The sequence below is a fragment of the Pseudoclavibacter caeni genome (assembly GCF_008831125.1).
Taxonomy (GTDB): domain Bacteria; phylum Actinomycetota; class Actinomycetes; order Actinomycetales; family Microbacteriaceae; genus Pseudoclavibacter_A; species Pseudoclavibacter_A caeni.
The window spans coordinates 111,659-166,152 of the sequence record NZ_WBKA01000001.1 but is presented as its reverse complement, the minus strand read 5'-3'; the positions used below and the strand labels follow the sequence as shown (position 1 = coordinate 166,152).

Annotated in this window: 55 protein-coding genes and 4 tRNA genes (1 of these 59 cut by a window edge); 35 read left to right on the top strand and 24 right to left on the bottom strand. The window is 72.2% G+C overall.

The features are described 5' to 3' along the window. Positions 1-461, bottom strand: the 5' portion of a protein-coding gene (locus F8O02_RS00830; RefSeq protein ID WP_179416249.1) for an HAD family hydrolase. Its footprint begins 229 nt before the window's first position; only the first 461 of its 690 coding nucleotides appear in the window; its start codon is at positions 459-461; the stop codon falls past the left edge of the window. A gap of 110 nt (positions 462-571) precedes the next feature. Here F8O02_RS00830 and F8O02_RS00825 point away from each other — a divergent pair, with 110 nt between their 5' ends. Continuing rightward, positions 572-835 carry a glutaredoxin family protein gene (locus tag F8O02_RS00825; RefSeq protein WP_158035291.1) on the top strand — a complete coding sequence of 88 codons (264 nt, stop codon included), beginning with the start codon at positions 572-574 and terminating at the stop codon, positions 833-835. A 1-nt stretch (position 836) separates the two neighbouring features. Here F8O02_RS00825 and F8O02_RS00820 read toward each other — a convergent pair whose 3' ends face one another. Continuing rightward, complete coding sequence (locus tag F8O02_RS00820) at positions 837-2,405, bottom strand: MFS transporter (protein ID WP_225734043.1); 1,569 nt, start codon at positions 2,403-2,405, stop codon at positions 837-839. A 323-nt stretch (positions 2,406-2,728) separates the two neighbouring features. Between F8O02_RS00820 and F8O02_RS00815 the strand changes: the two genes are divergently transcribed. Together F8O02_RS00815 and F8O02_RS08940 are read left to right on the top strand one after the other, a co-directional pair. After that, positions 2,729-4,189, top strand: coding sequence for an NAD(P)/FAD-dependent oxidoreductase (locus F8O02_RS00815; RefSeq protein WP_158035290.1), 1,461 nt, complete (start codon positions 2,729-2,731; stop codon positions 4,187-4,189). Positions 4,190-4,232: 43 nt separating this feature from the next. Beyond that, positions 4,233-4,379, top strand: a complete 147-nt coding sequence (locus F8O02_RS08940; RefSeq protein WP_179416250.1) for a hypothetical protein — start codon at positions 4,233-4,235, stop codon at positions 4,377-4,379. 276 nt (positions 4,380-4,655) lie between these two features. Here F8O02_RS08940 and aspS read toward each other — a convergent pair whose 3' ends face one another. Continuing rightward, positions 4,656-6,473, bottom strand: a complete 1,818-nt coding sequence (gene aspS, locus F8O02_RS00810; protein WP_158035289.1) for an aspartate--tRNA ligase — start codon at positions 6,471-6,473, stop codon at positions 4,656-4,658. 242 nt (positions 6,474-6,715) lie between these two features. On the opposite strand from aspS, the gene F8O02_RS00805 reads away from it, so the two are divergent. Genes F8O02_RS00805 through ccsB form a run of 5 tightly spaced genes read left to right on the top strand, consistent with a single transcriptional unit; the run spans position 6,716 to position 11,694 of the window. After that, positions 6,716-7,390 (top strand): histidine phosphatase family protein, encoded by a 675-nt coding sequence (locus tag F8O02_RS00805; RefSeq protein WP_158035288.1) that lies wholly within the window; start codon positions 6,716-6,718, stop codon positions 7,388-7,390. A 2-nt stretch (positions 7,391-7,392) separates the two neighbouring features. Continuing rightward, on the top strand, positions 7,393-8,025 hold the full coding sequence (locus F8O02_RS00800; protein WP_158035287.1) for a TlpA family protein disulfide reductase: 633 nt from the start codon (positions 7,393-7,395) through the stop codon (positions 8,023-8,025). 42 nt (positions 8,026-8,067) lie between these two features. Further along, positions 8,068-8,862 (top strand): cytochrome c biogenesis CcdA family protein, encoded by a 795-nt coding sequence (locus tag F8O02_RS00795; RefSeq protein WP_218859663.1) that lies wholly within the window; start codon positions 8,068-8,070, stop codon positions 8,860-8,862. Continuing rightward, positions 8,846-10,795 (top strand): cytochrome c biogenesis protein ResB, encoded by a 1,950-nt coding sequence (gene resB, locus F8O02_RS00790; protein ID WP_158035285.1) that lies wholly within the window; start codon positions 8,846-8,848, stop codon positions 10,793-10,795. Before F8O02_RS00795 ends, resB begins: the two co-directional genes overlap by 17 nt. Before the next feature lie 11 nt (positions 10,796-10,806). Then, entirely contained in the window at positions 10,807-11,694 is an 888-nt protein-coding gene (ccsB, locus tag F8O02_RS00785) for a c-type cytochrome biogenesis protein CcsB (RefSeq protein ID WP_158035284.1), read from the top strand. Positions 11,695-11,870: 176 nt separating this feature from the next. On the opposite strand, the gene F8O02_RS00780 is transcribed toward ccsB, so the two are convergent. Then, the gene (locus tag F8O02_RS00780) at positions 11,871-12,935 is read right to left on the bottom strand and encodes an o-succinylbenzoate synthase (RefSeq protein WP_158035283.1); all 1,065 of its coding nucleotides are present in this window, start codon (positions 12,933-12,935) and stop codon (positions 11,871-11,873) included. Positions 12,936-13,149: 214 nt separating this feature from the next. Here F8O02_RS00780 and F8O02_RS00775 point away from each other — a divergent pair, with 214 nt between their 5' ends. The 3 genes from F8O02_RS00775 (at position 13,150) to F8O02_RS00765 (ending at position 16,453) form a co-directional block, all read left to right on the top strand. Next, entirely contained in the window at positions 13,150-14,016 is an 867-nt protein-coding gene (locus tag F8O02_RS00775; protein ID WP_263970867.1) for a 1,4-dihydroxy-2-naphthoyl-CoA synthase, read from the top strand. After that, positions 14,004-15,344, top strand: a complete 1,341-nt coding sequence (locus F8O02_RS00770; protein WP_225734042.1) for an AMP-binding protein — start codon at positions 14,004-14,006, stop codon at positions 15,342-15,344. The genes F8O02_RS00775 and F8O02_RS00770 overlap by 13 nt, the downstream gene beginning before the upstream one ends. Positions 15,345-15,496: 152 nt before the next feature. Next, the gene (locus F8O02_RS00765) at positions 15,497-16,453 is read left to right on the top strand and encodes a 1,4-dihydroxy-2-naphthoate polyprenyltransferase (protein ID WP_158035282.1); all 957 of its coding nucleotides are present in this window, start codon (positions 15,497-15,499) and stop codon (positions 16,451-16,453) included. Between the two features lie 40 nt (positions 16,454-16,493). Here F8O02_RS00765 and F8O02_RS00760 read toward each other — a convergent pair whose 3' ends face one another. After that, positions 16,494-16,922, bottom strand: a complete 429-nt coding sequence (locus F8O02_RS00760; protein WP_158035281.1) for a DUF4229 domain-containing protein — start codon at positions 16,920-16,922, stop codon at positions 16,494-16,496. Positions 16,923-16,985: 63 nt separating this feature from the next. Here F8O02_RS00760 and F8O02_RS00755 point away from each other — a divergent pair, with 63 nt between their 5' ends. The 3 genes from F8O02_RS00755 to F8O02_RS00745 are packed head-to-tail and all read left to right on the top strand — an operon-like array spanning position 16,986 to position 20,124. After that, positions 16,986-17,588 (top strand): PLDc N-terminal domain-containing protein, encoded by a 603-nt coding sequence (locus F8O02_RS00755; protein ID WP_179416251.1) that lies wholly within the window; start codon positions 16,986-16,988, stop codon positions 17,586-17,588. Continuing rightward, entirely contained in the window at positions 17,585-19,309 is a 1,725-nt protein-coding gene (menD, locus tag F8O02_RS00750; RefSeq protein ID WP_158035279.1) for a 2-succinyl-5-enolpyruvyl-6-hydroxy-3-cyclohexene-1-carboxylic-acid synthase, read from the top strand. Before F8O02_RS00755 ends, menD begins: the two co-directional genes overlap by 4 nt. Beyond that, entirely contained in the window at positions 19,306-20,124 is an 819-nt protein-coding gene (locus F8O02_RS00745; protein WP_158035278.1) for an IspD/TarI family cytidylyltransferase, read from the top strand. The genes menD and F8O02_RS00745 overlap by 4 nt, the downstream gene beginning before the upstream one ends. Positions 20,125-20,212: 88 nt before the next feature. Here F8O02_RS00745 and F8O02_RS00740 read toward each other — a convergent pair whose 3' ends face one another. Beyond that, positions 20,213-21,526, bottom strand: coding sequence for an isochorismate synthase (locus F8O02_RS00740; protein WP_158035277.1), 1,314 nt, complete (start codon positions 21,524-21,526; stop codon positions 20,213-20,215). Between the two features lie 81 nt (positions 21,527-21,607). Between F8O02_RS00740 and F8O02_RS00735 the strand changes: the two genes are divergently transcribed. The 3 genes from F8O02_RS00735 (at position 21,608) to F8O02_RS00725 (ending at position 24,856) form a co-directional block, all read left to right on the top strand. Continuing rightward, on the top strand, positions 21,608-22,321 hold the full coding sequence (locus F8O02_RS00735) for a demethylmenaquinone methyltransferase (RefSeq protein ID WP_158035276.1): 714 nt from the start codon (positions 21,608-21,610) through the stop codon (positions 22,319-22,321). Further along, positions 22,318-23,379: a polyprenyl synthetase family protein gene (locus F8O02_RS00730; protein WP_179416253.1), complete on the top strand. Its 1,062-nt coding sequence runs from the start codon at positions 22,318-22,320 to the stop codon at positions 23,377-23,379. The genes F8O02_RS00735 and F8O02_RS00730 overlap by 4 nt, the downstream gene beginning before the upstream one ends. A 94-nt stretch (positions 23,380-23,473) precedes the next feature. Continuing rightward, the gene (locus F8O02_RS00725; protein ID WP_158035275.1) at positions 23,474-24,856 is read left to right on the top strand and encodes an FAD-dependent oxidoreductase; all 1,383 of its coding nucleotides are present in this window, start codon (positions 23,474-23,476) and stop codon (positions 24,854-24,856) included. Here F8O02_RS00725 and F8O02_RS00720 read toward each other — a convergent pair. Both F8O02_RS00720 and F8O02_RS00715 read right to left on the bottom strand, forming a co-directional pair. Then, a complete protein-coding gene (locus F8O02_RS00720; protein WP_158035274.1) occupies positions 24,792-25,112 on the bottom strand; it encodes a DUF4190 domain-containing protein in 321 nt (106 codons plus the stop codon). The genes F8O02_RS00725 and F8O02_RS00720 overlap by 65 nt on opposite strands. A gap of 261 nt (positions 25,113-25,373) precedes the next feature. Beyond that, the gene (locus F8O02_RS00715; RefSeq protein ID WP_158035269.1) at positions 25,374-26,207 is read right to left on the bottom strand and encodes an IS5 family transposase; all 834 of its coding nucleotides are present in this window, start codon (positions 26,205-26,207) and stop codon (positions 25,374-25,376) included. A gap of 53 nt (positions 26,208-26,260) precedes the next feature. On the opposite strand from F8O02_RS00715, the gene F8O02_RS00710 reads away from it, so the two are divergent. Next, positions 26,261-27,178 (top strand): hypothetical protein, encoded by a 918-nt coding sequence (locus F8O02_RS00710; protein WP_158035273.1) that lies wholly within the window; start codon positions 26,261-26,263, stop codon positions 27,176-27,178. Between the two features lie 6 nt (positions 27,179-27,184). On the opposite strand, the gene F8O02_RS00705 is transcribed toward F8O02_RS00710, so the two are convergent. From F8O02_RS00705 to F8O02_RS00690, 4 genes are all read right to left on the bottom strand, one after another. Beyond that, positions 27,185-27,856, bottom strand: a complete 672-nt coding sequence (locus tag F8O02_RS00705) for an SOS response-associated peptidase (RefSeq protein WP_158035272.1) — start codon at positions 27,854-27,856, stop codon at positions 27,185-27,187. A 422-nt stretch (positions 27,857-28,278) separates the two neighbouring features. Beyond that, positions 28,279-28,773 (bottom strand): hypothetical protein, encoded by a 495-nt coding sequence (locus tag F8O02_RS00700; protein WP_158035271.1) that lies wholly within the window; start codon positions 28,771-28,773, stop codon positions 28,279-28,281. A 163-nt stretch (positions 28,774-28,936) separates the two neighbouring features. Further along, positions 28,937-30,166, bottom strand: a complete 1,230-nt coding sequence (locus tag F8O02_RS00695; RefSeq protein WP_158035270.1) for a helicase-related protein — start codon at positions 30,164-30,166, stop codon at positions 28,937-28,939. A 27-nt stretch (positions 30,167-30,193) separates the two neighbouring features. After that, positions 30,194-31,027 carry an IS5 family transposase gene (locus tag F8O02_RS00690; protein WP_158035269.1) on the bottom strand — a complete coding sequence of 278 codons (834 nt, stop codon included), beginning with the start codon at positions 31,025-31,027 and terminating at the stop codon, positions 30,194-30,196. 116 nt (positions 31,028-31,143) lie between these two features. Between F8O02_RS00690 and F8O02_RS00685 the strand changes: the two genes are divergently transcribed. Further along, positions 31,144-32,214, top strand: coding sequence for a hypothetical protein (locus F8O02_RS00685; protein ID WP_158035268.1), 1,071 nt, complete (start codon positions 31,144-31,146; stop codon positions 32,212-32,214). A gap of 69 nt (positions 32,215-32,283) precedes the next feature. On the opposite strand, the gene F8O02_RS00680 is transcribed toward F8O02_RS00685, so the two are convergent. Next, positions 32,284-32,520, bottom strand: coding sequence for an HPP family protein (locus F8O02_RS00680; protein WP_158035267.1), 237 nt, complete (start codon positions 32,518-32,520; stop codon positions 32,284-32,286). After that, a complete protein-coding gene (locus F8O02_RS00675) occupies positions 32,517-33,284 on the bottom strand; it encodes a tetratricopeptide repeat protein (RefSeq protein ID WP_179416255.1) in 768 nt (255 codons plus the stop codon). The genes F8O02_RS00680 and F8O02_RS00675 overlap by 4 nt, the downstream gene beginning before the upstream one ends. A gap of 306 nt (positions 33,285-33,590) precedes the next feature. Here F8O02_RS00675 and F8O02_RS00670 point away from each other — a divergent pair. From F8O02_RS00670 to F8O02_RS00660, 3 genes are all read left to right on the top strand, one after another. After that, positions 33,591-33,672, top strand: a tRNA-Tyr gene (locus F8O02_RS00670). An 80-nt stretch (positions 33,673-33,752) separates the two neighbouring features. After that, positions 33,753-33,824: transfer RNA gene (locus F8O02_RS00665), tRNA-Thr, on the top strand. A gap of 65 nt (positions 33,825-33,889) precedes the next feature. Then, positions 33,890-33,966: transfer RNA gene (locus F8O02_RS00660), tRNA-Met, on the top strand. Between the two features lie 77 nt (positions 33,967-34,043). Here F8O02_RS00660 and F8O02_RS00655 read toward each other — a convergent pair. From F8O02_RS00655 to F8O02_RS00645, 3 genes are read right to left on the bottom strand one after another with little or no spacing between them, the layout of a single operon-like run. Next, a complete protein-coding gene (locus tag F8O02_RS00655; RefSeq protein WP_158035265.1) occupies positions 34,044-35,732 on the bottom strand; it encodes an alpha/beta-hydrolase family protein in 1,689 nt (562 codons plus the stop codon). A gap of 19 nt (positions 35,733-35,751) precedes the next feature. Continuing rightward, on the bottom strand, positions 35,752-36,066 hold the full coding sequence (locus F8O02_RS00650; RefSeq protein WP_158035264.1) for an AzlD domain-containing protein: 315 nt from the start codon (positions 36,064-36,066) through the stop codon (positions 35,752-35,754). Continuing rightward, on the bottom strand, positions 36,063-36,887 hold the full coding sequence (locus F8O02_RS00645) for an AzlC family ABC transporter permease (RefSeq protein WP_158035263.1): 825 nt from the start codon (positions 36,885-36,887) through the stop codon (positions 36,063-36,065). The genes F8O02_RS00650 and F8O02_RS00645 overlap by 4 nt, the downstream gene beginning before the upstream one ends. 45 nt (positions 36,888-36,932) lie before the next feature. Between F8O02_RS00645 and F8O02_RS00640 the strand changes: the two genes are divergently transcribed. The 3 genes from F8O02_RS00640 to F8O02_RS00630 are packed head-to-tail and all read left to right on the top strand — an operon-like array spanning position 36,933 to position 39,021. Continuing rightward, positions 36,933-37,400: an FAS1-like dehydratase domain-containing protein gene (locus F8O02_RS00640; protein WP_179416256.1), complete on the top strand. Its 468-nt coding sequence runs from the start codon at positions 36,933-36,935 to the stop codon at positions 37,398-37,400. Next, entirely contained in the window at positions 37,400-37,858 is a 459-nt protein-coding gene (locus F8O02_RS00635) for a MaoC/PaaZ C-terminal domain-containing protein (protein ID WP_158035261.1), read from the top strand. The genes F8O02_RS00640 and F8O02_RS00635 overlap by 1 nt, the downstream gene beginning before the upstream one ends. Beyond that, positions 37,855-39,021, top strand: a complete 1,167-nt coding sequence (locus F8O02_RS00630; RefSeq protein ID WP_225734041.1) for a UDP-N-acetylmuramate dehydrogenase — start codon at positions 37,855-37,857, stop codon at positions 39,019-39,021. The genes F8O02_RS00635 and F8O02_RS00630 overlap by 4 nt, the downstream gene beginning before the upstream one ends. A gap of 93 nt (positions 39,022-39,114) precedes the next feature. On the opposite strand, the gene F8O02_RS00625 is transcribed toward F8O02_RS00630, so the two are convergent. From F8O02_RS00625 to F8O02_RS00615, 3 genes are all read right to left on the bottom strand, one after another. Then, positions 39,115-39,477 (bottom strand): DUF3618 domain-containing protein, encoded by a 363-nt coding sequence (locus tag F8O02_RS00625; protein ID WP_158035260.1) that lies wholly within the window; start codon positions 39,475-39,477, stop codon positions 39,115-39,117. Next, complete coding sequence (locus tag F8O02_RS00620; protein ID WP_158035259.1) at positions 39,474-39,860, bottom strand: phage holin family protein; 387 nt, start codon at positions 39,858-39,860, stop codon at positions 39,474-39,476. The genes F8O02_RS00625 and F8O02_RS00620 overlap by 4 nt, the downstream gene beginning before the upstream one ends. A 143-nt stretch (positions 39,861-40,003) precedes the next feature. Beyond that, complete coding sequence (locus F8O02_RS00615; RefSeq protein WP_158035258.1) at positions 40,004-41,209, bottom strand: pyridoxal phosphate-dependent aminotransferase; 1,206 nt, start codon at positions 41,207-41,209, stop codon at positions 40,004-40,006. A 277-nt stretch (positions 41,210-41,486) separates the two neighbouring features. Here F8O02_RS00615 and F8O02_RS00610 point away from each other — a divergent pair. The 6 genes from F8O02_RS00610 (at position 41,487) to aqpZ (ending at position 45,239) form a co-directional block, all read left to right on the top strand. Then, positions 41,487-41,559, top strand: a tRNA-Trp gene (locus tag F8O02_RS00610). A gap of 61 nt (positions 41,560-41,620) precedes the next feature. Beyond that, the gene (gene secE / locus F8O02_RS00605) at positions 41,621-41,893 is read left to right on the top strand and encodes a preprotein translocase subunit SecE (RefSeq protein WP_158035257.1); all 273 of its coding nucleotides are present in this window, start codon (positions 41,621-41,623) and stop codon (positions 41,891-41,893) included. A gap of 47 nt (positions 41,894-41,940) precedes the next feature. After that, positions 41,941-42,783, top strand: a complete 843-nt coding sequence (nusG, locus tag F8O02_RS00600) for a transcription termination/antitermination protein NusG (RefSeq protein WP_318655760.1) — start codon at positions 41,941-41,943, stop codon at positions 42,781-42,783. Between the two features lie 93 nt (positions 42,784-42,876). After that, positions 42,877-43,305 (top strand): 50S ribosomal protein L11, encoded by a 429-nt coding sequence (gene rplK / locus F8O02_RS00595; protein WP_158035255.1) that lies wholly within the window; start codon positions 42,877-42,879, stop codon positions 43,303-43,305. Between the two features lie 145 nt (positions 43,306-43,450). Continuing rightward, positions 43,451-44,155, top strand: coding sequence for a 50S ribosomal protein L1 (rplA, locus tag F8O02_RS00590; RefSeq protein WP_158035254.1), 705 nt, complete (start codon positions 43,451-43,453; stop codon positions 44,153-44,155). A 349-nt stretch (positions 44,156-44,504) separates the two neighbouring features. Then, entirely contained in the window at positions 44,505-45,239 is a 735-nt protein-coding gene (gene aqpZ / locus F8O02_RS00585; RefSeq protein WP_158035253.1) for an aquaporin Z, read from the top strand. Between the two features lie 68 nt (positions 45,240-45,307). Here the strand turns inward: aqpZ and F8O02_RS09075 are convergent, their stop codons facing one another. Together F8O02_RS09075 and F8O02_RS09070 are read right to left on the bottom strand one after the other, a co-directional pair. Beyond that, entirely contained in the window at positions 45,308-45,928 is a 621-nt protein-coding gene (locus tag F8O02_RS09075; RefSeq protein WP_225734040.1) for a YqaJ viral recombinase family protein, read from the bottom strand. Between the two features lie 137 nt (positions 45,929-46,065). Continuing rightward, positions 46,066-46,629 (bottom strand): DUF6882 domain-containing protein, encoded by a 564-nt coding sequence (locus F8O02_RS09070; protein ID WP_225734039.1) that lies wholly within the window; start codon positions 46,627-46,629, stop codon positions 46,066-46,068. A gap of 441 nt (positions 46,630-47,070) precedes the next feature. Between F8O02_RS09070 and rplJ the strand changes: the two genes are divergently transcribed. From rplJ to F8O02_RS00565, 3 genes are all read left to right on the top strand, one after another. Further along, positions 47,071-47,586: a 50S ribosomal protein L10 gene (rplJ, locus tag F8O02_RS00575; RefSeq protein ID WP_158035252.1), complete on the top strand. Its 516-nt coding sequence runs from the start codon at positions 47,071-47,073 to the stop codon at positions 47,584-47,586. Positions 47,587-47,673: 87 nt separating this feature from the next. Next, on the top strand, positions 47,674-48,054 hold the full coding sequence (gene rplL, locus F8O02_RS00570) for a 50S ribosomal protein L7/L12 (RefSeq protein WP_158035251.1): 381 nt from the start codon (positions 47,674-47,676) through the stop codon (positions 48,052-48,054). 148 nt (positions 48,055-48,202) lie between these two features. Beyond that, positions 48,203-48,916 (top strand): laccase domain-containing protein, encoded by a 714-nt coding sequence (locus tag F8O02_RS00565; protein WP_158035250.1) that lies wholly within the window; start codon positions 48,203-48,205, stop codon positions 48,914-48,916. Between the two features lie 102 nt (positions 48,917-49,018). On the opposite strand, the gene F8O02_RS00560 is transcribed toward F8O02_RS00565, so the two are convergent. Beyond that, entirely contained in the window at positions 49,019-51,364 is a 2,346-nt protein-coding gene (locus F8O02_RS00560; protein ID WP_158035249.1) for a M3 family metallopeptidase, read from the bottom strand. 171 nt (positions 51,365-51,535) lie between these two features. Beyond that, the gene (locus tag F8O02_RS00555; protein WP_225734067.1) at positions 51,536-53,377 is read right to left on the bottom strand and encodes a DEAD/DEAH box helicase; all 1,842 of its coding nucleotides are present in this window, start codon (positions 53,375-53,377) and stop codon (positions 51,536-51,538) included. A 420-nt stretch (positions 53,378-53,797) separates the two neighbouring features. On the opposite strand from F8O02_RS00555, the gene F8O02_RS00550 reads away from it, so the two are divergent. Next, positions 53,798-54,367 carry an HdeD family acid-resistance protein gene (locus F8O02_RS00550; protein WP_158035247.1) on the top strand — a complete coding sequence of 190 codons (570 nt, stop codon included), beginning with the start codon at positions 53,798-53,800 and terminating at the stop codon, positions 54,365-54,367. The last annotated feature ends 127 nt before the right edge of the window (positions 54,368-54,494 follow it).

Sequence of the window (54,494 nt, the reverse complement as noted above, 5' to 3'; positions counted from 1 at the left end):
CCGGTCAGCCGGCCGTCCGGGGTCAGCTCGAGGTCTGAGGCGATCGCTCCAGTGCACCTCAGCCGCTCGGCGATGTATGCGGCGATGACGCGCGGCGAGGCGGTCGCGATCCACACCTCGCGGCCGGCCTCCCGGTGCATCGCGATGATGTCGGGGATGTGCGGCCACACGCATGGCGCGATCCAGCGGTCGTAGATGTCGGGCATCAGCGCGGTGATCTCGTCGAGGCGGCGGCCGGCCGCGATGCCGAGCGCGCGATCCTGGATGTCGCGCAGTTTGCCGGTGTTCTCGCCGTGATGGGCGAAGCGGAACTGCTGCCACGCGAACGACCACACGTCGCGGGCCGCGATCAGTCCGCGGCTGACCGCGCCGCGGCCGAAATGGAACACGGCGGACCCGCGCACGATCGTGTTGTCGAGATCGAGCACGGCGATCGCGCGGGAGGGGCGGGTGGCGGGCATCGCCCTCATCCTACCCGGGCGTGCGGACGGCGTGCCTCGTGTGCGGCGGACGGCGCGCGTCGCCGGGCGGGTGCGCCCCCTCCGCGGGGCCGCGGCCATAGAATGCGCTCATGATCGACGTGGTGATGTACCAGCGTCCCGGCTGTCATCTGTGCGACGACGCCCGAGGGGTCCTGACCGCGGTGGTCGCCGAGGCGCGCGCGGCTGGCACCGCCGTGACCGTTCGCGAGGTCGACATCGATCAAGACGCCGCGCTGCGCGACCGCTACGGCGAGCTCGTCCCGGTGATCGCCGTCGAGGGCGACCCGGTGTGTCAGTGGTGGGCCGACGCCGACCGGTTGCGCCGGGCGATCGACCGCGTCGCCGGACGGTGAGTCATCGCTCCACGGACCGTGAGGGTGGCTCGTCGCCGCCCGTCGGCTGCAGATCGAGCGTCGTGCGCAGCGGGAGGTTCGGGAGGAGCGTGACAGCGACGACTGTGCCCAGCGACAGGACGGCGGCGATGAGGAAGATGCGCCCGGTCGCGTCACCGTAGGCGGCCATGACCAGCGTCCGCACCCCCTCCGGCAGCCCGGCCAGGTCGAGACTGGTGCCGCTCGGGACGTCGCCGGTCGGCGCGCCCGTCGCGGCCAGCCCGTCGCGCACCAGCCCGCTGACGCGCCCGGAGAGCACGGTGCCCAGAACGGCCACGCCGCTCGCCCCGGCGAACGTGCGGATGAAGGCGACCAGGCTGCCGGCGGCACCCACGTCCCGGACGCTCACCTGGTTCTGCACGACGAGCACGAGGTTCTGCATGAGCATCCCCGAGCCGAGCCCCATGATCGCGATCCGCACGCCCGTCTCCCAGAGCGGGGTCTCGTGCGTGGTGAGTGCGAGGGCGGCGAGGCCCGTGGTGAGCAGCAGGGCCCCGGCGATGAGCCAGCGCTTCCAGCGTCCCGTGCGCGAGATGACCGAGCCCGAGACCGTGCTGGCGATCATGATCGCGATGATCATCGGCAACTGCAGCAGTCCGGCTGCGGTGGGCGTCTGGCCGAGTGACACCTGGAAGTACTCGCCGAGGTACGTCGAGGTGCCGAACATGGCCACCCCCACCGGAATCGAGGCGAGGACGGCCATCGCGACGGTGCGGCGGCGCAGAATGCGCAGCGGGAGAATCGGCTCCGGCACATGCCGCTCGACCAGCAGCGTCAGCGCGAGCAGCACCGTCCCGCCCGCGGCCAGCAGCACCGATGTCGGGGAGCCCCAGGCGAAGTCGCCGTTCGGGCCGGCGAGGGAGACCCAGATCAGCAGCGTGCTCACCCCACCGGTCAGCAGTGTGGCGCCGAGCCAGTCGACATGCACCTCGTCGCGACGGATCGTCGGCACGTGCAGGGTCAGCTGCAGCATGACGAGTGAGATGACCGCGAGGGGCACGCACACGAAGAACGTCCAGCGCCAGCCGAGCGGGCTGTCGACGATGAGGCCGCCGACGATCGGCCCGGAGCTCTGCGCGACCGCGATGACCGCGCCCACGAGGCCGGAGTATCGCCCGCGCTCGCTGGGCGGGGTGATCGTGGCGATCACGGCCATCGACAGCGACATGAGCCCGCCCATGCCGATGCCCTGCAGGGCGCGGGAGGCGATCAGCCAGCCGGTGGAGGTGGCGAAGCCGGCGGTGACCGACGCGACGGTGAAGATGGTGATCGCGATCTGCACGAGCAGCTTCTTGTTGAACAGATCGGCGAGTTTGCCCCACAGCGGGGTGGACGCGGCGTTGGCGAGCAGCGCGGTGGTGATCACCCACGAGTACTGCGACTGCGTGCCGTGCAGGTCGCTGATGATCTCCGGCAGCGCATTGGCGACGATCGTGGTGCTGAGCATCGCGGTGAACGTCGCCAGGAGCAGGCCGACGAGGACTCGGGCGACCTGGCGAAAGGTGAGTGCCGGGCTGTGCGGGTCGGGCACGGGGGACGGAGTGGGGGAGGTGGGGGACAGATCAGGCTCCTTGGTTCCAAGTGTGGAGAGAGGGGGGCGCGACGTGCGGGCGGCTGCGCGTCCGGGCGGGCAGGGCAGATTCTACGAGCGCCGCGGCGGCTTCTCGTGATCCGCCGCGCCGTGCGGCGTGACGCGGGCGGAGCGGTGGGTGATCGGGCCGCCGTTTTGCTGGCGAATACATCTGACGTCCGATGAATTGATACCTCTGGGGGTATAGTGAGCGGAGACGGCGGGATCACGCGTCCGCGAGGCCGGTCGTCCGCACAGCTCGCACGCACAGATGGGAGAACGTGATGGCGCGCATCGTGGTGCTCGGAGCGGGGGTCGCCGGTCATACGGCGGCACTGTTCCTGAAGCGCAGACTGAAGAACCGGCATGAGGTGGTGGTCGTCAGCCCGAACAGCAACTGGAACTGGATCCCCTCGAACATCTGGGTCGGGGTCGGCCGGATGACCAAGAGCCAGGTGATCTTCCCGCTTGAGCCGATCTACCGGCGCAAGCACATCGACTTCCGCCAGGCGCTCGCCACCAGGCTGCACCCGGAGGGCGATGAGCAGGACGCACGTCCGGCGGTGGACATCACCTACACCGCCGGCGCCGACAAAGGCCACACCGAGCGGCTGCGGTACGACTGGCTGATCGACGCCACCGGTCCCCGGCTCGACTTCGAGGCGACACCGGGCCTCGGGCCGAACGGCGGGCACACCGCCTCGGTGTGCACCGCCGACCACGCGGTGGACGCCGAGCGTCAGCTGCGTCAGGCCATCGAACGGCTGCGCGGCGGCGAGCACCTCGACCTGGTCATCGGCATGGGCAACGGCACCTGCACCTGCGAGGGGGCGGCGTTCGAGTACGTGCTCAATGTCGACCACGAGCTGCGCCGTGCCGGCGTGCGCGACAACGCCACGGTGTACTTCTTCACCAATGAGCACGAGCTCGGCGACTTCGGCGTCGGCGGGCTGACCATCGAGCGCAACGGCTACCGGATGCGCGGCGAGGTGCTCACCGAGTCGCTGCTGCGCGAGCGCGACATCGTGCCGATCATGGCCGCCGGGGCGACCGAGATCACCGAGGACACCATCCGCTACGAGCAGGTCGACAGCGAGGGGGTCAAGGAGCAGCACTATGACTTCGCGATGCTGCTGCCCCCGTTCAAGGGCGCTCGCATCGACGCGGTCGACCGCGCGGGTGAGGACATCACCGGCCGGGTCTTCGCCCCCAGCGGGTTCATGAAGGTCGACGCGAACTACGGCCGGAAGTCCTATGACGAATGGCGGGGCGAGGACTGGCCGAAGACCTACCAGAACCCGACGTACCCCAACCTGTTCGCCGCGGGCATCGCGTTCGCCCCGCCGCACCCCATATCGAAGCCGCGGAAGTCCCCGGGCGGGGTCGCGATCGCCCCCGCCCCGCCCCGCACCGGGCAGCCCTCGGGTGCGACGGCGAAGGCCGTGGCCCTGTCGATCGCCGATATGGTCGAGGGGCGCGCCGACCACCCGACTCACGAGGCGTCGATGGCGCACCTGGCGGCCTCGTGCATCGCCTCCGGTGGAACCGGTTTCAAGAGCGGTCAGGCGGTGTCGATGGTCATGTCGCCGATCGTGCCCGACACGCAGGTGTTCCCGAGCGGGCGGAATCTGAAGGAGACCAGCGGTGAGATCGGCCTCGCCGGGCACTGGCTGAAGCGTCTGCTGCACACCGCGTTCATGTACAAGATGAAGGCGCGCCCGTTCTGGTGGGTGATCCCCGAGTGATCCGGGTGAGTCATAGGTCGGTGCGAGCACGAGAGGAGTCGCCATGCTGAACGACACCAGGCAGCGAGTCGCCACGGAGGCGCTCATGCCCACGAAGAGCGAGCTGCGGCGCCGGCAGAGCCTGTGCTATCAGTTCCGTCGCTTCGTGACGCTGGGCCTGCGGATGTTCCTGCTCGGCAAGCGGGAGTGAGCGGGCGTCCCGGGCCGGGGCGGCGACGGGCGGCCGCCTGCCCGGCGGCGACCCGTCCGGCGCCGGCCCGGCCCGGCATGACGAGAGCGCGCTCCGATCGGTCGATCCGATCGGAGCGCGCTCTCGTGCGCCCGGGGTGGTGCGGGGTGGCGGCGTCCGGCTCCGCGGCCGTCGGGGCGCCGGCTCCGTGTCACGGCGCGCACGGCTCAGGCGCCCTGTGAGCGGAACCTGAGCGTGGAACCGGGGTGCAGGCCGCCGCCCGCACCCCGGGGCGGGTCAGGCGTTCGCCGCGTCCCCCGCCTCGGCGGCGTCGGCGGGCTCCTCCGGCGCCGCGTCGACGCCGGCCTCCGCACGCTGGGCGGCCGAGATCGGGGCAGGCGCGCCGGTGAGCGGATCCTGCCCGCCGCCGGACTTCGGGAAGGCGATCACGTCGCGGATCGAGTCGCTGCCCGACAGCAGCGCGTTGATGCGATCCCAGCCGAACGCGATGCCCGCGTGCGGCGGCGCGCCGAACTTGAAGGCCTCGAGCAGGAAGCCGAACTTCTCGTGGGCCTCCTCGGGGCTGATGCCCAGGAACGCCAGCATCCGCTCCTGCACGTCGGTGCGGTGGATGCGCTCCGAGCCGCCGCCGATCTCGTTGCCGTTGCAGACGATGTCGTACGCGGCCGACAGCGCGTGCTCCGGGTCCTCCTCGAACCGGTCGACCCAGTCGCCGGCGGGCTTCGTGAACGGATGGTGCTCGCTCGTCCACGCACCCGAGCCGACCGCCACGTCGTCGTCGCCCTCCTCGTCGACGCGCTTGAACAGTGGGAAGTCGACGATCCACACGAACGCGAACTCGTCGTCGTGCAGCAGCCCCGAGCGGCGCGCGATCTCCACACGAGCCGCGCCGAGCAGCGTCTGCGATGGCTTCGTCCGGCCCGCGGCGAAGAAGACCGCGTCGCCAGGCTCCGCACCGACCGCCTCGGCGAGCCCCGCCCGCTCGGTCTCCGAGATGTTCTTCGCGACCGGGCCGGCGAGGGTGCCGTCCTCCTTGAACGTCACGTACGCGAGCCCGCGGGCGCCGCGCGAGCGGGCCCAGTCCTGCCACGCGTCGAACTGCCGGCGCGGCAGCGAGGCGCCGCCCGGGTAGCGGATCGCCCCCACGTACGGGGTCTGGAAGACCCGGAACGGGGTGTCGGCGAAGAAGTCGGTCAGATCGACGATCGGGTTGCCGAAGCGCAGATCGGGCTTGTCCGAGCCGTACAGGCGCATCGCGTCCGCGTACGCCAGCCGCGGGATCGGGCGGGGGATCTCCACGCCGATCTCGGCCCAGACGGCCGCGAGCACGTCCTCGGCGACCGCCATGACGTCCTCCTGGTCGACGAAGCTCATCTCGGCGTCCAGCTGCGTGAACTCGGGCTGGCGGTCGGCGCGGAAGTCCTCGTCGCGGTAGCAGCGGGCGACCTGGTAGTACCGCTCCATCCCGGCGACCATGAGCAGCTGCTTGTACAGCTGCGGTGACTGCGGCAGCGCGTACCAGCTGCCGGGCACGAGGCGGGCCGGCACGAGGAAGTCGCGGGCGCCCTCGGGCGTCGACCGGGTCAGCGTCGGCGTCTCGATCTCGACGAAGCCGTGCTCGTCGAGCACGCGGCGGGCGGCCCGGGTCACGGCGGCGCGCAGCCGCAGCGCCCGCGCGGGAGCCGGGCGGCGCAGGTCAAGGTAGCGGTACTTCAGCCGGATGTCGCCGCTGACGTGCTCGGCCTCCTCTGTGCCGGCCAGCGCGGTCGACACCTGGAACGGCAGCGGAGCGGACGGGGCGAGCACCTCGACCTCGCGGGCGACGACCTCGACGTCGCCGGTGGCCAGCCGCTCGTTCTGGTTGCCCTCGGGGCGCAGCCGCACCTCGCCGGTGACACGGATGACGAACTCGCTGCGCAGCGGGTGCGCCACCTCCTCGTCATAGATGACCACCTGGGCGATGCCCGAGGCGTCGCGCAGATCGATGAACGCGACACCGCCGTGATCGCGCCGCCGGTCGACCCAGCCGGCGAGGGTGACGGTCGTGCCTGTCAAGTCTTTGCCGAGCGACCCGGCCTGGTGCGTGCGCAGCACAGATGTCCTTCCGAAGAGAGCGGTATCGGGTCGATTCTAGTGCGGGGGCGCGCCCGATGGGGGCGCGCCGGCGCCCGGGACGACGCCGTCACGGGCGGGCGGGACGCCGTGCTCCCGGGCGGGCGGGGCGGGCGGCGGACGGCGTCCGCGGGGCTCGGGAGCGGCGACGCCCGCATCCCGCCCACCTGTGGATCCGCGCCGCCCGCGGCCCCGGCGGCCCGCGCCAACGTAGACTGGACGGCATGGCACCCGGACGCATCCATCTGGTCCGTCACGGCGAGGTCCACAATCCCGATGGCATCCTGTACGGGCGCCTGCCCGGATTCCGGCTCTCCGACCGCGGACGGACGATGGCCCGCACCACCGCGCGGGCGCTTGTCGCCGACGGCCGGCCCATCGCGGCGCTGTACGCGTCCCCCCTGCAACGTGCGCAGGAGTCGGCCGCGCCACTGGTCGAGCTGACCGGGCTGCCGCTGATCGTCGACGACCGGCTCGTGGAGGCCGGCAACGTTTACGAGGGCACCCGACGCACCCCCGGCCCCCACCTGCTCGCGCACCCCTCCGAGTGGCGGCACATCGCCAACCCCTTCCGGCCGAGCTGGGGTGAGCCGTACCGCGACATCGCCGCGCGGATGCTCGCCGCGATGGCCGCGGCCTGGCGGGCCGAGGCGAGCCGCGAGCAGACCACGGACGCGCCGGGCGGCGACATCGTCATGGTCACCCACCAGTCGCCGATCTGGCTCGCCCACCGCAGCGTCGCCGGCGAGCCCCTCTTCCACAACCCCGCCCACCGCCGCTGCGCGCTCTCGAGCGTGACGAGCTTCGAGTACGATCCCGGCTCGAGGCGGTTCACCGAGGTGGACTACCGCGAGCCAGCGGCCGGCGTGGCCGGCGTCATCGATCAAGGAGCAGTATGAGGATGCCCGCATCCGCCCGCCGCGCGGCCCGCGTCGCGACGGCCCTCGCCCTCGCGTCCGCCAGCGCCGTCGGCCTCGCCGCCTGCTTCGGCGGCGACGACCTGGCCGGCCAGCAGACCGGCGACACCACCGACCAGGGGTACGTCTCCGGCAACGGTGCGGTGCGCGAGTACGCCGCCGACGAGCGCCCCGACCCGGTGAGCTTCACCGGGCGGACCGACGCCGGCACGACCGTCTCGGACGCCGACTACCTCGGCTCAGTCACCGTGGTGAACTTCTGGTACGCGGCCTGCCCGCCCTGCCGGGCCGAGGCCGACGACCTGAAGGCGATCAGCGATGAGTTCGCCGCCGACGACGTGCGCTTCCTCGGCGTCAACGTGCGCGACGGCGCCGAGACCGCCCAGGCGTTCGAGCGCACCCACGGCATCGCGTATCCATCCGTGCTCGACGCGGACGCCGGCGGCGACTCGGTGCAGACCGCGTTCTCCGCGGCGGGCGTGCCGCCGAAGTCGGTGCCGACCACCGTCGTCCTCGGCCGCGACGGCCGGGCCACCGCCACCATCCTCGGGCAGCTCGACGCGAGCACGCTGCGCTCGCTGATCCGCACGGCGCTCGACGAGTCCACGGCGAGCTGACCGGTGGGCGGAGAACTTGCCCGGATCGTGCTCTCCGGGTCGCTGTGGGCGGGCGTGCCGATCGCGCTGCTCGCCGGACTGGCGAGCTTCCTGTCACCGTGCGTGCTGCCGCTCGTGCCCGGCTATCTCGCGTACGTCGGCGCGATCACGCCCGACGCCACGGCCGGTCGCGCGTCAGGGGCCGGCCGCGCGGCGGCGGGCGGTGCGGCGGCCGACGGGCCGGCGGGCGCCCCGGCGGGCTCCGGCGTGCACGCCCCCGGCCGGTCGCGCACCGTGGTCGGCGTCGCCCTGTTCGTGCTCGGTTTCGCGGCCGTGTTCGTCGTCGTCGGCGGCGTGGTCGGCGGGCTCGGCCGGTTCCTCGTCACGCACGAGGAGGTCGTCACCCGCGTGCTCGGCGTGGTGGTGATGCTGCTGGGCCTCGTCTTCGTCGGCCGGTTCGGCGCGCTGCAGCGGACGCTGCGGCCGGGCTGGCAGCCGCGCGTCGGCCTCGTCGGCGCCCCACTGCTCGGCGTCGTCTTCGGGCTGGGCTGGACGCCCTGCATGGGCCCGGTGCTCGCCGCGATCCAGTCGCTGAGCCTCACCAGCGGCTCGGCCTCGATCGGGGCGGTCCTCAGCCTCTGCTTCGCCCTCGGGCTCGGCGTGCCGTTCCTGCTCATCGCCGCCGGCTGGAGCTGGGCGGGCCGCACGCTCGGCTGGGCCCGGCGGCACGTGCGGGCGATCAACATCGTCGGCGGCGTGCTGCTCGTGCTGCTCGGCGCCGCGCTGGCGACCGGGCTGTGGACGTCGTGGATCAACACTCTGCAAGGATGGATCGGTGCCTATGTCACGCTCATCTGACTCCCCCCTGACCCCGGAGGAGCACGCCGCCCGACCGGAGGCGGCGGAGTCGCCCCGGGCGCGCGCGGACCGCGCCGTCGCGGCGGAGGAGGCTCTCTCGTCCGCCCGCCAGGCCGAGGAGCTGCCCGGCGGCGCCACCCGCCTCGGCCCGGTCGGCTGGCTGCGGTTCTTCTGGCGGCAGCTGACGAGCATGCGCGTGGCGCTCATCCTGCTGCTGCTGCTCGCCGTCGCGTCCGTGCCCGGGTCGCTCGTGCCGCAGCGCGGCGCCGACCCGAACGGCGTGACCCAGTACTTCGACGAGCATCCCGACCTCGCCCCCTGGCTCGACCGGTTCAGCCTCTTCGACGTGTACTCGTCGCCGTGGTACTCGGCCGTCTACCTGCTGCTGTTCGTCTCGCTGATCGGCTGCATCCTGCCGCGCATCCGCGTGCATGCGCGGGCGCTCGTCTCGCGGCCGCCGCGCACCCCGTCGCGCCTCGACCGGATGGTCGGCCACGAGCGGCTCACGGTCGCCGCGACTCCCGTCGACGTGATCGAGGCCGCCGACCGCCGGCTCGCCCGCCGGCACTATCGCCGGGCCCGGTTCGACACGGCCGCGACGAGCCGGCGCCCCGCCGCGCTGAGCGTCAGCGCCGAGCGCGGCTACCTGCGCGAGACCGGCAATCTCGTCTTCCACGTCGCCCTGGTCGGCGTGCTCGTCGCCGTCGGCGTCGGCGGCGGCCTGTCGTACCACGGCCAGCGGGTCATCGTGCAGGGCGACACCTTCCCGAACACGCTGAGCAGCTACGACTCGTTCACCCCGGGGCAGTGGTTCGACGCCGGTCGGCTCGCGCCCTTCTCGATCACCCTCGACGGGTTCGAGACCGAGTACGCCGACACGATCGACGACATCCGCAGCGGCGCCTACGGGCAGCCGACCGACTACACCGCCGACGTCACCGTGCACCACGCCGACGGCCGCGACACCGACGGTACGATCAAGGTCAACCAGCCGCTGAACGTCGACGGCACCGACGTGTACCTGCTCGGCAACGGCTACGCGCCCCGGATCACCGTGCGCGACGCGCAGGGGCAGGTCGTCTTCTCCGACCCCGTGCCGTTCATCTCGCAGGATCAGAACAACACCTCGATGGGCGTGGTCAAGGTCACCGACATCGAGCCGGAGCAGGTCGGCATGCTCGGCTACTTCTATCCCACGGCGACCGAGGCGCATGACGGCATCTACACATCGGTGTACCCGGCCCTCGACAACCCCCTGCTGAGCCTCAACGTCTACGTCGGCGACCTCGGCGTCGACCATGGCGTGCCCACCTCGGTGTACACGCTCGACCCCGACTCGCTCACCCAGATCGCCGGCGCGCAGGTCGACACGAAGGCGCTGCAGCTCAGGCCGGGCGAGACCGTCGACCTGCCCGGCGGCCGTGGCACGGTCACCCTCGACGAGGTGCTGCCGTACGTGAGCCTCGAGCTGCGCCATGACCCCACTCAGGTGTGGGTGCTGTCGTTCGCGCTGGTCGCCGTCCTCGGCCTCGTCGCGTCACTGTTCGTGCCCCGCCGCCGCGTGTGGGTGCGGGCCTGGAACGAGCCCGTGGCCGCCGCGCCGCTGGACCCGGCTGACGGGGCGGCGCCTGCCGACCGCTGCGTCTTCGAGATCGGCGGGCTCGCCCGCGGCGACGACCAGACGCTCGCCGGGGCGGTCGACGCGCTCGCGGCCGGCATCCGGCATGATGTGGGCGGGGCCGCGGACGATGTCGCGGACGAGGTCGCCGCCGGGTTCGCCCGCGCGGACGGCGCGGAGACGGACGGAGCCGCTGCAGGCGACGCCGGGTGCGAGGGCACGGAGGCCGGGACCGACCCGGCCGGCGCGGCGTCCGCGGGTCGGGATGACGAGGACGCGGCCGCCGCAGGTGACCGCGATGACGAGAGAGCATAGGATGGAGCACCATGGATGTCGCGCAGCTTGAGGAGTGGTCGCTGACCGCGGTCGTCACAGCGGGGGTGATCTTCGGCCTGGCGTTCGTGTTCTACGCGTACGACTTCGCCGTGCGCTGGTCGGGGCGGCAGTCGGCGCGCACGCACAAGGCCGTGAACATCGGCACGGCGCTGACCTGGCTGGGATTCCTGGTCATCACGGCGGGAGCCGTGCTGCGAGGGCTGTCGGCGGGACGCGTGCCGTGGTCGAACATGCACGAGTTCTCGATCACGGCGGTGGCGATCATCTCCGGCGTGTACCTGTTCGTGAACCTGTGGCGTGACGTGCGGTTCACGGGCATGTTCATCACCGGGTTCCTGGTGATCGTGCTGCTGCTGGCGACGACGATCTGGTACACGGCGGTCAAGCCGCTCATGCCGGCGCTGCAGTCGGCGTGGATCGTGATCCACGTGCTCGTGGCGATCCTCGCGACGGGCTTCTTCGCGGTGGGCGCGGCGGTGTCGGTGCTGCAGCTGGTGCAGGCGGGCCGGGAGCGGCGTCCGGCCGGCGAGCGGCGGCGCAACGTGTTCATGGAGGCGCTGCCGGACTCGGGTCGGCTGGAGCAGCTGGCGTTCACGGTGATCATCGTGGGGTTCGTGCTGTGGACGTTCACGCTGATCTTCGGGGCGATCTGGGCGCAGAAGGCGTGGGGGCGCTACTGGGGCTGGGACGTCAAGGAGACCTGGACGCTGATCATCTGGGTGATCTACGCGGGGTACCTGCACGCGCGGGCGACCCGCGGGTGGCGGGGCACACGGGCCGCGGTGCTCTCGCTGATCGGGTTCGCGGCGGTGCTGTTCAACTTCGGCGTGGTCAACACGCTGTTCAAGGGCCTGCACGCCTACTCGGGGCTGAGCTAGCCCGGGCGGGGTGGCTGGCCGGCCCGCTCAGCCCTCTGCGCGGGCACGCCGACCAGTAGCGCGACACGCGGCGGGTCGATCGCCAGAGGTGCGCCATCCTGTGGCGCAGCAGTGGCTGTCGGCTGTGCGACTGGCGCGTTCCCGGCTGTGACCTCGATCGGGCCCGGTCGTCGGGCTCAGCCGCGCTCGGCCAGCGCCGCGTGGCAGGCGGCGATCCGCTCCCGCCACCAGCCGGTGCGGGCCACCCCCGCGTCCAGCCGGTCGAGCGCGTCTTCGTCGGGCTCGACCCAGCCCGGCGTGATCGCGAAGTCGTGCACGAACCCGGCCGCGTCCTCGGCCGTGCGTGCGCCGTGCGCGTCCCGGCCGGCCACGTCGTCCGTGAACAGGGCGCCGGTGGCCAGCCCGCAGGCGTGGTCGAGTGCGGGCAGCGCGGCCGCCAGCCGGGCCCCGGCGGCGATGCCGACGGCCGTGTCCAGTGCGGAGGAGACCACCGCGGGCAGGCCGCTGCGTGCGACGACGTCGAGCACCCGGTGCGCGCCGCCGAGGGGCTGCGCCTTGACGATGATGAGGTCGGCCGCGCCGAGCTCGGCCACCCGCAGCGGGTCCTCGGCCTTCCGCACGCTCTCGTCGGCGGCGATGGGCACGGGCACGTCGTGCGCGGCCAGCTGCTCGCGCAGACGGGCGAGATCCTCCACGTCGGCGACGGGCTGCTCGGCGTACTCGAGGCCGAAGCGGGCCAGCTGTGCCAGCGCCGCGAACGCCTCGTCGAGCCCCCAGCGTCCGTTGACGTCGATGCGCACGCGCACGTCGTCGCCGACCAGCTCGCGCAGTGCTCGCAGCCGGGCCCGGTCGTCCTCGAGCGCGTCGCCCTCACCGGCGACCTTCACCTTCACGGTGTGCAGGGCGGACAGGTCGCCGTAGTGTGCCATCACGGCGGGCACCTCGCCAGCGGGAACCGCGGGCAGGGTCGCGTTGACGGACACCCGGTCGCGCACCGGGGCAGGCTGCGGCGTCCAGCCGGCGTCGATCGCGCCGGCCAGCCAGGCCGCCGCCTCCGCGGTGTCGTACTCGAGGAACGGGGAGAACTCGACCCAGCCGTTCGGGCCGTGCAGCAGGGCGGCCTCGCGGCGGGTGATGCCCCGGAACCGCGTGTGCATCGGCAGCGACACGACCCGCATGGGCTCCAGCAGCTCGTCAAGCGACGGCAGCGGGGCGGGTTCCTCGGTGCGAAGCGGTCTCATGGGGCCAGCGTACGCGTCCGCGTGCGCGCTGCGGCGGCCGCTGCGGCCGGTCGCCGCCTGCCGCGCCCGCCCGGCTCACTAGACTTGCCGCGTGAGCGACACGAGTGCATCGATCCCGAATCCGCAGCAGGGCGACGAGCGGGCGGAGCCGTCCGCCGCGTCCGCCGCGCCGCGCCACGTCTCCGAGGTCTTCGACCCGGCCGAGTGGCGCGAGGTGCCCGGCTTCGCCGACCTGACCGACGTCACCTACCACCACGACGTCAGCGGCCGCATCGCCCGGGTCGCCATCGACCGCCCGGAGGTGCGCAACGCGTTCCGCCCTCGCACGGTCGACGAGCTGTACCGCACCCTCGATGACGCGCGGACGAACCCGCGCATCGGCGTGGTGCTGCTCACCGGCAACGGGCCGAGCCCCCGCGACGGCGGCTGGGCGTTCAGCTCCGGCGGCGACCAGCGCATCCGCGGTCGCGACGGCTACAAGTACTCCACCGAAGAGGCCCGCGTCGACCCGGCCGACCAGGCGCGTTCCGGGCGGCTGCACATCCTCGAGGTGCAGCGGCTGATCCGGTTCATGCCCAAGGTCGTCATCGCCGTGGTGCCCGGGTGGGCGGCCGGCGGCGGCCACTCACTGCACGTGGTGTGCGACCTGACGATCGCGAGCCGGCAGCACGCCATGTTCAAGCAGACGGACGCGAACGTCGGCTCGTTCGACGCCGGCTACGGCTCGGCGCTGCTCGCCCGGCAGGTCGGCCAGAAGCGCGCGCGGGAGATCTTCTTCCTCGCCGAGCCGTACGACGCGCAGCAGGCGCTGGAGATGGGCGCGATCAACACCGTCGTCGACCACGACCAGATCGAGGTCGAGGCGCTGCGGCAGGCGCGGGTGATCCTCACCAAGTCGCCGACGGCCATCCGCATGCTCAAGTTCGCCTTCAACGCGGCCGACGACGGCATGGTCGGCCAGCAGCTGTTCGCCGGCGAGGCGACCCGGCTCGCCTACGGCACCGACGAGGCGGTGGAGGGCCGTGACGCCTTCCTCGAGAAGCGCGACCCGGACTGGAGCCCCTTCCCGTGGCAGTTCTGAACGGCCCCGGCACGGCCGCCGCGCCGGGAGCCCCGGCCGCCGACGCCCGCCCGCTGGTCGTCGTGCCGGCGGACGCCGAGACACTCCTCGCCGCCCTCCCGGACGCACTGGCCGGGCAGGGCCCCGCGCTGCTGCCCGTCTCGCCCGAGACCGAGGCCGAGGAGACCGCGTTCGTCGAGCAGGCCGGCGGGCTCGCCGGGGCCAGGGCCGCCGTGGCGGCGTCCACCGCGGTGGTCGTGCGCACCTCCGGGTCGACCGGGCATCCGAAGCGCGTCGAGCTCTCCGGGCGGGCGCTGCTGGCGAGCGCCCGGAGCACGAACGCCATCCTCGGCGCGGGCCGCTGGCTGCTCGCCCTGCCGGTGCACTACATCGCGGGGCTGCAGGTGCTCGTCCGCTCGCTCGTCGCGGGCACCGTCCCGGTCGTGCTGCCGAGTCTCGCCGGCGGGGCCGGGCGGGCGACGGGGCACTTCACCGCCGAGGCGTTCACCCGGGCGACCGCCCGGCTGCGCGCCGAGTCACCCGACGCGCCCCTGCTGACGGCGCTCGTGCCCGCACAGCTGCACACGCTGCTCGCCGACGCCCGGGAGCATGCCGAGACCCTCGCCGCGCTGCGCGCGTACCGGACGGTGCTCGTCGGCGGGCAGCGCACCGATCCGGGGCTGCTCGACCTCGCCCGCGCGCGCCGCGTCGCCGTGGTGACCACGTACGGCGGCAGCGAGACGAGCGGCGGCGTCGTGTACGGGCTGCCGGACGGCACGCAGCGGCTTGTCGCCGACACTAGACTGGCGGTCATCGATCGCAGCATCCTGATCGCGGGATCGACGCTCGCCACCGGCTATCTCGGCGACCCCGCCCGGACTGCACAGGCGTTCGTCGAGCGTGCCGGAACCCGGTGGCTGGTCACCGGCGATCTCGGCGACCTGAACGAGGGAGTGCTGACTGTGACCGGACGAGACGATCAGATCATCATCACCGGCGGCCTCAAGCTCGACCTGAACGAGGTGACCCGGGTGCTGCACGAGCTGCCCGGACTCGCCGACGCCGTGGCCGTGCCATTCGACGACGAGAAGTGGGGCACTCGCTTCGCCGTCTATGCCGACGGGCGTGACCGGACGATCCCCAGACTGACTCGCGACGAGCTCAACGCCGTGCTGCGCGCCCGCCTCGGCCGCCACGCGGGCGCCGCCGCGATTACCTACTTCAGCTTCGGGCTGCCAAGGCTGCCCAGCGGCAAGGTCGATCTCTCCTCGCTGTACGAGACGGCCGAGAAGCTGGCGGGCACCGCGCTCGCCGTGCAGCGTGACCGGCCGCCGCGCGACGCGGTGTGAGCCGCGGCCGGGCGGCCGCCCGCGGCCCGGAGCTTGCGACGGGCGATGCCGGGCCGGCGTCGCCGAGCGTCCGCGGGGATCGTGCGGGCGCCCTCGCCCGGTCGATCGGGCGGAATCCAGGGGGAGCGGATGAGAGAGAAGGTACCTGCTGCATGAGCGCGCATGAGCCCGCTGAGACGACCGTCCCCGGAACCGCCGGGGTGCACGACCCCTCTGGATCCCTGGCCCGGTCGGCGACCGTCGGCGACTGGATCGAGGGGGCCCGGCTGCGGACGCTGCCGCTGGCGATCGCGCCGGTGGTCGCCGGATCGGGGGTCGCCGCCGCCCAGGGGCGCTTCCACCTCGGCTTCGCCCTGCTCGCCCTCGGCGTGGCCCTGTTGCTGCAGATCGGGGTGAACTACGCCAACGACTACTCCGACGGCATCCGCGGCACCGATGAGCACCGGGTGGGGCCCGCCCGGCTGACCGGCGGCCGGCTCGCCCGCCCGCAGACCGTGCGCGGCGTCGCGTTCGCCTGCTTCGGGGCCGCCGCAGTGCTCGGTCTGTGGCTGTCGTTCGCCTCGGGGCTGTGGTGGTTCCCGCTCATCGGGCTCGTGGCGATCATCGCCGCGTGGTACTACACCGGCGGCAGCCACCCGTACGGGTACGTGGGGCTCGGCGAGGTGTCGGTGTTCGTGTTCTTCGGCCTCGTCGCCACGATGGGCACGGAGGCCGTGCAGACCGGCGGGGCCAGCTGGACGGGGGTCTGGGCCGCGGTCGCCATGGGGCTGTTCTCATGCGCGGTGCTCATGATCAACAACATCCGCGATATCGACACGGACGCGGTTAGTGGCAAGCACACGCTCGCCGTCCGCCTCGGCCGGTCCCGTGCGCACGCCGCCTACCTCGCGATGGTGGTGCTGCCATTCGTGATCGCCGCGTTCGCGCTGCACCCGGATGGCCGGTGGGGATGGCTCAGTCTCCTCGCCGCGATCCCGCTGGCGGTGGCGGTCTTCCGCGGGCTGCATCCGCGCACGCCCCGCGACCAGATTCTCGCGCTGAAGCTCACGAGCCTCGGTGCGCTCGCGTTCGCGGTGCTGCTCGCCATCGGGCTGCAGCTGCCCGCCTGAGGTCGGCGGCCGGGGCACGGGGCCTTTTCCGCGCCTCCGGTCAGTCGCGGTCGACCGGGTGACCCTTCGCGTCGGCGGCGTCGCCGGCACCGGCCTCTCGGGCGCCGGCCCGGTCGGCGTGCACCTGGGTCCGCGTGGCATCCGCCGCATCCGCCTCCCGCTCGTCGTCGAGCACGAGGTCCGTCTCCGCGTCCGCCGCGACGACCGCGTCCTCGACGTCCTCGTCCTCGTGTCCGCCGCGACGACGGGTGCGCGCCCGCTCCGGGTGGGCGCGCCGCTCGGCGATCTCCTGCGAGAACGCGCGGCGCTGTCGGTCGAGCGCGAGATACGAGATCGGCAACGCGAGGATCACGGCCAGCGCGGTCGCGAGGAATGGGTTGACCCCGAGCAGGATCAGGATGACGAGCAGGACGATCACGAGGCCCACGCGCAGCAGCGTGTAGGTCAGCCAGGCGGGAAGCTTCTTCACACCTCCGAGTCTACGTGTCGCCCGCCCTGCTCACTCCGCGCTCGCTGCCGTACCATGGTGGGCATGGTCCGCATCCTGCTCGTGCTCGCCGCCGTGCTCCTCGGCATGGCGGTCGTCGCGTTCGTGGACGCGGCGCTCACCCCACGCGGCGAGACGGGTGTGCTGCCCAGGTGGGCGTGGCTCGTGCTCGTCGTGGTGCTGCCGCTGGTCGGGCCCGTGCTGTGGTGGTACGCGGGTCGGCCCCGGGCGCGCACGGGGGCCGAGACCGTGCCACCGCGGGATGTCGTCCCCGAGCGGGCAGGCCGACCCGATCGATGTCCGGGCGACCCGCGTGCGGCCGATGACGTGCGACTCGAGACGATGAGCCCGGACGAGCGGATCGCCTGGCTCGAGCGCGAGCTGGCCGATCTCGAGGACGAGGACGCGCTCGCGGACCTCGAGGCGGCGCACGAGGACACGGCGGCGAGTGAGCAGGCGACGCGCGAGCCGCCGCGGGACGCGTTCGGCGGGCCTGGATCGCACCCCGGCTCTGCGGGATCGCACGCTGACGCCCCGGGCTCGGACGCCACGACGCGGGAGACGCAGCGGCCGGCGGACGCGTCCGCCGCACCCCGGCCCCACCACGATGACGAGCGCCGGGACCCGCGCCCCGGGGCCGACCGGTGACCGCCGGCGACGATCGGCGCGCCCCCGCCAGCGAGTTCGCGCTGGCCCTGCTGCTCGCCCTGGTCGAGCGCGGGGTCACCGACCTCGTCGTCAGCCCGGGATCGCGATCGCAGGCGCTGGCGCTGGCGGCCGCCGAGCTCGAGCGGGCCGGCCGCATCCGTCTGCACGTGCGCGTCGACGAGCGCGACGCGGGGTTCCTCGCGCTCGGCATGGGCCTCGCCACCGGTCGCCCGGCCCCGGTGGTCACGACCTCGGGTAGTGCAGTGGCGAACCTCATGCCGGCGGCCCTCGAGGCGGCCCGCGACCGCACGCCCATGCTGCTGCTCACCGCCGACCGGCCGAGCTGGCTGCGCGGCACGGGGGCGAACCAGACGACCGACCAGGCGGGGCTGCTCGGCGACCGCGCCGTGCTGAACCTCGATGTCGCCCCGGTGACAGACGCGGACGCCGCGGTCGCCGCCGCCGCGGCCGTCGCCCTCGAGGCCCTGCCGGTCGCCCTCGAGGCCCGCGCGCTGCGGCGGGGCCCGGCGCAGATTGACCTGCAGTTCACCGAGCCGCTCAGCGGCCCGCACACCCCGATCGAGGCGCTGCTGCCCCGGGTGCGCCGGGCCCTCGCCGCGGGCCGGGCGCCACTGGACGTCGCGCCGCCGGCCGCCGTGCTGGGCGGGCCGGTCACGGTCGACGCGGCGTCGACGCTCGTGCTCGCCGGCCAGGGCGCCGATGCCGATCTCGTGCGCCGGGCGGCCGAGCGGGGCTGTGCGGTGATCGCCGAGATCACCTCGGGGCTGCGCCGCTGGCAGAGCGAGCTGCCGGGCGGGTACCGCGCCTGGCTCGACGCCGGCGCCCCCGGCGTCCGCACCGTCGTGGCCACCGGGCTGCCGACGCTGTCACGACAGGCCCGCCAGGTCGCGTTGCGGCCGGATCTGCGGCTGGTCACCCGGGCCCCGCTGCCCGGCGAGTGCTTCGACCCGGGGCACCGCACTGAACGGGTTGCCGAGGTGCGCATCACCGGGCGGGGGCCGTGGACGCCGGGCGGGCGAGCCGAGGACGCGCCGGCGAGCGCGGCCGGGGCCCCCATACATCCGGACGACCCCGCTGACACCGCGGACGCGACGGCTCCGTCTGCGCCCCGGCCCACGGCACCCACGTCGTGCATGCCGCCCGCGGACGCCCGCGGCGCGGTCGTCGACGCGGTGTGGGCCGCGAGCGGGCCCGCCGACGCCGTCTATCTCGCCTCGTCGACCATGGTGCGGGTGGCGGACGAGCGCGTCGACCCGGGCCGGGGCGGCGTGCCCGTGCTCGCCCACCGCGGGCTCGCGGGCATCGACGGGACGGTCTCCGCGGCGTCCGGCGTGGCGCTCGCCCGGGTCGCACGGCATCCGGACGCGGTCACCCGACTCGTGATCGGCGACCTCGCCCTCGCTCATGACGTCGGCGGGCTGCTCGTGCCCCCGGTCGAGGCGCGGCCGCCGCTGCAGATCGTCGTGGTCGATGACCGGGGCGGGTCGATCTTCGCCGGTCTCGAGGTCGCGCAGGCTGACCCGGCGCTCTATGACCGGGTCGTGCGCACCCCCCAGCGGTACGAGCTCACGGCCCTCGCCCGCGCCTACGGCTGGGGGCACGTGCGCGCGCACGACCCGGCGGAGCTCGCTGCCGCGCTGGCGACCCGCCGGCCGCTGATCGTCGAGGTGCGCGTGGACGACGTCGGAGGCTGGGCATGAGCGACCGTCGCGTCGTGGTGCTGCTCGCCGGAGGCGTCGGCCGGCGGGCGGGCGCCGGCGGGCCCAAGCAGCTGGTGACCGTCGGCGGGCACACGCTGCTCGAGCACACCATCGCGGCCGTCGAGCGATGGGCCGCTCTCGACGAGATCCTCGTGGTCATGGAGGCCGCGCACCTCGACGCTGCCCGCTGCATCGCCGCCCGGCACTCGCGCGTGACCGCGGTGATCCCCGGCGGGGCGGAGCGGGCGGACTCCTCTCGACTCGCTGTCGAGCACCTCGCCGCCCGGCTGCCCGGCCGCACCCGCGTGCTCCTGCACGACGCGGCCCGCCCCTACGTCACTCCCGCGGTGCTCGCCCGGGCCGACGCGGCGCTCGACCGGGCGGACGCGGCGGTCACCGCGGTGCCGAGCGTCGACACCGTCATCGAGGTCGAGGCGGCTCCGGCGGGCGGCGGGAGCGGGGCCGGTCCGAGCGCCGGCGAGGCTGGTGCGGGGGATGGCCGGCGCATCGCCGCCGGCACGGTCGACACGGACGCCGCCCCCGCCGGTCAGGAGCCCGGGCGCCGCCTCGTCGGCGTGCCGCCCCGGGAGCGGATGTGGCTCGTGCAGACCCCGCAGGCGTTCCGGCTCGACACGATCGTGGCCGCGCACCGGATCATCGCACGGGACGTCGCCTTCACCCCGACCGACGACGGCTCCGTCGTGCGCCGCGCGCTGCCGGACGTCCCGGTCGCCGTGGTGCTCGGCGACCCCGCGAACACGAAGGTGACGCGGCCGGAGGATCTGCGCGTCGCGCGCCGGCGGCTGGCGGGCTGAGCCGGGGACGCCGCCTGCGTTGCGTGACGGCTCCGTCGTCACCGGTCGTGTGCGGCCCGGCCGGGGCCGAGGCCGACGTCCGAGCCGGTCAGTCGGCCAGTGCGTCGCGGACGGGCCGCAGCTTCGCATCCGTCTCGGCCACCTCGCGGGCGGGGTCGGACCCGGCGACGATGCCCCCGCCGGCCCAGGCCGTGAGCGTGTCGCCGATCCGCTGGGCGCTGCGCAGCCCGATCGCCCACTCGCCGTCGCCGAGGGCGTCGATCCAGCCGACGGGGCCGGCGTAGCGGCCGCGATCCTCCGGCTCGAGCTCGTGGATCGCGATCAGGGCGGCCTCGCGGGGCACACCGGCGACCGCTGCGGTGGGGTGCAGGGCCGCGGCGAGCCCCAGCGAGTCGAGACGCTCTGCGAGCTCGGCGGTGACGTCCGTGGCCAGATGGCGCACGTTCGGCAGCGTGATCACGTGTGGGCCGTCGGCGCGCAGGTCGCGCACGTGTGGGGCGAGCGCGTCGATGACGCTGCGGGCGGCGAGGTCGTGCTCGGCGCGTTCCTTCGGGTCGTCGAGCAGGTCGGGGCGGCCGGGGTCGTCCGTCGCGCCGACCGGCCGGGTGCCGGCGAGCACCCGGGCGCGCACGTGTCCGCCGCGCACGGCGACCAGGGTCTCGGGGCTCGCGCCGATGAACCCGTCGACGGCGAATGTCCAGCAGTCGGGGTAGGCGGCGGCGAGCCGGGCGAGGGTGACGCGCAGGTCGTGGCCGGCGGGCAGGGTCGCGTGTGCCGGGCGGGCGAGCACGATCTTGCGCGCCGTGCCGGCGTCGATGCGCTCGAGCGCCCGGGTCACCGCGGCGGCGTGGCGAGCGCCGTCGTCGGCCACGAGCGGCACGCCCGGCTGGTCGGGCAGCGGGGCGGCCTCGGCGACGAGCCGGGCGACGTCGGCGCGGATGCGGTCGGCCTCGAGTCGGTCGAGCTCGGCGCGGGCCTGGTCCGGGTCGGGCAGTGGGATGCGCCCGGTCAGCCCGGGGTCGTCCGGCGGGGTGACGCGGGCCCGGTCGACGATGCGGGTCGCCCAGGTGCGCCCGCCCCGGCGGGTGATGAGCAGGCTCGGGACGATGAGCACGCTGGGCCGTGACATGGCGTCGTCGAAGGCGAAGGTGCCGAGCGCCGCCAGCCCGCCGCCGACGGCCGGGGTCGCGCCGTGCCGCTCGGCCGCGCCGAGCAAGGCCGCCCACACCCGGCGGGCCTGGGTGAAGCGTTCCGGGCCGGAGAATGTGAGGGTGACCGCGCGGCCGAGGCCGAGCATCCCCTCGCCGTCGCGCCACCACAGCAGCGGGTCGGCGGGGTCGAGCAGGGGGAGGGGATCGGGGATGTCCTCGACGGGGGTCGTACGCGTGAGCAGTTCGAGCACGCCCAAGAGCCTAGCCGGTCACGCGGCGGGGCTGGCCGGTGCTCGTGCCCGCTCACCGGAAAGTCAGTACACTGGGGCGTTGTGACGAGCGCAGATCTGAGCAAGCGACCGGAGGACGTCTCGGCGATGTTCGACCAGGTCGCCCCGGGGTACGACCGCACGAACGATGTGCTGAGCCTCGGGCAGACCCCCCGATGGCGCCGGGCGACGACGCGCGCGGTGGCGCCGCGGCCGGGGGAGCGCGTGCTCGATCTCGCCGCGGGCACGGGGACGTCGAGCGTCCCGTTCCAGCAGGCCGGTGCCGACGTGGTCGCCGCCGACTTCTCCCGGGGCATGATCGCCGAGGGGCGTCACCGCTACCCGTTCCTGCACTTCGAGTGGGCTGACGCGACCGACCTGCCGTTCGAGGACGGCGAGTTCGACGCGGTGACCATCTCGTTCGGGCTGCGCAACGTCGTCGACGTCGACCGTGCGCTCGCCGAGGTGCTGCGCGTGCTGCGACCCGGCGGCCGGTACGTCATCTGCGAGTTCTCCACCCCGACCTGGCCGCCGTTCGCCCGGCTCTACGACTTCTACCTGCGCACCGTGCTGCCCGCCGGCGCCCGGCTGGTGAGCACGAACAACGACGCGTACCCGTACCTCGCCGAGTCGATCCTCGCCTGGCCGGACCAGCGCGCGCTCGCGCGCCGGCTCGCCGACGCCGGGTTCGAGCGTGTGCAGTGGCGCAACCTGACCGGCGGCATCGTCGCACTGCACCGCGCGTGGAAGCCGCTCGCGAGAGAAGAGGAGCGATGACCCCCGAACCCCAGTCGTCCGGCGCGGTCGAGGCGCGCGGCCGACGCCGCCTCGTCACCGGGGCCCGTCGCTTCTTCCTCCCCTCGGAGGACCGTCGCCTGGTCAGCGAGATGGAGGACGGCCTCGCGGAGGTCGAGCGCCGGCTGCTCGCCGCGGCGAACAGCGCCGACACCGTCGCCGACGCGTGCACGCGCTATCTCGTCGACGCCGGCGGCAAGCGGGTGCGTCCCCTGCTGGCGCTGCTCGCCGCGGAGCTCGGCGACGGCATCGGCGACCGGGTCGTCGACGGGGCGGTGACCGTGGAGCTCACCCACGTCGCGAGCCTGTACCACGACGACGTCATGGACGAGGCGGAGACCCGGCGGTCGGTGACGAGCGCCCACCGCGTCTGGGGCAACAACGCGGCGATCCTCGCCGGCGACATCCTCTTCGCCCAGGCCTCGCTGATCGCCAGCGGCCTCGGCTCCGAGGCGATCCGGCTGCAGGCCGAGACGTTCCACCGGCTGTGCCTCGGCCAGCTGCACGAGACGCTCGGGCCGCAGGAGGCCGACGACCCGGTCGACCACTACCTGCGCGTGCTCGGCGACAAGACCGGCTCGCTCATCGCCGAGGCCGGCGAGCTCGGCGTCGTGCTCGGCGGCGCGCCGGAGTCGTACCGGGCGCCCATCCGGGAGTTCGGCGAGTGCATCGGCGTGGCCTTCCAGCTCGTCGACGATGTGATCGACCTGCGCAGCTCGAGTGAGGAGCTCGGCAAGACGCCCGGCACCGACCTGCGCGAGGGCGTGCCCACGCTGCCCTGGCTGCTGCTGCAGCGGCAGGCGCGCACCGACCCCGAGGCGGCGCGCACGCGCGACCGGATCACCGAGCTGCTCGCCGATGACGCGACGATGGACGAGGCCCTCGCCCTGCTCGCCGCGCACCCGGTCACCGACGAGGCCCTCGCACAGGCCCGCGCCTGGGCGGATCGGGCGGTCGCCGCGCTGGACGCGCTGCCCGCGGGGCACGTGCGCGACCTGTTCGGCCGGCTCGCCGAGTACATCGTCAACCGCCGGCACTGATCGTCCGGCGCCGAACGGCACCGCAGCGCGTGACGCCCGGTGCCGCCGCAGCACGGGGCGTCGTCCCCGGCACATCGAGGAGGGATGGTCGCACATGGGCGAACAGCAGTCGAACGAGGGCATCCGGATCGCGGTTATCGGGGCGGGGCCGGCGGGCGTGTACGCCTCCGACATCCTGCTCCGCGCGGAGCGGGACTTCCCCGTCTCGATCGACCTCTTCGAGCGGCTGCCCGCTCCGTACGGGCTCGTCCGCTACGGCGTCGCCCCGGACCACCCCCGCATCAAGGGGATCATCCGGGCGCTGCGCGAGACGCTCGACCGCGGCGACATCCGCATCTTCGACAACGTCGACTTCGGGCGAGACCTCACCCTCGACGACCTGCAGCGGCACTATCACGCGGTCATCTTCGCCACCGGCGCGATCGAGGACGCCCCCCTGGACATCCCGGGCATCGACCTGCCCGGCTCGTTCGGCGCCGCCCGGTTTGTCAACTGGTACGACGGGCACCCGGACTTCCCGACCGGGTGGACGCTCGACCAGCCGGTCGTCGGCGTCATCGGCAACGGCAACGTCGCCCTGGACGTCAGCCGCATGCTCGCCAAGCACGCCGACGACCTGCTGAGCACGGAGATCCCCGCGAACGTGTACAAGGGGCTGAAGGCCTCGGCGATCACCGACGTGCACGTGTTCGGCCGGCGCGGCCCTATGGACGTCAAGTTCACCCCGCTCGAGCTGCGCGAGCTGGGCGAGGTGCCCGACGTCGACATCGTGCTCGACCCGGCGGACTTCGACACGGGCGACGCCGAGGCCGCCGTCGCGCGGAACAACCAGAAGAAGGTCATCCGGCGCATCTTCGACGGCTGGCTGAAGCGGGAGCCCGGCCACGCCTCCCGGCGCATCCACCTGCACTTCTGGTCGCGTCCGGTCGCCGTGCTCGGCGACGACCGGGTGACCGGGCTGCGGATCGCGCGCACGCGTCTCGATGAGACGGGCGCGCTCGTCGACACCGGCGAGACGCGCGACGTGCCGCTCGGGCAGCTGTACCGCGCGGTCGGCTACTTCTCCTCGCCGCTCGACCTGGTGCCCTTCGACGAGGTGCACGGCGTGATCCCGAACGAGGGCGGCCGGGTCGTCGATGACGGTCAGCCCGTCGTCGGCGAGTACGCCACCGGCTGGGTCAAGCGTGGCCCGGTCGGGCTGATCGGCTCGACCAAGTCGGACGCGCTCGAGACGGTCACGAACCTCGTCGCGGACGTGGACGCCGGCGCCGTCTGGCACCCGGCCGAGCCAGACCCGCAGGCGATCCCCGCGCTGCTGCGCGAGCGCGGCATTGAGTTCACCACGCTGGACGGCTGGCACCGGCTGGACGCCGCCGAGCGGGCGCTCGGCGAGGCCGAGCGCCGCGAACGGATCAAGATCGTCTCGCGGCGCGGGATGCTCGACGCGAGCCGTGAGGGTGCACCGGCGGAGGACTGAGCTGGCGGTCGAGCTCGCGGCCCGGGCGTCCTCGGGCGGCGCAGCCCGTCGTCGAGGTCGACGCGCCGACCGCGATCAGGAAGAACAGCAGCCACAGCACGAGCAGGCCGAGGGCGGTGTATCCGATCACGAGGCCCGCGACCGCCAGGCCACGCCCCTCCTCGCCGGTCCGGCGGATCTGCGCGAGGCCGATGTGCCCGAACACGATCGCCAGCGGCCAGAAGACGAAGGCCATCACGAGTGAGAGGATCGCCATCGTGTTGGCGCGCGCTGGGCGACCGGCTGCTGCCAGGGGCCGGTCTGCTGCGGCCAGGGCGTCTGCTGGGGTGACCACTGACTGGCCCGATGGGGGCTCCGGCGCCCGGCACGCCCCCGCGGGGTGGTGTAGGACGGCGGGGTGCGGTCATCAGATGGGGGGCGTGGTCATCGTGACTCCTCCTGGGCTCCCGCGGTGCTGCGGGGGGGCTCAAGCCTAGCGGGCTGTCAATGCCCGGGCCTAAGAGGTTGCGCCGTTTGGTCATGGTTGTTTGTGTGGTCTGTTATTCCAGCGGTATCTGGTCCAGGCTTGGGCGATGAGTCTTCGGGTGATGATGATGGCGTTTGCGAAGGCGATGAACGCGTCGATGACTCGGGTGCGGACTTCGGTGCAGATCTGGAGTTTGCGGAATCCCCTGGTGTGCCAGGAATTCGTGCGTTCGACCACCCAGCGGGCACCGGCTTGGAGGGGTTCGCCCTTGGTGCTGATCTGGTGATCGCAGCCGAGCGTGTCCAGGAGGTCACGGGTCTTGTGCGAGTCGTATCCGGCGTCGAGGTGGACGGTGATCTGTTCGGGCAGGTCGAAGCCGAACCTGGCGAGTTTGTCCAGAGTCGCCTCGAGCAGGGGTGAGTCGTTGCGGTTGGCTCCTGCCGTCACACAGCCGATCGGGATGCCCTGGCCGTCGACCATCAGGGAGCGTTTCGTGCCCTGTTTGCCCCGATCCACCGGTGATGGGCCGGCGGCCTGGCCACCGCAGGGGGCTTTCACGATGCATCCGTCGACGACCACGTTCTCGAGTTCCAGGCCGATCATCTTGTCGTAGCCGTCCAGACAGATCTGCTCGAGTCGGGTGAACATCCCGGCGGCGATCCATTCGTCTCGGCGGCGCCGGATCGTCGTGGCCGAACACGACGCATCCTCGATCTTCCGGTAAGCGACACCGAAGACCAGCACCTGGATGAGTTTGTCGAAGACCACCCGATCCGGCACTCTGGGGCGGTGACATCCCAGCGGGTGCTTATCGGCCACGGCAGGGATGAGGGCCTCGAACTGGCACCAGATAGGCTCAATGACCGATGATGGAACCGCGGGCACGGGGAATCCTGTTGATACACGTATTCTTCACACAATCGTGATTAACAGACCCCGTGCCCACCCCACCTCAACCCATCGGCAAGTCACCAAACGGCGCAAACTCTTACTACGCCGCAGGTCTCGGCAACACCGGCTTCGAATCGATCGCTGGCCAGCCTGCCCTGCTGTTCCACGGTCAGCAGGGCTCCGGCGTCTCCATGAGGATCGATTCGATTACGGTCACCGACCCGACTGGCGCTCCCGTTCCGGACTACGCTTTCGTGACCGGTGACTCGGAGTCCACGGAGGCCGGCGAGACTGTCATGTTCCGGTCCGATAAGACCTTGACGAAGCTCGCATCGCTGCAGGGAGGGACAGGTCGAGGCTGCGACGACACCCGCACGCAGACCACCGGGCTGCTCGTCACCTACACCGGCCCTGCCGGCGGCACCCTGCACCCGGTCAACGGGCCGTTCTGGCCGTTCATGCAGTACGACGTGCAGAAGTCCGGGAACATCCTCTACTACAGCTACGCGCCCGGGTACATCGATCAGGAAATTCGCGCGGACACCCCGAACGGTGCCATCTTCGGGTTCCTGGTGACGAAGGCCAGCGCCACAGTGAAAGCACCATCCGATGCACGCGGTGATGACCCGAAGTTCACGGCCTCGGTGAGCTCAGGGTCGAACTCCGCTTCGGTCGACGCAGCACCGGGGGAGACGCAGAGCACCGACAGCCGAGTGTTCCTCAGCGGATCGGACCTGAAGTACCGGGTCGATGTCGCAGGCTCCTCACCGGCCTGGTACAAGTACAACTGGACGTGCACGAGAAACGACCGCGCCGACCCCACGCTCACCGACGGCGTCGGAGACGGCAACGAAATGACCGTGCCGAAGACCAAGATCAGTTTCGGCGACCGTATCTCCTGCTCCGCCGATGTGCAGCTGCGCCCGGTGACGTTTGAGATGAAAGACCGCTACTGGCGGCAGTGACCGCTTTCAGAGTGCCGCAGTGAGCTCCGGGCCGTTTCCTTTCAGCGGTGCGACCTCATGCCAGGCGAGCGATCCAGCGGTCTCGATGCTCGAGCGGGTCAGCTCCCCGGTCAAGGCGTTGCCGTCGACCTCGGGGTCCAGCCACGCGTCGACGAGGGTGCGCTCAATGGTCACCGGCATGCGGTCATGCAACCACGCGAGCGGGGCAGCGGCGTCCTGGGTGAGGACTGTCGCAGTCAGCGCCCAGCCGTCGTCGGCACTGGCTGCAGGGTCATGCCACCAGCTGTACAGGCCTGCGAGTCCGAACGGCTCGTCGCGATGCACGTAGAAGGGGGTCTTCGACTTGCCGGCGGTCTGCCACTCGTAGTATCCGTCGATGGGGAAGATGCAGCGTCTCCGTGTCATCGAGGCGTGGAACGTCGGCTTCTGGCCCGCGGTCTCGATGCGAGCGTTGAATGTCGGGAACTTCAGCTTCAGGGTCTTCGACCACGTCGGCACCAGTAACCAGCGCGCCGGCGCGAGACGGCGAACCCCGTCCTTGTCGCCGTCGAGCACGATCAGCGCATCCTGCGTCGGCTTCAGATTCCACGACGGCTCAAAACCGGAACTTTCGACTTGGGCGACGTCGAACAGAGCGACGTAGTCACTGGTCTTCGCCTGCACGATTCGTCCACACATGGCTTGAGCCTAACGTGACAGCCGAGGACTGAGTGAATCCACCGCACCAAGACGAGGGTGCTGTCACGGTATCCCCGTGCAGGTTCATCACTCACGGTGGACGTCGACGCGCAGCTGCATCCAGCGACCTGCAAGATGCGCCACCGATACTGGCGCCAGTAGGGACTCAGAGCCCCGGGCCTTCTCTGACTCGCCATCTTGCTGTCAGCAGGGCTCCGGGGCTCTGTGCCTATCGATTTCGATGGATGCTCCACCACCCCACAGCTGCGGCGCATGGAACCATGACGAAGGTGTGTGGCAGGAGCATGTTGATGAACTGCTGTGCACCACCGCCACCGATCAGACATCCAACGAATAGAGCGACATACGAGGAGAGCGCAAGCACCGCAACCGCCCACAGAATGCGCTTCTTCATAGTGGCCTCAGCAGACCGAGTTCCAGTCGATGGCTCCGCTGCCAGCCGCTAACAGCAGTTCGCAGGGGATGCCCAGTGCTCCAACGGAGCCAGCTGCGGCCAGTCCGCAGATTGCTGTGCCCCAGATGGTGTACAGCCCATACCCGGCCCAGGCACGTGCACAGTGGATACCCCAACCGTAAGTTGTGACCTGACCTTCAGATGGCTGGCAGCTCAGTGAAGGCGTTGAATCCGGCAGCACCTTTGCATGCTCCTGAGTAGAGATCTCCCGAGCTTGCTGCAGGTCTACGACATCAACGAGGTTCGCGGCCAGGAACTCCGTCGAGACTCCAGCGTGCACTGCAGCCTCCTGGAGCGCTCCGGATGACGTCAGCAGCTGTACCTTGGTTGTGCTTTGATCATTCTCTGCGGCGGTGGCCGGGCTGACCATACCGAGACCAACGAGTGCTGCGCAGACCATTGCGATCAGCGCTTTGACGAGATTTGTCCCTGTGAGTGTCATGCAGGTTTCCTCTCTTTTGGTTACAGGCGTACCGTATCATGCGTCACGCATAGTCGAAGAGAATGAACGGGTTTTGTCCATTGGCTGCTATCCACGGCACCCATCTATGCAGCCCGCACCTCAGACGGTCGGTACGCGCAGAAGCCCCAGCTTGGGCCGGAGATCAGCGTCTGACATGTGACGTCATCTGATCAACCCGAGCCTGAATCAGGTTCACGAGCACGTCCGTAGCTGTGAGATCGTCGTCCTCGTCGACGTAGACGCTGTTGTCGCCGCCGATGGTCGCGTCTAGGAACTGCGCCTTCCGATGCAGCGTCGCCTGCACGATAGGGTCGAGCGTCCCCTGACAGACCAAGGTGCCGATGGACACCTGGTCTGCAGTCTGGCCGGTGCGGTGGGCCCGGTCTTCCGCCTGGACGACGATCCCAGGGGTCCAGTCGGTCTCCACGAACAGCATGCTGTGGCACCGGGTGAGTGTGATCGCCACACCGGCCGCATGTGTGGAGCAGACGAGTGCCCCGACACGACCGGCTTGGAACTCGTCGATCAGATGATCGCGATGCTGCCGGTTCATGCCGCCGATGATCATCGCCGCACCGTCGATGTCAGGCACTTTCGTCGCCAGCACCTCAGTGACCTCCTTGTGGTGAGTCCAGACGATCAGCGGGTCACTGAAGGTGCCGTCATCAGACCGTGTCTGAGCGATGTGCTGCGCGATCATCACCTCGGCAACGGGAACTTTGCAGACACCGGCAGCGCGTCGCAGCTGTGAGATGTACCCGAGGTTGCCGTTCGCGTAGTCGAGGATCGCCTCGTGGTCGGGGAGGGCCCCGTGCTGCTTGCGCCACTCCTTCAGCCACGTGTCGATCTTCTGGTTGATCTCCTTGTGAGCCCGGTTGAACTCCGCCATCGGTGCGTCGATGTAGATCGGGTACCGGTGCTTCGGCGGCAGCTGGGGGCTCACCTGCGCTTTGGTGCGGCGGATCATCACCTCACCTGACAGCTTCTGTTGCAGCCAGTCCTCCCCTTTGCGGGAGGGCCGCAGACGCCCGTACCGGTCGAGTGTGCAGGTGTGGTCGAGCAGTTGCCGGAGCCCGCCGAACACAGAGACGTCCTGACCGGTGAACTCCATCAGCGGTGCGAGCTCCGCCGGCGACTTCAGCATTGGCGTACCGGTCACGGCGATGCCCTGCGCCCTGCAGTCGTGGGTCAGCTGGAGGACCGCTTCGCTGCGTCGGGAGCCGTAGGTCTTTCCCCGGTGCGCTTCGTCCCAGATGACGACGTCCGGCCCCCATTCGGTGAGCGCCAGTGCGAGACCTTCCCTCTGCGCCAGCAGACTGTCAGCGACCACGACCGCCACCGGTCGATCTGATCGGTCCGTCGGTGGTGTCACCCAGCGCTTAGAGGTTGCGCCGTTTGGTCATGGTTGTTTGTGTGGTCTGTTGTTCCAGCGGTATCTGGTCCAGGCTTGGGCGATGAGTCTTCGGGTGATGATGATGGCGTTTGCGAAGGCGATGAACGCGTCGATGACTCGGGTGCGGACTTCGGTGCAGATCTGGAGTTTGCGGAATCCCCTGGTGTGCCAGGAATTCGTGCGTTCGACCACCCAGCGGGCACCGGCTTGGAGGGGTTCGCCCTTGGTGCTGATCTGGTGATCGCAGCCGAGCGTGTCCAGGAGGTCACGGGTCTTGTGCGAGTCGTATCCGGCGTCGAGGTGGACGGTGATCTGTTCGGGCAGGTCGAAGCCGAACCTGGCGAGTTTGTCCAGAGTCGCCTCGAGCAGGGGTGAGTCGTTGCGGTTGGCTCCTGCCGTCACACAGCCGATCGGGATGCCCTGGCCGTCGACCATCAGGGAGCGTTTCGTGCCCTGTTTGCCCCGATCCACCGGTGATGGGCCGGCGGCCTGGCCACCGCAGGGGGCTTTCACGATGCATCCGTCGACGACCACGTTCTCGAGTTCCAGGCCGATCATCTTGTCGTAGCCGTCCAGACAGATCTGCTCGAGTCGGGTGAACATCCCGGCGGCGATCCATTCGTCTCGGCGGCGCCGGATCGTCGTGGCCGAACACGACGCATCCTCGATCTTCCGGTAAGCGACACCGAAGACCAGCACCTGGATGAGTTTGTCGAAGACCACCCGATCCGGCACTCTGGGGCGGTGACATCCCAGCGGGTGCTTATCGGCCACGGCAGGGATGAGGGCCTCGAACTGGCACCAGATAGGCTCAATGACCGATGATGGAACCGCGGGCACGGGGAATCCTGTTGATACACGTATTCTTCACACAATCGTGATTAACAGACCCCGTGCCCACCCCACCTCAACCCATCGGCAAGTCACCAAACGGCGCAAACTCTAAGGTGAGAGGCATGGACGCCCCAGAAGTCCCCAGCACCCAGCCCGCATCCAGATCCGCGCCGGAGGCTGACGCACCGGCGACGGGCGCCCCGCCGGTACCGTCCGCCCCGGGCACCGCTGTGCCGGCGGCGTCCGCGCCCGCCCGGCGGCGCCTGCCCCCGGGCCTCTGGATCGCGATCGGCGCGCTCGTCGCGATCACGCTGCTCGTCATCGTGTCGCTGTTCCTCGGCGATGTGCCGGCCCGGGGGACGAAAGTCATCGTCACGATCATCCTCTTCGGGATGTTCGTCGGGGTGACCATCGGCGAGCTCGCGATCGCCGACCGCGACCGGGGGTACCCGGTGGCGTTCGGCGTGGTCACCAGCGTGTACGTCCTCGCCTGGTGCACGCTGCTGACCTGGCTCGAGCCGGTGGCGGCGGGCGACCGGCTCGCCCGTGGCGGCGACAACGCCGGGATCGCCCTGCTGATGCTCGTCCCGCTGCTCGTCGTGGCCAAGCTGCCGGTGGTGGCCGTCTGGCTCTTCCTGCGCCCCGCGGGCACCGACCGGACGCTGCGCGCCCTCACCTGGGTCTCAGCCGGGCTGCTCGGCGCGCTCGCGGTCGTGCTGTTCCTGCCCCTCCTGCTGGGGCGGTCGTTCCGCGTGGAGGTCGGCGACTGGTTCGGGCGTCTGATCGTGATCGTCGCGATGCTCGCGTTCCTCGCGGCGTCGATCGACGTGCTGCTGACCTGGTGGACGGGGCGCGACCGCCGTCGGGCGGCGCGGGCCGCGCCCGCCCGGGCGCGCGTCGCCGGGCCCGTGAGAGCAGCAGGGGCCCCGGGCCCGGTCGCATCGGTCATCCCGGCTCCGCCCGCGACCTCAGCCTCGCCCGCCACCGGCGACGGGGGTGTCCCGGCCGGTGCGGCGTCGGCTCCGCTGCCGTGGCCGGTCGCCGAGGACGGGGTGACCCCGCTGCCGGCGGGCCCGGACGGGCGGCCGGTGTTCAGCGTCCTGCGCCCGTGGGCCGGGCGCACCGCGCCGGTGGCCGAGGGTGACCCCGAGGCCGACGCGGCCGTGGAGCGGGCCCGACGTCGGCTCGGCTGACCGGGCGCGAGGCCCGTCCGGCCGGCGCCGTCGAGGCGGGGGATCAGGCCGGTCCTGCGACCGGGTGGGTCAGCGCCGGCGACTGTCGCGGTCGTCGACCCCGGAGGGGCGGATCACCACGCCGCTGACCGCGCCGATGCCCAGCGAGGGCAGCAGGTAGAGCCACTCCTGGGTGAACACCCACAGGAAGACGCCGACGATCGCGCCGATGACGATCCCGGCGATCACCTGCCGGCGCACCGCCCGTCGGTACTCGGGGGTGTCACGGCGATCGTCGCCGGGGCGTCCTGTGCGCGGTGTCCTCACTGCTGTCTCCCATCCTCGCGGTGCTCGTCGCGACCGCGACGACCCCGTCTGCGGCCGGTCGTCCCGCCGGCGCTCCTCGTCGTGTCGCCGACGCCCGGCTGTCGGCGCTGGGCACGTCGTCCCGCCGGGCGCGGCTGGGCGTGCCGGGGCGGCACGGTGGCCGTGGGCCCGGGCGCGGTCTCGTCGACGGCGTCGTCGGCCGGAGCCCGCCGGGCGCGCAGATCTCGGCGGCGCAGCACGGGGTGCGCCTGGTCGATCGGGTCGATCACCGGCGCGGCGGAGTCCGACGGCGCCGGCTGCGGATGCGCGTCGTCGGCCGGCATGCCGAGCAGTTCGAGCGCCATGTCGACCACGTCGTCGACCCGGCCGAGGTCGGCGAGGGTGCGCACCTTGAGCGCGGCGAACCAGCGGCCCTGCTCCTGCCCGGAGTACTCGGTGAGCCCGTAGTCGAGCCAGTGCAGGGCGTCCTCGCCGCGGCCGAGCGAGCGCAGGCAGTCGGCCATCTGCAGGATCGCCAGCGGCCGGTTCTCCTCGCTCAGCCCCTTCTTGATGACGAACTCGAGGAACATCTGCGCCTTGAAGTGGTTGTTCGCGAAGTAGTAGGCGCTCGCGAGCTGGAAGACGTCGTCGGGCGAGGAGGTGTCCATGAAGGGCACGAGCTCCTCGAACAGGCGCACGGTCGACTCCGGGGAGGCATCGCTGGCGACGTTCCACGCCTGCTCGGCGATGCGGCGCCACAGCCGTTCCGTGGACTCGCTGTGCATGATCTCCTCGGGCGATGGGTGATGGGCGAGGCGGGCGTCGTCTCGCGCCGATGCCGGTCGCGTGACCGGGCGCGCATGCGCCCGGCGCCACGTCATCCGATCCTGATCATAGCGCCGGGGAGCTGGCGGTGCGCTGTGCGCGCGCGAGTCAGTGGACGGCCGGTGCAGGTGGGCGCGGGAGGTGTCGTCCGGACCCGCCAGCCCGGACCGGCCCGGACGGCCGGTCCGCCGCCCGCACGGACGTCGGCTGGCGACATCGGTGCGGAGTTTGCTATCCTGTTCTGGTTGCGCCGTCAGGCGCGACGCGGCGGGTTACCCAAGCGGCCAAAGGGATCTGACTGTAAATCAGCTGGCTCTGCCTACGTAGGTTCGAATCCTGCACCCGCCACGGCGACGGCATTGCCGTTCGCGGTCGGATGCCGGCCGGACGAGGTGGTACTCTCGTCTGGTGCCCGGTGTCCGGAGCATGCCCCGATAGCTCAGTGGTAGAGCACTTCCATGGTAAGGAAGGGGTCGCGAGTTCAATCCTCGCTCGGGGCTCGCAGTGCGGGTCGGTTCGGCCTGGTGGTCGAGCGGCCGCCGGATCCCCTCCCCATCGCGGCTGTGGCTGGGTAGCTCAGTTGGTGAGAGCGCACGACTCATAATCGTGAGGTCGAGGGTTCGAATCCCTCCCCAGCTACCATCCCTCAAAGGCCCTGCTCCCCCGTGTTCGCGCGGGAGCGGGGCCTTTGTCGTCTCCGGGCGCGCCGGACCCTGCGGTCATTCCACGGTGTCCATGAGCTCCTGCGTGCGCGCGTTGTCCCAGTCGATGCCGGTCAGCCGCTCCCAGACGGGCACCGCGCTCGAGCCATAGTTGTGCCCGTACGTGGCCGGGGCCCACTGCGAGATGAGCATGTCGAGGGTGACCTGCAGCCAGGTCACCCCGGGCGTCCAGGCGAAGTACGGCGTCAGCAGGCCGCGGGCCTGCTCCGCGGCGATCCAGTCCGGCTGGCGCCACAGCAGCGAGCGCTGCCATTTCACCACTGGGTCCGAGGGGTTCTGCAGGTAGACGAGGCGCGGGGTGTCGGTGCACCCGGTCACGTCGTCCGGTCGCTCCACGAACAGCACCGAGCGGCCGCCGTCGACGAGGCACTGCTCCTGCTCGCGGCGCGCGGTCAGCTCGGTGTGCAGCGGGCTGATGCCCGGGGTGCCGGCGAAGAGCACCGCGTCCATCTGGTCGGTGAGTTCGTCGAGGTCGGGGAAGGCCTGCTCGGTGCCGTACGCGCCGAGGCTCTGTGCGTAGAGGTACAGCCGGGGGCGGTGCCCGGTGGCCTGCTCGTGCGCGATCGCGGCGTCGTGCACGGCGGTCACGAGGGCGCGGGCCGTCTGGGCGACGCGGTCGCGGTCGAAGAGGAACGACAGCGCGCTCGGCAGGTACGAGTACTGCATCGACACGGTCGCGATGTCGCCGTCGTAGAGGTACTCAAGCGGGCGGGCCGACTTCGTGTCGACCCAGCCGGTGCCCGTGACGACGACGACCTGCAGGGCGGCTCGATCGAACGCGTCCGTGCGCTCGAGCTCCTTGACCGCGATGCGCGCCTGCTCGGGGATGTTCGTCGAGAACCGGCGGCCGACATACACTCGGATCGGATCCTTCGCCGGCCGGCCGGGGTTGTAGCGCTGGATCTCGTCGATGTCCGGGCCGCCGGAGACGAACGTCTGCCCGGGCCAGCCGAGCGAGTCCCAGGAGACGAGCGAGGCGTCCGATCCGCTGCGCAGTGGGTCGTCGGGCTGGGTGAAGCCGGAGTCGCGCTCGTTCTGCGCGGTGTAGAAGCCGTCCATCAGACCGGCCGCGACCGGGCGCACCCCGGTGTCGACGAGCAGGACGCCGACCAGGGCGATCACGGTGACGGTCACGACCTGCGCGGCCAGCGGCGGCAGCCGGCGGATCACTCGGCGATCGAGCAGGAACCGGTGCAGCACGACGACCGCGTGCGCGAGCAGGCGCAGGAGGGAGAGGATCGTCCACGCCACGGCGACGGTCATGAACACCATCAGCACCGTGCGCAGCGTGACCGCGCCGAGTCCGTCGTCCGGCTCGGCGAACCCGCTGACCGGGTAGACGCTCGCCTGCCAGATGACATGGACGACGAGCCAGTACAGGTTCGCGGCGAGCACGGCCGTCAGCAGCGTCCAGCCGATCCAGTGGCCGGTGCGACGGCTCGGCCGCCAGCGCACGAACGCGCGCAGGATGCGCCCGAGAAGCACTCCCGCTCCGTAGCCGATGATCACGAGGATGCCGCTGATGAGCCCCTGCCAGTACCACACCCGCGGCATGAGCGAGGGGGTCAGCGAGGCCCAGAACAGGTTGAGACCCACGAGCAGGCCGAACAGGTCGAAGCGGCGGGCAAGCAGCTCACCGAGCGTGCGCGGCAGATCCGCCGGGGAACGGGTGAGAAGCGAGCGCACGCCCCCGATTGTACGGGTGTCACCCCCATCCGAGCGCGCGCAGCACCGCGGCGACGACGGCGCCGGCGATCACCACCACGATGAACGGCGCCCGCCGCCACAGCAGCACCGCGGCGACGACGAGCGCGACCGTCCGCGCGTCGAGGACGAGGGATGTCCCGGTCGTGAGGGTCTGCACGGCCACGAGCGCGGCGAGCAGGGCGATCGTCACGGCGGCGAGCACCTCACGCACCCGCCGGTCGTCGAGCAGTCGACGCGGCAGCGCGTGACCGCTGAGTTTGAGGAGGAAGGCGATCGTGGCTGACGCGAGCACCGCGACCCAGGCGAGACTCATCGGGTCTCCTCCGATCCCGCTGTCGCGGTGGCCGCGGAGCGGCGCAGCCGCCCCCGACGGGCGAGGCCGGCGAGCGCGATCAGCGCGCCGACGCCCGCGGCCGCGAGCACCGGCATCCCGCTCGGGGCAGCCGGCGTGAGCGCGATGGCCACGACGCCCGCGGCGATGGCCACGACCACCGGCTCCCCCGAGCGCAGCCGGGGCCACAGCAGGCCGAGGAACGCCGCGCTCGCGGCCGCGTCCAGCCCCCAGACGCCGGGGTCGGGGATGTGGTCGCCGATCAGCGCGCCGACGAGAGACAGGGCGGCCCATCCCGTCCATACGCCCGTGGCGGTCGTCCAGAAGCCAACCCGGCGGGCGGGCGTTGTCGGCTGGGCGAGCGCGACGGCGGCCGTCTCGTCGATGGTCAGCTGGGCGGCGAGCAGCCGCCGGGGCCCGTGCACGTCGAGGATCGGGGCGAGCTGCATGCCGTACACGGCATGTCGGCTGGCCAGCAGCGAGGAGGCGGCGATCGCGCCGGCCACGCTCGTCGGGGTGAACCCGACAGCGCCGATGACGCCCACGATCGCGAACTGCGAGCCTCCGGTGAACAGCAGCATGCTCATGAGCGTCGTCTGCCAGACGGTGAAGCCGGCCGCGACGGCGAGGGCGCCGAAGCTGATGCCGTACAGCGCGGTGGCGATGGAGACGGAGAGCGCCGTCCGGCGGGCCGCACGGATCGCCCCGTCGCCGGCGCCCCCGACGGAACCGGATGCCGTCGGGGCCGGACCGGCCGGGGGATCACCGGCGGCGGATGCGGGCGGGAGCGGATCGGTGGACATGTCCCCGTCATTCTGGCAGCCCGCGCCGGTAGACTGGCCGATGTGGTGAACTATGACATCGCCGGCAGGACGTATCCGGCCACGCAACCGTACCTGGTGGGCCGCGAGAAGATTCGCGAGTTCGCCGCCGCCGTGCAGTCCTCGAGCCTGCTCGCGCGCGATCCGGCCGCTGCGCTCGCGGCGGGCTACAGCGGCGTCGTCGCCCCGCCGACCTTCGCGGTGATCATCTCGCAGCGAGCGGAGCAGCAGCTGCTGTTCGACCCCGACGCGGGCATCGACTTCACCCGGCTCGTGCACGGCGACGAGCGCTTCATCCACGAGCGGCCGATTGTCGCCGGCGACGAGCTGACTGCCCAGCTGACCGTCACCGCGGTGCGTCGGCTCGGCGCGAACACCGTGGTGACCACGGTGACGAAGATCCGCGACCGCGACCGCGCCCTGGTTTCGACGGCGATCTCCACGTTCGTCGTGCAGGATCCGGAGCCGACCGCCGAAGGCGAGGAGGAGGCGTGATGAGCGCACAGGACGCGCGGGACCTGCCCGCCATCGAGATCGGCGCGACCTTCGGGCCGCGCACCGTGCACGTGACCCGGGACACGCTCGTGCGCTACGCGGGGGCCTCGGGCGACTTCAACCCGATCCACTACCGCGACGACGCGGCGCGGGCGGCGGGGATGCCGGGTGTGCTCGCCCACGGCATGCTGACCATGGGCATCGCCATCCAGCCGGTCGTCGACTGGGTCGCCGCCGGCGACCCGGGTCGGATCGTCGACTACCAGGCTCGGTTCACGCGTCCGGTGCTCGTGGACGCCGAGGCCGGCGCCGACGTGCAGCTGACGGTCGCGATCACCGGGATCGACCCGGTCGACGACGGTCTGCACGCCGGCCGCCGGGCGGCGACCGTGCGCATCACGGCGCAGTTCGACGGGCATCCCGTGCTCGGCAAGGCGATCGCCCGGGTGCTGCTGTGAGCGCCGCGGTGGCGGACGGGGCGGTCGGCACCGACAGCGGGCACGTGGGCTTCCGCTTCGCCGACGAGACGACCATGGGCGTCGGCGGGGGCGCCGAACGGGTGCTCGACATCACCAGCCCCGCGGAGGCGCTCGACGCGCTCGCTGAGATGGACGGCCCGCAGGACGAGCACGTGGTGCTCGGCGGGGGCTCGAACCTCGTGGTCGCCGACGAGGGCTACGACGGCGCGGTGCTGCGCGTGCGCAACATCGGCCACCAGCAGGTCGACAACGGCGATGGCACGGTCGACGTGCACATCGCGGCCGGCGAGATCTGGGACGAGGCGGTCGCCCGCACCGTGGCCGCCGGTCTCGGCGGCATCGAGTCGCTCAGCGGCATCCCGGGGCGGGCCGGCGCGTCCGTCGTCCAGAACATCGGCGCCTACGGCCACGAGGTCGGCGAGGCGCTCGTGTCGATCGAGCTGGCGGACGCCGACACCGGGACGCTGCGTACCGTCCCCGCCGCCGCGCTCGGCCTCGGCTACCGCACGAGCGCGCTCAAGCGCGAGGAGCTGGAGGGGGTGGTGATCGGCATCACCGTGCGCCTGCACCGGGATGGCCGGTCGGCGCCCGTCGCCTACGCCCAGCTCGCTGATGCGCTCGGGGTGCCGGTCGGCACCCGGGCCCCGGTCGACCGGGTGCGCGAGGCGGTGCTGGCCCTGCGTCGGGCGAAGGGCATGGTCTACGACCCGGCCGATCCGGACACGCACGGCTGCGGCTCGTTCTTCACGAACCCGATCGTGCACGCGTCGTTCGCCGCGGACCTGCCGCGCGAGGCCCCGCGCTGGCCGGTGGCGGCGGGCCCTGAGCCGGTGCCCACGGCGATCCCGCTCGAGCGTTACCGCGGCGACGAGCTGCAGCCCGACGGCACGCGGCGCCCGCCGCGGATGGTGAAACTCAGCGCCGCCTGGCTTATCGAGCATGCCGGGGTGCGCCGCGGCCTCGCGTTGCCGGGCTCGCACGCGGCGATCAGCTCGCGGCACACGCTCGCCATCACGAACCGGGGCGGGGCGACGGCGCGGCAGGTCATCGAGCTGGCCACCTTCGTGCAGACCCGGGTGGCCGGCGAGTTCGGCATCGCGCTGCAGCCCGAGCCGCTGCTGCTCGGTTTCGTCGAGAACTAGTCGGCGCAGCGTCAGACCGGCGGGCACCCGCCCGCCGGCCTCGCGGCGACGGTCGGCGCCCCAGCTGCGGCCGGGGCTCCGCGAGGCGCGAGATCAGCGGCGGCGCAGCCGGCGGATGACGAGCAGCGTCGTGACGGCCACCGCCGCCCCGATCGCGGCCCGCTTCGCGATGCGCTTCACCTGCTGCACCCGGGCCACCGGGTCGACCCGGTCGACGAGCTCCGTGACGTTCGCGGAGAGCGACCGCTGGGCGCGCTCGATGCGCGCGACGATGTGGTCTGCCTCCGAAGCGTTCGCGGGCAGCAGCGCCTCGGGGTCGTCGAGCAGGGGATGCCGCGGGGCGGCCGCCGGGCGGGCATCGGCGGTCTCAGAGTGCTTGGGGTGCGGCGGTACCGCGTTCGGATCGCGCAGATCCGCGGGACGGTCCGTGGGGTCGCTGTACACGCTGGCGCTCATCGCCGGCTCCTCTCAGGGGTGAATGACCGGGCGAGACCGCGCACGGACTCCACCGTGCGTGGCGCGCCCTTGACACGCCGGACCCGTCGCACGCCGACGCCGACGGCGATCCCCGCGATGACGAGCAGCACGACGGCCAGCACCAGGCCGGACAGCGCGTTGCCGATCAGCAGCCCGAGGCCCCACCAGGCGGCGAGCGCGAGGAAGAACAGGGCGAGCACCGCGGTGAGCCCGGCCGCGATGAACAGGCCGCCGCCCACGGCGGCGTTGCGGGCCGACTGTCGCACCTCCGCCTTCGCGAGCGCGATCTCCTCGTGCACCAGCTCCTGGACGTCGGACGAGATGTCGCCGACGAGCGTCGTGAGCGGACGTCGATCCGTCATGTTGCCTCGCCTTCCTGAGGGATGCGGGTGCGGACTCGCGTGACGTCGGACGTCGCGCCGGGGTCGGGCCCCGCGGGGTTCATCCCCAGTCTATCGAGTGCGCGCGCGACTGTTCACCCGCGCGTGAGACGACGGGTAGGGTCTCAGCCCTCGGCGAAGAAGTGCTGCAGACGCTGCACGCCCTCGAGCAGCGACGCGTCGTCGAGCGCGTAGCTCAGGCGCAGGTAGCCGCTGCGGCCGAAGGCCTCGCCGGGCACGACCGCGACGTCTGCCCGTTCGAGCAGCAGGTCGGCCAGCTCGAGCGAGGTGGTCGGGGTGACGCCGTGCCAGGTGCGGCCGAGCACGCCGGTGACATCGGGGTAGGCGTAGAACGCCCCCTGCGGGGTCGGCACGGTGAATCCCTCGATGCGCGACAGCTCGGCGACGATCGTGCGCCGTCGCCGGTCGAAGGCGGCGCGCATGGCGGCCACCGCGTCCTGAGGGCCGGTGAGGGCCTCGATCGCGGCGCGCTGCGAGATGTTCGACACGTTCGAGGTCAGGTGCGACTGCATGTTCGACGCGGCCTTCGCCACCCGTCGCGGCCCGACGAGCCAGCCGACGCGCCAGCCGGTCATCGCGTACGTCTTCGCGACGCCGTTGACGAGCACCGTGTTCGCGGCCGCCTCCGGGATCGCCGAGGCGATGCTGTGCGCCTCGACGCCGTCGTAGGTGAGGTTCTGGTAGATCTCATCGGCGAGGATCCAGATGTCGTGCTCGACGGCCCAGCGGGCGATCGCCGCGGTCTCCTCGGGGGAGTACACGGCGCCGGTGGGGTTGGAGGGCGAGACGAACACGAGCAGCCGGGTGTGGTCGGTGCGGGCGGCCTCCAGCTGGTCGACGGTGACCCGGTAGCCCTGGTCCGCGCCGGCGAAGACCGTCACCGGGCGGCCGCCGGCGAGGCGGATGGCCTCGGGGTAGGTCGTCCAGTACGGGCCCGGGACGATGACCTCGTCGCCCTCGCCGACGAGCGTGGCGAAGGCCTCGTACACGGCCTGCTTGCCGCCGTTGGTGATGACGACCTGCGCCGGGTCGACCTCGACTCCACTGTCGCGCAGCGTCTTCGCGGCGACGGCCCGCTTGAGCTCGGGCAGGCCCGAGGCCGGGGTGTAGCGGAAGTTGGTCGGGTCACCGAGGGCGCGCCGGGCGGCGTCGACGATGTTCGCCGGCGTGGGGAAGTCGGGCTCGCCGGCGCCGTAGCTGATGATGGGTCGGCCCTGTGCCTTCAGGGCCTTCGCCTTGGCGTCGACTTTGAGCGTGGCTGACTCGTGGATGGACAGGATGCGCGGAGAGAGGGGAAGTTCGCTGCTCACGGCGACGAGTCTACCGTCGGGCGTGCCGCGCGCCAGAGGCGGATCGCTGGCCGTGGCGTCGCGTGGCTGTCCGGCGTGGCGGATGCGCGACGGGGGATCTCCCGGGTGGCCGATGGATGCCCGGGCCGGCGGGTGGCGGCGCCCCGCTGTGGACACCGGCCCGGGGAGGCGCTAGACTGGCACGCGGTGTTGACAGACACCAAGATGAACTATGCCCCTGCGGTGGTGCCACGTGTCGGTGCGCCGCGGGAGTGCACGCGTCGGGGACGACGCGTGAAGGGCGGTGGCTCAATTGGTAGAGCAGCGGTCTCCAAAACCGCAGGTTGCAGGTTCGAGTCCTGTCCGCCCTGCACATCTCCGTGTGAACGGGATGCCCAAGCACACCGGCACAGCGAGGAGAGGGTGACCACGATGGCCGCAGCGTCGGGCGACGAGCTGAACGCGCACCTGGTCGAGAACGCCAGGGCGGATCGCGCCCGGGCGCGTGGCCCGCTCGGACGGATGATCCTGTTCTTCCGACAGGTGTTCCGCGAGCTGCGGAAGGTCATCACGCCGACCCGGCGGGAGCTGACTACGCAGACGCTCGTGGTCCTCGTCTTCGTGCTGATCATGATGGGGGTCATCACGGTGCTCGACTTCGCGTTCGGCACCGGGGTGACCTTCGTGTTCGACCGCGGCGCGTGACGCCGCCCCGGCGCACTCGCCAGACAGCAGGAATTCGAGGAACGATCGTGGCAGAAGAAGAGACACAGCTCGAGCAGACCGCCCCGGCCGAGGCGGCCGAGGCGGCCGCGACCGACGCCCCGGAGGCGGTCGTCGACACGGTGCAGCGCACCGCGGCCGAGAGCCTCGAGGCACGTCCGGAGGACGGCGAGCAGCCGGCCGAGGGCGCGGCGGAGGAGGCCGAGCCCGAGGATCCGGACGAGGTCGTCCTGCGCGAGTTCCGTCGCGAGCTGCGCCGTGCGCCGGGCTCGTGGTACGTGATCCACACCTATGCCGGCTACGAGAAGAGCGTCCGCAACTCCATCCTGAAGCGTCGCGAGACCCAGGACGGCGGAGACGACGTGCTCGAGGTGCAGGTGCCCGTCGAGACCGTCCGCGAGGTGCGCAACGGCCAGTACAAGCTGGTCAAGCGCGTGCGCATCCCCGGGTACGTGCTCGTGCGCATGTTCCTCAACGAGGACTCCTGGGAGCTCGTGCGCCGCACCCCGGGCGTGACCGGTTTCGTCGGCAACGCACACGACCCGCTGCCGCTGCGCCGCAAGGAGGTCTTCGACATGCTGAAGACCACCGTGCTGCAGGCCGCGCAGTCCGAGGCCGAGAAGCAGGCGCAGGCCGCGGCGGGCGCGACGCCTCGCGGCGGCGCGAAGAAGGCGCAGGCGCGCCCGGTGCCGGTCGACGTCGACTTCGAGATCGGCGAGACGATCACCATCAAGGAGGGGTCGTTCGCCGGCCTGCCCGGGACGATCAGCGAGATCAACACGACCAGCGGCAAGCTCACCGTGCTCGTCTCGCTGTTCGAGCGCGAGACGCCGGTCGAGCTCTCGTTCGACCAGGTCACCAAGCAGCTCTGAGACGGCTCCGCGTCCCGCGTGCCGGGAACGGGCCATCCCCACAGGCTTTCCGTGCAGAACGCGGAGAGAACATAGGCAAGAAGGAAAAGAGAAATGGCACCGAAGAAGAAAGCGGTGGGCTTCATCAAGCTTCAGATCGAGGCTGGTGCGGCGAACCCCGCCCCGCCGATTGGCCCCGCCCTGGGCCAGCACGGCGTGAACATCATGGAGTTCTGCAAGGCCTACAACGCGGCGACCGAGTCGCAGCGTGGCAATGTGGTCCCCGTCGAGATCACCGTGTATGAGGATCGCTCGTTCACGTTCGTGCTCAAGACGCCGCCCGCGGCGAAGCTGATCCTCAAGGCCGCCGGCGTCCCCAAGGGCTCCGGCGTGCCGCACACCGACAAGGTCGGCTCGATCACCAAGGACCAGGCCCGCGAGATCGCCAAGACGAAGATGGCCGACCTCAACGCGAACGATCTGGACAACGCCACCCGCATCATCGAGGGCACCGCGCGCTCGATGGGCATCGTCGTCAAGTAGCGTCCGCACAGGAGTGGGAGGGTCGCGCCGACCCGACAACCACGACTGCACCGCCCGGGAGGCGCCCCGGGAATGCGGGCTGTGACCCGCGAGCGGGCTCGCCGGCTGTGATCGGCACCCGTGGAGAACCGACAGGAGAGAGCAGATGAAGAGGCGTTCCAAAGCCTATGTGGCCGCGGCCGAGAAGATCGTGCCCGGCAAGTTCTACACCCCGGAGGAGGCTGCGGCCGTCGTCCGGGAGACGGGGTCGAAGAACACCGACTCCACCGTCGAGGTCGTCCTGCGCCTCGGCGTCGATCCCCGCAAGGCGGACCAGCTGGTCCGCGGCACGGTCAGCCTGCCGAACGGCACCGGCAAGACCGCGCGCGTGATCGTCTTCGCCAACGGTGACGCGGCCGACGCCGCGGCTGCCGCGGGCGCCGACGAGGTCGGCAGCGACGAGCTCATCGCGCGCGTCGCCGACGGGTGGACCGACTTCGACGCGGCCGTCGCCACGCCGGATCTGATGGGGCGGGTCGGCCGCCTCGGCAAGGTCCTCGGCCCCCGCGGTCTGATGCCGAACCCGAAGACCGGCACCGTCACGACCGACCCGGCCAAGGCGGTCAAGGACATCAAGGGCGGCAAGATCGAGTTCCGCACCGACAAGCACGCCAACGTGCACTTCGTGATCGGCAAGGCGTCGTTCACCGCCGAGGCGCTCGCGCAGAACCTCCAGGCTGCGCTCGACGAGGTCAATCGCCTCAAGCCCGCCGCGGCGAAGGGTCGGTACATCACCAAGGGCGTCGTCTCGACGACTTTCGGCCCCGGCGTGCCGCTGGACGTGAACGCGCTGGCCGCCCCGGTCAAGTAGTCGCGTCACCCCGACGCTCGAGCGCCCCGCCCCGGAGAGATCCGGGCGGGGCGCTCGTCGTGTCATGGGACGGCGTCGAGTGCCGGGACGGTCCCGCAGATCGTGGCGTCCCTCTGCGGCGGAGAGCGGAGGCTGCCCGAGCTGCGGCTCCGCGTGCTCTCGTCGTCCACGTGGCCCGGACACGCGGGCGGGTCCGCGCCCGGACCACACCGACCGCTACGCTGGCGGGAGATCGCGCCCGTGACCGATGCGGGAGGCGGCCGCTGCCGCCGGACGCGGCTGACGCATCCGCCTGACGTCATGCTGCCCGGGGCTGGCCGGCACGCGGACGAGAGGAAGGGGACCGCACATGGACACGAAGACCACGACCCAGACCGACGAGGCACAGCCGAGGCTCGCCGGCTGTCTCGGCGCGGAGTTCCTCGGCACGTTCCTGCTCGTGCTCGGCGGCACCGGCACGGCGGTGCTCGCCGCGACGGTCGACCATGGGGTCGGCTATCTCGGCGTCGCGCTGGCCTTCGGCCTGACGGTCGTCGTCGGCGCGTACGCCTTCGGCCCCGTCTCCGGCGGACACTTCAACCCGGCCGTGTCGATCGGGCTCGCCACCGCCGGGCGCTTCCCCTGGCGCCGCGTGCCGGCCTACATCGCCGCGCAGCTCGTCGGCGCGATCACCGCGTCCGCGGTGCTGCTCGTCATCGCCTCGGGCCGGGCTGGCTTCAGCCTCTCCGCGGGCTTCGCCACGAACGGCTACGGCGCCCACTCGCCGGAGGGCTACGGGGTGCTGCCCGCGTTCGTCACCGAGTTCGTGCTCACCGCGGTGTTCCTGCTCGTCATCATTGGCGTCACCGGGCGCCGTGCCGCCGCCGGCTTCGCACCGCTCGCGATCGGCCTGACACTCACGCTCATCCACCTGATCTCGATCCCGGTGACGAACACCTCGGTGAACCCCGCGCGTTCCATCGCCCCGGCGCTGTTCGTCGGCGGGGACGCGATCGTCCAGCTGTGGCTGTTCATCCTGGCCCCGGTGCTCGGCGCCGTCGTCGCCGGGCTGCTCTACCGGCCCATCACCGGCGAGCGGGACTGAACCGAGGCGCCGCGAGCGAGCGCGGTCGGACGCTGGAGCACTGCGGTGTCTGAGCGTGTGGGCCTCGCTCAGCGCCGGCCGGCGGGCGAACCGGCCTGATCGGTGCCGATGCGGTCGAGGCGGGCGAGGGTCGCATCCGCCAGCTCGACGAGGCGGGCGATCTGCGCGTCGTCCCGCTCGACCCACCGCACCCGGGGCTCGCCCAGCGGGTGGAAGCCCTCGTGCTGCTCCCACACGAGCAGCGTGCGCCGGGCGCCCATCACGTGCTGCTGCCACCAGATCTGGCGCAGGTACGAGCGCGGCGCGCGCTCGAGCGGACGGGTGCTCGTCTTGATCTCGGCGAGCAGCAGGTCGCCGCCGTCGGTGCAGTCGTTGAGACCGTCCGGCGTGGCCAGATGGCGGGGGTTCGCGAGGGCGCGGAAGAGCACGGTGCTCGAGTGCAGGCCGAAGCGCTGGCGCATCCACTCGGCGATCACCGGCTCGCGATCGCGCCCGTACTGTGTGTACGCGTTGCCGGCGAACCCGAACGGGTCGCATTTCGCCCGCACTAGCCCGGCCACGGAGCGAGGTGTGGCCAGATGGGCCGCGTCGGTCGCGGTGATGCCCATCGCGCGGGCCCGCAGCCAGGCGGGCCGGTCATGGCTGTCGGCGACGACGCGGTCGCGCAGGAAATCGGGGACGCTGGACACGTCGCCCAGCGTAGTCCGGCGGGGGGGTGCGCGCCCCGTCCGGCGCGCGGCTGAGGCGGCAGCTCGGTGGGAGCGGCGCGAGACCCGTCGGGCGCGGCGGCGCGAGGTGTGTCGGGCGCGGGGCGACGCGGCAGTCGTCAGAGGTGACCGCCGGGCCGGCCCGACCGCCCGGCCCCCTGCCCGCGGACGGAGTAGATCGCGTACCACGAGCACCCGGTGCTGAACGGCACCTCGAGCACGCCGTGCGCGCGGCTGAGCAGCATCGCCACGCCGGTGCGCGCGAGCGCCTCTCGATGCGTGGCGGGCAGGGACGGCTGGACGAAGGCCGGCCAGCGGCGGCGGAGGGAGAGCGTGCGCAGGCGCGTGCTCACCACGGTCGCCGGGGTGTCGAGCGCCATCGACCAGGCCCAGCGGAACAGGCCGTCGGCGTGGTGGTAGGCACCGATGAGCTGGGCCGGCAGTCGCAGCGCGGGGCCCTCCTCGAAGCGCCACACGAGTCGTCCCCGGTCGAGATCGAGGGCGACCTCGCGCTCGCGGCCGATGCCCCAGCGCTCCAGGTGCCGCAGCGCCACGCGGTCGACGTGCTCGAGCGCGAGTCGGGCGAGTCGGTCCGGGCCGAGCCGGGCGACGTGGGTCGCCGGGCAGGAGGGGCGGTGGACGCTGCGGGGCAGTCGGCAGCGTGGGCAGTAGGCCTCGATCATGTGCTCCTCCTCGCGGTCCGGCCGGGGCGGGATGCCGTGGCGGGGCCGGGGCGTCGAAGCCGGGTGGCGGTGCTGGGCGCCGGGGCTGGATGACGCAGACCGAGCCGGTTCTCAGTCTGCGCCACCACATCGGCCGGGGCGAGCGAGGCGGGGCGACTGTGGATAACCAGTGGAGGGCCTATGCACGGTTTGTGTCCGAGGGGCTGCGGTGGTTGTGCCGGGTGCACTGATCGGGTAGTGTTGGCTGCTGGCCATAGACCGCCGGTTCCCGCGTCCTCGAGACGCGGGCGAAGGGCACGTGAGTGACGACCTGCGCAGGTGAACGAACAAGGCAGTCGGAGTGCGCGAGCATCCGGCGCCGCCGAGCTCCGACATCCGCGTCGGGGCTCGTTCTCGTTCACGGGCTCCTCGGGCCGCCGGCAGAATCACACGAGGAGTGCAATGGCGAACAAGGAAGCCGCAATCGCCGAGCTCGCGGATCGGTTCCGCGACTCGAGCGCCGTGCTGCTGACCGAGTATCGCGGCCTCACGGTGGCGGATCTGAAGCGGATCCGCGACTCCATCCGTGAGCATGCGACCCTCTCCGTGGTGAAGAACACGCTGGCGAGGATCGCCGCGAAGCAGGCGGGCATCGACGCGTTCGATGACACCCTCGTCGGGCCGAGCGCGCTGGTCTTCGTGCATGGTGACGTCGTCACCGTGGCCAAGGCGCTGCGTGACTTCAGCAAGGAGAACCCGCTTCTGGTGCTCAAGAACGGCTACTTCGACGGTGCCGCTCTCAGCCCGGAGGAAGTGCAGAAGCTGGCCGATCTCGAAACCCGCGACGTGCTGCTGGCGAAGCTGGCCGGCGCGTTCAAGGCCTCGCTGTTCGGTGCCGCGTACCTGTTCAAGGCGCCGCTGTCGAAGACGGTCCGCACCGTCGACGCCCTGCGGCAGAAGCAGGAGGAGGCCGCGTAGGGTCTCCCTGCGCGCGCATCCGTCACCACCTGAGACGACCATCGTCTCGACCCATCAGACATCCACTGAAGAAGCAAAGGAACAATCATGGCCAAGCTGTCCACCGAGGAGCTCATCAGCGCGTTCAAGGAGCTCACCCTCATCGAGCTGAACGATTTCGTCAAGGCGTTCGAGGAGACCTTCGAGGTCACCGCCGCGGCCCCGGTCGCCGTGGCCGCCGCCCCGGCCGCGGGCGACGCCCCCGCCGAGGAGGAGAAGACCGAGTTCGACGTGGTCCTTGAGGCCGCCGGCGACAAGAAGATCCAGGTCATCAAGGCCGTCCGCTCGCTGACTAGCCTGGGCCTCGGCGAGGCCAAGTCGCTCGTCGAGAGCGCCCCGGCCAACGTCCTCGAGGGCGTCAACAAGGAGGCCGCGGAGAAGGCCAAGGAGGCCATCGAGGCCGCCGGCGGCAAGGTCACCCTCAAGTGACCACTCCCCGCGTCTGAACGCGGCCGGTCCGCCGGCCCGCTCGCCTCGCGATGAGATCGAGGCCCCGTGCATGTCACCCGACGTGCGCGGGGCCTCGTCGCGTCTGCGCGTCTCCTCGCGTCGGCGTCGACCCGGGTAGGCTGGCCGGGTGCTGACCGTCGCCCTGCATCCCGAGCTCGTCATCGCCGTCGCCGAGGTGCGCGACGGCTCCATGCGCCTGGCCGAGGACGCTGACCGCGTCCGCGCGAACCGCGCCCGGCTGGCCCGCGCGGCCGGGTTCACCCCTGAACGCACCGCGCACGTGCGCATCACCTACGGACGTGACGACTACCGCCGCTACCGCGAGGTCACCGCGGCTGGACCGGACGATCACACGATCGCCGCTCGCTTCCCGGATGACGCGGCCGAGCCCGTGGACGCCCTCGCGACCCGCGCGTCCGGCGTCGGCCTGCTGCTGCCGGTCGCCGACTGCATGCCGGTCGTGCTGTTCGATCCGGTCGTGCGCGTCGTGATGCTCACCCATCTCGGCCGCCACAGCGTCGAGCAGCGGGGCGGGGCGACCTCCGTGCGCTGGCTCGCCGAGCGCTTCGGCGCCGATCCGGGGAACATCCTCGCCTGGCTCGGCCCGGCCCCGAATGGCGCCGCGTACCCGCTGCACGCGCTGGGCGACCGCGCGTTCGCCGACGTCGTGCCCGAGCAGCTGCGGGAGGCGGGCGTGCGGTCGGAGCACCTGCGGCCGAGCGGGTGGGACACGGTGACCGACCCGCGGTTCTTCTCGCACAGCGAGTTCCTCGCCGGGCGGCAGCCGACTGACGGACGCCACGCGGTCGTCGCCGGGCTGCGCGCGCCGGCCGCGGGCTGAGGGCGGCTCAGGCGGCCCACCTGGAGCCATGAGGGGCCCGAGGCTCGTCAGACTCGTGCCGGGCGTCCGGGCCCGCCGGCATCGTGGCGAGCCCCCGGCGACTCAGGCGCCTGTCGCGTCCTCCGGGTCCGAGGCGAACCCCCGGCGCACGAGCAGCGCGTGCGGATCCGGCTGTCGACCCAGCAGGTCCACGACGAGCCGACGGGGCTCCTCCGCCCCGCCGCGGGAGAGCATCCGGGCGAAGCGCTCCCCGGCCGCCCGGTCGAGCCCGCCGTGCGCGGCGAACCACGCCTCGATGTCCGCGTCGATCACCTCGCTCCACAGGTACGACGCGTACCCGGCCGCGTACCCGCCGGCGAACGCGTGCTGGAAGGTCGCGGTGCGGTAGCGAGGCGGGATGAGGGCGGCGAGGTCGGCGGCCCCCGCGTCCCCGGCCAGGCCGAGTGGGGCGAGGGCGCGTTGCTCCACCGCGTCGACGACCTGCGCGGCCGACGTGCGCCCCGCCTCCTCGACCAGCGCGTCGGTGTCGGCCCGGGAGAGCCGGTGCCAGGCGAGGTCGATCGCGCACGCCTCGAGGTACTCCACCGCCCGGAACCCCTGGTCGAGGCGCTCCGCGGCGCGCAGCCGGTCGGCGACCGCCTCCGGCAGCGGGGTCCCGGTGCGCACGCTGCGTGCATAGTGGGGCAGCACCTGCGGGTGCAGCGCCCACGTCTCGTTGAACTGGCTGGGCATCTCGACGAAGTCGCGGGGCACGTTCGTGCCGGCGAAGCGCGGGTACGTCACGTCGCTCAGCAGCGCGTGCAGGGCGTGGCCGAACTCGTGGAACACCGTGCGCACGTCGTCCAGGGTGAGCAGCGCGGGCTCGCCGGGCGCGGGCGGCTGGATGTCGAGCACCATCGTCACCACGGCGTGCTCGTCGAACAGGCGGGACTGCTCGACGAGGGTGTCCATCCACGCGCCGCCTTGCTTCTCCGGGCGGACGAACGGGTCGATGAGCACGAGGCCCAGCGGCCGGGTGTGTCCGGACGCATCGGTGCGGCTCGTCTCGAACACGCGCACGTCCGGGTGCCAGCCGGCGAGATCCGGCCGGGGGACGACCCGCACGCCGTACAGCAGCCGGGCGGTGCGGAACACCCCGTCACGGAGCACGCGATCGAACTCGAAGTGCTCGCGGAGCGCCTCGGGATCGACGTCGACGCAGGCGTCGTGGCGGCGGGCGGCGAGCCAGGCCCAGTCCCAGGCGGCGATCGCGGGGGAGGGGGCGTCTGCAGGGGCGGGTGCGCTCGCGGTCGTGCCGCCGGAGCCACCGTCCTCGGGTGTCGTCTCCGCCCGGGGCTTCTCATCCTCGTCGGGGGCGTCGTCCGTGGTCACCTCGTCTGCGGGCTCTTCGTCGCCGAGTCCCCCGACGTCGGCGAGCCGCTGCAGCTCGTCCGCCTCCGCGCGCGCCCGCCGCACCGCGGCCGGGGTGACCCGGGCGAGCAGCGCCTCGACCGCCTCCGGCGATCCGGCGTCCTCGTCGGCGAGCACCAGCGTGGCGTGATCGGGCCAGCCGAGCAGCTCGGCGCGCTCGGCGCGCAGCCGGGCCATCCGCAGGGCGATCGCCCGGGTGTCGTGCTCGCCGCCGTGGGCGCCGCGGGCGAGCGAGGCGCGCAGGATGCGCTCACGGGTGCGTCGCACGCGCAGGCGGGCGAGCCAGGGGTGGCCGTTCGGCAGAGGCAGACGCACCGTGCAGCCGTGCTCGGGGTCGCCGAGCCCGGCGATCTCGGCGGGGGTGAGTCCGGCGAGCTCCTCGGGATGGGCGAACCGCACGGCCAGGGCGTTCGTGTCGTCCAGCAGCCGAGTGCCGAATCGGGAGGAGAGCGTGGCGAGCTCGGCGTCGATCTCGCGCAGCCGGGCCCGTCCGGCCGCGTCGAGCGCGGCGCCCGCGCGGATGAAGTCGCGGTGGGTGTGCTCGACGAGGCGACGCGACTCGGGGTCGAGGCCGGCCGGGGTGGCCGGGGCGGTCGAGGTGTCGGGGGCGGCCCGCGTGCTGGCGTTGGTCGAGTCGCCGGCGAGGGATCGATGCACCGCGTCGACGCGGGCGAACAGCCGCTCATCGAGCAGCACCGCGTCGTCATGGGCGGCGAGCACGGGGGCGAGACGCTCCTCCAGTGCGAGCAGCCCGGGTGTGCTCGCCGCCGAGACGAGCGTGTACAGCAGCGCGGTGGCGCGGCCGAGCGCGCGGCCACTGCGCTCGAGCGCGACGATCGTGTTCTCGAACGTGGCGGGCGCGGGATCGGCGATGATCCGGGCGATCTCGCGGTCATGTCGATCGATGCCCGCGCGGATGGCGGGCTCGATCTCCTCCTCGCGCACCCGGGCGAAGTCGGGCAGACCGTACGGCAGGCCGCTGTCGACCAGCCGATCGATCAGCGGGCGGGGTGCGGATGGATCGGCGGGCGTGTTCATGCCTCTCAGCCTAGGCGTCGGGCGCCTCGCACCCCGCGGTACGAGGGGGCGGCGGGCCGAGGCGAGGTCAGGGACTCGGTGTGCGATCGCGTACGCGCGGGCGCGAGCAGCCGCACGTCATGAACGGGTCGGCGACCTCGGCTTCGCCCTCAGCACTCGAACCCTGGACGCTCAGCGCTCGTCGCGGTCGCCGCGTCGGTCGGGTCGACGACCACGCTCGGCACGCTGGCGAGCCGTCCAGCGGGGCTTCTTCCCCCCGGCACGGCTCGCGCCGTGCTCCTCCTGACCGTGCGGACGCTCCTGGCCGGAGCGGCGACGGTCATCGTGCTCACCCCGCCCACGCTGCCCGCGGTCGTCGCGGTCGAAACGCCTGCCGCCGCGGTCGTCGCGATCCCAGCGGCCGCGTCCGCCGCGGTCGTCGCGATCCCACCGGTCGCGCCGGCCATCATGCTCGGAACGCCCGCGGTCGTCCCGGCGCTCGCGATCATCCCGGCCGCCGCGTCGGTCGTCGCGGTTCCAGTGCCCGCCCCGGTCGCCCCGGCCACCTCGACCGTGGTTGCGGTCCCGACCGCGACCGCGGTCCCAGCCGCCGCGTCGGTCGCCGCCGCGTTGGTCCTCGCGCGGCCGCCTGGGCACCGCCTCGAGGCGGTCGGCCACAGGGTCGAGCAGCAGCGGCCGGTCGCCCTGGGCGACGAGGGCCAGCGCCGCGGCGACGTCCGTCTCGGGGATGTCATGGTGGCGCACGTAGTGATCGATCACGTCGCGCAGCTCGGCGATCTCGTCCTCGCGCTCGAGCGCCTGCGTGATGCGCTCGTCGAAGCGGGCGAGCCGGGTCTCGTTGACCTCGTCGACGCTCGGCAGCGACATGCGCTCCATCGATTGGCGCGTGGTGCGCTCGATGAGGGTCTGCAGCCGCCGCTCGCGCGGGGTGATGAAGCTGATCGCCGTGCCGGTGCGGCCCGCGCGGCCGGTGCGGCCGATGCGGTGCACGTACGACTCGGGGTCGCTCGGGATGTCGTAGTTGATCACGTGCGTGATGCGGTCGACGTCGAGGCCGCGGGCGGCAACGTCGGTGGCGACGAGGATGTCGACCTGCCCGTTGCGCAGCTGCTCCACGGTGCGCTCGCGCTGCGCCTGGGGCACGTCGCCGTTGATCGCCGCCGCGGAGAACCCGCGGGCGCGCAGCCGCTCGGCGACGGTCTCCGTGTCGCCGCGAGTGCGCACGAACACGATCACGCCCTCGGTGCGCTCGACCTCGAGCACGCGGGCGAGCACGTCGAGCTTCTGGCGTCCGGCGACGACGAGCATCCGCTGGGCGACGTTCGTGCTCGTCTGGGTCTTCGAGCGCACGGTGATCTCGGCGGGGTCGTGCAGGTGCGTCTTCGCCAGCCGGCGGATCTGCTTCGGCATCGTCGCCGAGAACAGCGCGATCTGTCGGGTGTCGGGGGTCTCGGCGAGGATCGTCTCCACGTCGTCGACGAACCCCATCTGCAGCATCTCGTCGGCCTCGTCGAGCACGAGCATGCGCAGGCCGGTCAGGTCGAGGGTGCCGCGGCGCATGTGGTCCATGACACGGCCGGGCGTGCCGACAACGATGTGCACGCCGCGCCGCAGCGCCGCCAGCTGGGTGCCGTACCCCTGCCCGCCGTAGACGGGCAGGATGCGGATGTCGGGCAGCCGCGCGGCGAAGCGCTCGACGGCCTCGCACACCTGCAAGGCGAGCTCGCGGGTCGGGGCGAGCACGAGGGCCTGCGGGGTGCGCACGGCCGGGTCGATCGCGGCGAGCATGGGCAGCGCGTACGCGGCGGTCTTGCCGGTGCCGGTCTGCGCCTGGCCGACCACGTCGCGGCCGGCGAGCAGGGTCGGGATCGTCGCGGCCTGGATCGGCGAGGGTGACTCGTAGCCGATGGCGTCGAGCGCCTCGAGCAGCGGGGCGGGCAGGCCGAGGTCGGTGAACGCCGGGGTCGCCTCGTCGGCGGATGCGTCGTCGGCGGCGGACGGGGTGTCAGTCACCGGCGCGGATGCACCGGCACCGGTCGACTCCGGGGCCTCAGCCGGCTCCGGGGCACTGGTCGAGGATGCAGGCGTGACGTCTGCTCCGGGGGCGTCCGCGGTCGCGGGACGCGCGTCGGTCGGATCGACGGCGGTCGTGGGGTCGGCGGCGGAGGGAGAGGAGGAGTGGACGTCAGAGAGGTCAGGCACCTGCCGAGTCTAGTCGGCGCCCCGCCCCGCGTCCACCGGTCGGCGGGGCGCGCCAGCCCCCCGGCACGGGTCGCGGCCCCTGCCACGCGGGTCCCGCGGCACCGGTCCCCGTCCGCGAGATCCATCGCCCACCCGGCACAGCGCACCCATAGACTGGGCTGAACGATGCCGCGCGACCGGATTGTGCGGCGAGGACCCCGCCTGACGGCGGGTGGAACGCAGGAGGAAGACATGTCCGATCGGAACACGGTGGATCCCATCACCGGTGCGGTGAGCACCGTCCGCACCGCCCTTGGCATCGGCGGTGTGCTGCTGACGCTGTTCGGCGTGGCGGTGCTGTGGCGGCCGGGGGCGACGTTCGCCGTACTGTTCGCGCTCGTCGCCGCGTACGCGGTGCTGCAGGGGCTCGTGCTGCTCGGGATCGGCATCTTCTCGCAGGTGCAGAGCGGCTGGGCGCGGGTCGGTGACGCCCTGCTCGGCCTGCTGTTCATCGTGGCCGGTGTGCTGGCGTTCACGAACATCGAGGCGGGAACCGAGGCGTTCGCCATCGTCATCGGCATCATGGTCGGCATCGCGTGGATCTTCGAGGGCGTGCTCTCGCTCACCCTGATCGGCAGCACCGGTGTGAAGGCGTGGACGATCCTGTTCGCGATCCTGAGCATCATCGCGGGCGTCCTGATGCTCTCCCTGCCCGGACTGGGCGGGCTCGCGCTGTGGGTGTGGGGCGGGGCACTCGCGCTCGTGCTCGGCATCGTGCAGATCGTGCGCGCGTTCCAGGTCGGCCGGGTGCTCAAGGACTGAGCGGCCCGGAGCGGGCGGGCGCCGGCACGCGTCGTGCGCCCGCCCGCCGGGCGGCCGGCCGGACGCGGCGGCGAGGCTCCGGAACCCGCAGGATGGCGCCACACGGCCGGCGTCGCACGCGTCACGC

What these genes read in the sequence shown, in the direction of transcription:
- F8O02_RS00625 (WP_158035260.1), bottom strand. Translation starts at nt 39,477, where the DNA reads ATGAGCGCCAGCGTGTACAGCGACCCCACGGACCGTCCCGCGGATCTG.
- F8O02_RS00805 (WP_158035288.1), top strand. Translation starts at nt 6,716, where the DNA reads ATGGCACCCGGACGCATCCATCTGGTCCGTCACGGCGAGGTCCACAAT.
- rplL (WP_158035251.1), top strand. Translation starts at nt 47,674, where the DNA reads ATGGCCAAGCTGTCCACCGAGGAGCTCATCAGCGCGTTCAAGGAGCTC.
- resB (WP_158035285.1), top strand. Translation starts at nt 8,846, where the DNA reads ATGTCACGCTCATCTGACTCCCCCCTGACCCCGGAGGAGCACGCCGCC.
- F8O02_RS09070 (WP_225734039.1), bottom strand. Translation starts at nt 46,629, where the DNA reads ATGATCGAGGCCTACTGCCCACGCTGCCGACTGCCCCGCAGCGTCCAC.
- F8O02_RS00800 (WP_158035287.1), top strand. Translation starts at nt 7,393, where the DNA reads ATGCCCGCATCCGCCCGCCGCGCGGCCCGCGTCGCGACGGCCCTCGCC.
- F8O02_RS00745 (WP_158035278.1), top strand. Translation starts at nt 19,306, where the DNA reads ATGAGCGACCGTCGCGTCGTGGTGCTGCTCGCCGGAGGCGTCGGCCGG.
- F8O02_RS00780 (WP_158035283.1), bottom strand. Translation starts at nt 12,935, where the DNA reads ATGAGACCGCTTCGCACCGAGGAACCCGCCCCGCTGCCGTCGCTTGAC.
- F8O02_RS00705 (WP_158035272.1), bottom strand. Translation starts at nt 27,856, where the DNA reads ATGTGTGGACGAATCGTGCAGGCGAAGACCAGTGACTACGTCGCTCTG.
- F8O02_RS00635 (WP_158035261.1), top strand. Translation starts at nt 37,400, where the DNA reads ATGAGCGCACAGGACGCGCGGGACCTGCCCGCCATCGAGATCGGCGCG.
- secE (WP_158035257.1), top strand. Translation starts at nt 41,621, where the DNA reads ATGGCCGCAGCGTCGGGCGACGAGCTGAACGCGCACCTGGTCGAGAAC.
- ccsB (WP_158035284.1), top strand. Translation starts at nt 10,807, where the DNA reads ATGGATGTCGCGCAGCTTGAGGAGTGGTCGCTGACCGCGGTCGTCACA.
- F8O02_RS00650 (WP_158035264.1), bottom strand. Translation starts at nt 36,066, where the DNA reads ATGAGTCTCGCCTGGGTCGCGGTGCTCGCGTCAGCCACGATCGCCTTC.
- F8O02_RS00725 (WP_158035275.1), top strand. Translation starts at nt 23,474, where the DNA reads ATGGGCGAACAGCAGTCGAACGAGGGCATCCGGATCGCGGTTATCGGG.
- F8O02_RS00720 (WP_158035274.1), bottom strand. Translation starts at nt 25,112, where the DNA reads ATGGCGATCCTCTCACTCGTGATGGCCTTCGTCTTCTGGCCGCTGGCG.
- F8O02_RS00815 (WP_158035290.1), top strand. Translation starts at nt 2,729, where the DNA reads ATGGCGCGCATCGTGGTGCTCGGAGCGGGGGTCGCCGGTCATACGGCG.
- rplK (WP_158035255.1), top strand. Translation starts at nt 42,877, where the DNA reads ATGGCACCGAAGAAGAAAGCGGTGGGCTTCATCAAGCTTCAGATCGAG.
- F8O02_RS00700 (WP_158035271.1), bottom strand. Translation starts at nt 28,773, where the DNA reads ATGACACTCACAGGGACAAATCTCGTCAAAGCGCTGATCGCAATGGTC.
- F8O02_RS00620 (WP_158035259.1), bottom strand. Translation starts at nt 39,860, where the DNA reads ATGACGGATCGACGTCCGCTCACGACGCTCGTCGGCGACATCTCGTCC.
- rplJ (WP_158035252.1), top strand. Translation starts at nt 47,071, where the DNA reads ATGGCGAACAAGGAAGCCGCAATCGCCGAGCTCGCGGATCGGTTCCGC.
- aqpZ (WP_158035253.1), top strand. Translation starts at nt 44,505, where the DNA reads ATGGACACGAAGACCACGACCCAGACCGACGAGGCACAGCCGAGGCTC.
- F8O02_RS08940 (WP_179416250.1), top strand. Translation starts at nt 4,233, where the DNA reads ATGCTGAACGACACCAGGCAGCGAGTCGCCACGGAGGCGCTCATGCCC.
- F8O02_RS00560 (WP_158035249.1), bottom strand. Translation starts at nt 51,364, where the DNA reads ATGAACACGCCCGCCGATCCATCCGCACCCCGCCCGCTGATCGATCGG.
- F8O02_RS00645 (WP_158035263.1), bottom strand. Translation starts at nt 36,887, where the DNA reads ATGTCCACCGATCCGCTCCCGCCCGCATCCGCCGCCGGTGATCCCCCG.
- F8O02_RS00685 (WP_158035268.1), top strand. Translation starts at nt 31,144, where the DNA reads ATGGACGCCCCAGAAGTCCCCAGCACCCAGCCCGCATCCAGATCCGCG.
- F8O02_RS00765 (WP_158035282.1), top strand. Translation starts at nt 15,497, where the DNA reads ATGAGCGCGCATGAGCCCGCTGAGACGACCGTCCCCGGAACCGCCGGG.
- F8O02_RS00550 (WP_158035247.1), top strand. Translation starts at nt 53,798, where the DNA reads ATGTCCGATCGGAACACGGTGGATCCCATCACCGGTGCGGTGAGCACC.
- F8O02_RS00825 (WP_158035291.1), top strand. Translation starts at nt 572, where the DNA reads ATGATCGACGTGGTGATGTACCAGCGTCCCGGCTGTCATCTGTGCGAC.
- F8O02_RS00675 (WP_179416255.1), bottom strand. Translation starts at nt 33,284, where the DNA reads ATGCACAGCGAGTCCACGGAACGGCTGTGGCGCCGCATCGCCGAGCAG.
- F8O02_RS00755 (WP_179416251.1), top strand. Translation starts at nt 16,986, where the DNA reads ATGGTCCGCATCCTGCTCGTGCTCGCCGCCGTGCTCCTCGGCATGGCG.
- rplA (WP_158035254.1), top strand. Translation starts at nt 43,451, where the DNA reads ATGAAGAGGCGTTCCAAAGCCTATGTGGCCGCGGCCGAGAAGATCGTG.
- F8O02_RS00730 (WP_179416253.1), top strand. Translation starts at nt 22,318, where the DNA reads ATGACCCCCGAACCCCAGTCGTCCGGCGCGGTCGAGGCGCGCGGCCGA.